Origin of the sequence: Stenotrophomonas sp. CASM114 (assembly GCF_049384325.1) — a bacterium.
In the GTDB taxonomy this organism is placed as follows: Bacteria; Pseudomonadota; Gammaproteobacteria; order Xanthomonadales; family Xanthomonadaceae; genus Stenotrophomonas; species Stenotrophomonas muris.
In genome coordinates this window covers 55,868-102,362 of sequence record NZ_JBMRGJ010000014.1, presented here as the reverse complement: position 1 = coordinate 102,362, position 46,495 = coordinate 55,868, and the positions used below count along the sequence as shown (strand labels likewise).

The following is a 46,495-nucleotide window of genomic DNA, read 5'->3' as shown; positions in this document are numbered from 1 at the left end:
GGGGCTGGCGGCACGCCGTAACGTGTCCGATGGGGGTGGGTGGGCGGTGCAGGGGCGTTGGCGCCATGTATGGCGCCATCGAGCTTACAGGGACGTACTTGCAGCGTCCCCTGCACGGCCCACCCGCCCCGCCCCGCCCATGAACCGCTCTACACGACCCGCCACGAGGGGCTCAGCCGTTGGCCGAATCCAGTAAAATCGCCGGCATGAACGCCCCCACCTTCCCGTACGACACCGCGCGCCTGAGCGAACTGGCCCAGCTGCTGATCGACAACGTCCGCGAACTGGCGCACGCCGGCTGGACCCCGGCCACCAGCAGCAATTTCTCCCACCGCCTGGATGACCGCCACGCCGCGATCACCGTGTCCGGCAAGGACAAGGGCCGGCTGATCGAGGACGACATCATGGTGGTGGACTTCGACGGCCTGGCCGTCGGTCGCCCGCTGCGCCCGTCCGCCGAGACCCTGCTGCACACCCAGCTGTACCGCCGCTTCCCGGAAATCGGCTGTGTGCTGCATACGCATTCGCCGGTGCAGACCATCGCTTCGCGCCTGTACGCGCCGCAGGGCCATATCCGCCTGGAAGGCTACGAGCTGCTGAAGGCCTTCGCCGGCAACAGCACCCATGAAATGGCCATCGACGTGCCGGTGTTCGCCAACACCCAGGACATGAACGTGCTCTCGGCGCAGGTCGACGACCTGCTCGACCGGCAGAACCTGTGGGGTTACCTGATCGACGGCCACGGCCTGTATGCCTGGGGCCGTGACATGGCCGAGGCGCGCCGGCACCTGGAAGCCTTCGAATTCCTGTTCCACTGCGAGCTCGAGCTGCGCAAGCTGCGCGGCTGAGCCCGCGCGCAGGTGCAGATGCCGATCCGGAATCTGCGCCTCGCCCCCACCCTGCTACCCTGTCTTCCCCCCGAGACGTTCAAGCTGCCGCCATGAGCCGACTGCGCATCTACGACGACACCCGCCCCGAATCGCCGCTGCTGGACACCCAGGACGGCGCGGTCATCGCTGCCGAGCTGCAGAAGATCGGCGTCACCTTCGAGCGCTGGCAGGCCACCGCGCCAGTCGCGCCGGGCGCCAGCCAGGAGGAAGTGTTCGCCGCCTACCGTGCGGACATCGACCGCCTGGTCGCCGAGCGCGGCTTCAAGAGCGTGGACGTGGCCTCGATCGCCCCGGACAACCCGAACCGCGCCGAGCTGCGCAAGAAGTTCCTCGACGAGCACTTCCACAAGGAAGACGAGGTGCGCTTCTTCGTCGCAGGCTCGGGCCTGTTCACCCTGCACGTGGGTGACAAGGTCTATGAGATCGAGTGCGTGAAGGACGACCTGATCGCCGTGCCCGATGGCACCACCCACTGGTTCGACATGGGCGATGAACCGAGCTTCGTGGCGATCCGCTTCTTCACCGAGCCGGACGGCTGGGTGGGTCATTTCACCGGCACCGACATCGCGCAGAAGTTCCCCCGTTACGTACCTACCCAGGCGTCCTGATCCATGCAGCCCCGCGTCATCCTGACCGACATCGAAGGCACCACCAGCAGCATCTCGTTCGTCAAGAACGTGCTGTTCCCCTATGCCCGCAAGGCCTTGCCCGCGTTCGTCGCCGAACATGGCCAGCAGCCGGAGGTCCGCCGCTGGCTGGACGCGGTGGCTACCGAGATCGGCGGCGCCTGCCAGGACAGCCTGGTGGCCGAGACGCTGCAGGGCTGGATTGACCAGGACCGCAAGCACACCGCACTGAAGGCGCTGCAGGGGCTGATCTGGGATGAGGGCTACCGTCGCGGCGACTACACCGCGCACTTCTACCCGGAAGTGGCACCGGTGCTGAAGGGCTGGCATGCCTCCGGCCTGCCGCTGTACGTGTACTCCTCCGGCTCGGTGCCGGCACAGAAGCTGTTCTTCGGCTTCAGCGATGCCGGTGACCTCAGCCCGCTGGTGTCGGGCTGGTTCGATACCGAGATGGGTGGCAAGCGTGAGGCCGACAGCTACCGCCGCATCGTGCAGGCCATCGGCGTGCCGGCCGGCGAGATCCTGTTCCTGTCCGATGTGGTCGAAGAACTGGATGCTGCCCGCGAAGCCGGCCTGCAGACCCGGCTGATCGACCGCCTGGATGACTACCCGATGCCGCGTACCGGCCAGGCCGCCAACGGCCACGAGCGGGTCGAGAATTTCCAGCAGATCCAGCTGTAAGCAAAATGGTAGAGGCCAACCTTGGTTGGCAAGCTCCTGGTGTGCCAACCAAGGTTGGCACCTACCAAAGCGGGATATCCCTCAACGCTCGTTGAGTGTCTTCACCTTCAGCGCCTCGCGCAGGGTAACCAGATCCACCGGGCCGCGCACCGCGATATCGCGGGTTTCGCCCGGCAGCAGATCCAGCAGGTTGTCTTCGACCTGCACGTCCAGCGCACCGAAATCGATCCACGTCGCGCGCACGTAAGCCGCGCTTTCCAGCCGCAGTCGATAGTGGTCGCCTTCGATGGACAACGTGGCCTTGAGCTTCTGCCGCGGCAACACCTGGTCCTTGGCTTCGACGAATCCGACCACCTGCCGCGCGCTCACCGCCCCGTTCTGCAGCAGCTCGAACACGGCCACCGTGCGCTTCGGGTCGGCACCGGACAACAATTCGGCATCGCGGAAATCACCGATCGAGGTCACACCCGACGCCGCCAGCGTCACCGCATCCTCGCGACGGCGCAGCACCTTCCCTTCCACGTCCATCACCCGCAGCCGCCAACGTGCATCCAGCGCCGCACCGTCATTGATCAGGCGCACCCGCGTGCTGCCCTCATCGCGCAGCGCGGCTACCGTGACCGGCGCGAAGAAACGCCGCGCGGCGAAGTGCAGCGCCTTCCAGCGGCCGAAATAATCCACGCTGGACCACGAGGCGCCCGGCCAGACATCGTTGAGCTGCCAGTACAGCGAACCCATCGTGTATGGCCGGGAGGCGCGATGATGCAGCGCCGCCAGTGCGATGCCATCGGCCTGCATGACCTGGCTGAGGTAGACGAAGTCCTCGAAGTCCTTCGGCGTGCCGTAACCCAGTTCGATGTAGTGCAGCAGGCGGCTGTTGCCCTCGCCGGCCATGAATTTCTGGTGCGCGCGGATCACCGGGCTGTCGATGCGCTGTTCGGCGCGGGTGGCGATCTGGTCCACCGTCGCCACCGACGGCCACGCCTGCAGCCCGTACTCGGACATGAAGCGCGGCGTCTCACGCAGGTAGGCCTGCACCGGCAGCGCCGGATTGCCCCAGACCTGCCAGTAGTGCTTGTCGCCGCGGGTGGAATCGTTGGCCTTCTCGTCCAGATCGTTGCTGGGCGAACTGGACCAGTACGGTACGCCCAGTCCTTCCTCGCCCACTACCTGGCGCAGGTCGTTGCCGAACAGGTCGACATAGCCCTGCCAGACCTTCACCGCAAATGCCGGGTCGGCCGCCTTCAGGTCGCGGCCGTGACCCCAGTCCTTCCAGGCGGTTTCTTCCTCGTTGTTGCCACACCACAGCACGATGCTGGGGTGATGGCGCAGCCGACGCACGTTGTCGCGCGCCTCGGCCACCACGCTGGCACGGAAGGCCGGATCGTAGCCCGGCTGCATGCCGCCGCCGAACATGAAGTCCTGCCAGACCAGCAGGCCCAGTTCGTCGGCGATGTCGAAGAACGCGTCGTCCTCGTAGTAGCCACCGCCCCAGTTGCGCAGCATGTTCATGTTGGCGTCGCGCGCGGCGGTCAGCACCTGGCGCAGACGTGCTGCGTCGACGCGTGCGGGGAAGGCATCGAACGGAATAACGTTGGCGCCCTTGGCGAAGATCGGCACGCCATTGATGACGAAGGCGAAGCCCTGCCCGCCCTTGCCGTCCTCTTCGCGGCGCAGTTCGACCGTGCGCAGGCCGATGCGCTGCTCGCGCACCAGCGTTGCGTCGGCACCGCCATCCAGGCGCGCCTGCACGGTATAGCGATCCTGCGCACCATGGCCGACCGGCCACCACCGCTTCGGTTCCGCCAGTTCAATCGGTAGTTCAACACTGTTCTGCCCGGGCTTCAGCAGTACGGTGCGCTGCTGCTGGGCCACGCTGCGACCCTGCGGATCGCGGACTTCCACATTGACGACCGCAGAACCGGTGGCGCTGCCCTGCTCCACCTGCAGCAGCACCGCCAGCTTCGCCTGCTCCGCGCTCAATGCATCGGTGCGCACGGCAAGACTGGTCAGGCGGTGCGTATCCCAGGCCTGCAGGTCGACCCCGCGCCAGACCCCGGCGGTGACATAACGCGGGCCCCAGTCCCAGCCGAAGTGGTAGGCCGGCTTGCGCGCGAAGTTGCCGACCATCGCGTCCTTCGGCTCGTCCCCATAGGGCGAAGGATAGTTGCCAGCGATCTTGTGTGGCATTGCCTCCACGCCCGGCAACAGGGTGCGGATTGGCGAACGGAACACGATCTGCAGTTCATTGCCCCTGGCGCGCAGGTGCCCTTCCACGCGCGCGCGCCAGGTCCGGTGCGCGTTGTCCGCGCGCAGCAGCGGCTTGCCGTTGAGGCTGACTTCGGCATAAGTGTCCAGCCCGTCGAAGCGCAGTTCGGCATTGGGCTTGGCCAGCATCGCCGCGTCCACGTCGAAGCGCGCGCGGTACTCCCAGGCCGCCAGGCCGATCCATTGCAGCTCCGCTTCGGGCGCACCCACGTACGGGTCGCGGATCAGCGCATGCGCCAGCAGGTCGGTGTGCACGCTGCCCGGCACCGTCGCCGCACGCCATTGCTGCAGGCCTGGATGAGCTGCGCCCTGCGCGTCGCCGGGCAGCATGCGGAACTCCCACTGTGCCTGCAGCGGCGCTGCAGTTGCCGGGAAGGCCGACGTTGCGACCAGCAGCAGGAGCAGACGGACAACGAGGGAAAGACGATGCACGCGGAGCTCCTGTTCTTCCGCCGGGCGTGGCCCGGCGCTACTGATTCCGATTCATCATGCGTATGGCGACACGCGCCTCAACGCACCACGTTCAACACTTCGTAGCACGCGCCCATGGTGTGGTAATCCACCTTGCCGGCCGGGCTCTTCTCGTCGCTGTACTTGCGGTTGTCGGCATCGAGGATGCGGAACCAGGCGCCGTACTGGTGATCGACGAAGTGTTCCCACGAATACGCCCAGATGCGCTCGTACCACTGCCAGTAGCGGTCATCACCGGTGCGCTTGGCCATCAGCGCGGCAGTAGCCAGCGTTTCGGCCTGCACCCAGAAGTACTTGTCGTCGTCGCAGACGAAGCTGTCGCCGCCAATCGGCGCGCCATCCATGCCCGGCTGCCGGCGCGATTCCGGTGCGAAGCCGTAGTACAGGCCGCCTCGCGCTTCGTCCCAGCTGCGCGCCACGGCCACGTCGAACAGGTGCTGCGCGGTCGGCACCAGCCAGTCGGCCTGCACGTGGCGATCGAGGATCAGCAGCAGCTTGGCCCACTCGGTCTGGTGCCCCGGTTGGAAGCCCCACGGGCGGAACAAGTGCTTGGGGTCGTCCAGGTTGTAGTCCCAGTCGATCTCCCAGTTCTCATCGTAGTGCTCCCAGACCAGCCCGCCGGCCTTGGCCGCCTGGCGGCGGGTCATGTTGTCGGCCAGCTGCAGCGCGCGCTCCACATAGCGCTGCTCGCCACTGGCCTCGAACGCGGCCAGCATCGCCTCGCACATGTGCATGTTGGCGTTCTGTCCACGGTAGCCGGTGAAGTTCCACTGGCCGTCCGCTTCATCCTTGTAGAGCCCGTGCTGCGGTTCCCAGAAGCGCGCTTCCAGCAGCTGCCAGGTCTCGTCCATCCACGCGCGCGCCTGTTCGATGCCTGCCTTCAGCGCACAGCTGTAGGCCAGCAGCACGAAGGCTACGCCGTAGCAGTGGTTCATGTCGTCCTCGACCTTGCCATCACGCAGGGTCCAGGCATAGCCGCCGGTGGCCGGGTTGCGGTGCACCTCGCGCAGGTAGCGCACGCCGTGCTCGACCGCGTCGCGGTACTCGGCATTGCCGAACTCGCGGTAGGCCATCGCGTAGTTGAAGACGAAACGGGTGCTGCTCACCAGGTGGCGATGGCTGGCATCGTAGATGCTGCCGTCATCACGGAAGTAGTGGAAAAAGCCACCATTGGGATCGATGCAGCGCGGGTGGTAGAACGCCATGGTGTCGGCGATGTGCGCGCGCAGGAACGCGGGCGAACGGAAATCGGGCGAGGTGCTCATGCGGTAATGTCCTGTGCCTGCAGCAGCTGCTGCACTTCATCGAGCGAGGGCATCGCGGCGAACGCGCCCTTGCGGGTAACAGCCAGCGCGCCGACCGCAGCGCCGAAGCGCAGCGTGGCGGTGATCGCCTCGGGGTCCTGGCAGAAGGCGGTAAAACCGGCACCGGCCCCGCCGCGCTCCAGCAGGCCGACCAGCACGCCACCGACGAAGGCATCACCGGCCGCCGTGGTGTCGACCGTGGCCACGCGGAAGCTGGTGACGGTGCCGTGGTTGTCGCGGGTGTACCAGTGCAGCGTGGCTGCACCATCGGTGACGATCACCCAGCGCGCCCGCGCGGCCAGCAGGCGCCGCAGCACCGCCGCCTCGCCATCGGCGCCCAGCGGCGCGGCCAGGTAGTCCAGCTCCTCGCGCGACAGCTTGACCAGGTCGGCGCGTTCCAGCGCCTGCCACAGGCGCGGCGCCGGGTCCTCGTTCGCCGGCCACAGGGCAGGACGCAGGTTGAGGTCCAGACTGACCACCGCACCAGCAGCGCGGGCACGGTCCATGCCGGCAAAGGTCGCCTCGGCGATGGCCGGCTCGGTCAGGCTGTTGGAACAGACGTGGAAGCATTGCGCGCTGTCGAGGCACGCCGCCTGGAAGTCGCTGTCACGGAACAGCAGGTCAGCCGCCGGCGGGCGGTAGAAACTGAAGCTGCGCTCGCCATTGGCATCCAGGGCCACGAAGGCCAGTGCAGTCTTGGCCGCGTCGGTACGCACGATGTAGTCGGTACCCACGCCATGCTCGACCAGGCTGTCGGCCAGGAAGTCACCGAACATGTCGCGGCCGAGCATGCCGACGAACTGGGTCTTCGCACCCAGCCGCGCAGCCGCCACCGCGACGTTGGCCGGCGCCCCACCGGCGTACTGCAGGAACGCACGCGGGGTATCGGCCGAGGCCGGCGGCTGTGCTAGTAGATCGATCAAAATTTCGCCGAAGCAAACGATGGCACCCATTCCGGACTCAGCCTCCCTGCGTTGCGGAGGCCGGCGTACGCGCGCCGACCAGTCCGTAGAAAATGATGTAGCCGTAGCACAGCAGCGGCAGGATGAAGCTGGCCTGCACACCGATGTGGTCGGCCAGCACGCCCTGCAGGTACGGCACCACGGCACCGCCGACGATGGCCATGATCAGCAGGCTGGACCCCTTGTTGGTCAGCGGGCCGAGGCGCTCGATGCTCAGCGCGAAGATGGTCGGGAACATGATCGAGTTGAACAGGCCGATGGCCACCACCGAGTACAGCGCGACGTTGCCGGAGCTCAGCATGGTGGTGACCAGCAGCGCCACGTTGACCAGCGCGAAGATCGCCAGCAGACGGCTGGGCGAGAAGCGCGCCAGCAGCGCCGAACCGGCGAAGCGGCCGATCATCGCCATCGTCCAGTAGGCCGACACGTAATGCGTGGCCTGCTGCTCGCTGAAGCCACCGATGTTCGGCATCGACAGGTAGTTGACCAGGAAGCTGCCAATCGACACTTCGGCGCCGACGTAGAAGAAGATGCCCAGCACGCCCAGCAGCAGGTGGCGCTTGCGCAGCGCATCCAGGTAGCTGTGGTGGTGGCCCTGGTCGGCCTGCTCGGTGGCGTCGCTCAGCGCCGGCAGGCGGAACAGGAATACGAACAGCGCCAGCAGCACCAACGCCACCGCCAGGCCCACGTACGGACCCTGCACAGCCTGCGCCTCGGCGGCACGGTAGGCCAGCTGCTCGGCGGCCGGCAGCGCCGCGATGTCGTCAGCGCTCTTGACCGTGTTGGACAGGATCAGCATGCCGCCGAAGATCGGGGCGATGGCCGTGCCCAGCGAGTTCAGCGCCTGCGCCAGGGTCAGGCGGCTGGAGCTGGTCTGCTCCGGGCCCAGCAGCGCGACATAGGGGTTGGCGGCCACCTGCAGCACGGTAATGCCGGTGGCCAGCACGAACAGTGCGCCGAGGAAGGCGCCATAGACGCGCAGTTCGGCCGCCGGCCAGAAGCCCAGCGCGCCGATGCCGGCGATCACCAGGCCGGCGACGATGCCCTTCTTGTAGCCCAGCGCCGCCACCAACCGCCCCGCCGGCAGCGACATCAGGAAATAGGTGCCGAAGAAGGTGAACTGCACCAGCATCGCCTTGGCGTAGTTCAGTTCGAACACCGCCTTCAGGTGCGGGATCAGGATGTCATTGAGGCAGGTCAGGAAGCCCCACATGAAGAAGATCGTGGTGACGACAGCCAACGCCTTGCCGTTGGTGACGGCGGGTGCGTTGCCCGAGGAACCCGATGGACGGGGCGTTGCGGAGATCGGCATGCGGTACGCGCCTCGATGCGCGGAAGGTCGTTGTTGCGTGGAAGGGGTGTATGAAAGGAATCAGTTCGGTCGCGCAGCACTGCTTTCGCGGATGCGCAGCTGCACCGGCGCGACCGTGCGCCGTGGCGGCGCATCCGGTTCGTCCAGCCGTTGCAGCAGCAGCGCGGCCGCTTGCCGGCCACGCTCGCGCGGGTCGGCAGTGAGCGTGGTCAACGGTGGCACCGCCACCGCAGCCTCGGAAATGTCGTCGAAACCAGTAACGGCAAAGTCGCCACCGGGACGGATGCCACGCGAGTTCAAGCCCAGCATCAGGCCCAGCGCGACGGTGTCGTTGTAGCAGACCGCCGCACTCGGACGATGGCCATCGGCAAACAGTTCATCGGTGCGCGCTGCTGCTTCCAGGCGGTTCGGCGCCGACTCGATCATCCAACCCGGCGGCAGCGACAGCCCGGCCTCGGCCAGCGCCTGCTGGAAACCGGCGCGGCGCTGGTGGCAGGAACTGGAAGCGGCGTGGCCGCCGAAGAAGGCGATCTGGCGATGGCCGCGCTCGATCAGGTGGCGCGTGGCCAGATAGGCGCCGTGCTGGTTGTCCAGGGTCAGGAAGTCCCAGTCAGCCCCGGCCAGTTCACGGTTGAACAGCAGCACGTTGGCATTGGCGCCCAGCGCCTGCCGCAACTGCGCGGTGTCGCTGCCCTCGGCCGGCGACAGGATCAGGCCGGCCGGGGTGTGCTCCATCAGCGTGGACAGCACGGCCTGCTGGCGCTCCGGCGATTCCCCGGTGCTGCCCAGCAACGTCACGTAACCGCGCCCGCCCAGTGCCTCGTCCACGCCGGACGCGAATTCGGCGAAGAACGGGTTGGACAGGTCGTTGATCACCAGCGCGATGCTCGACGAGGTGCGCCGGCGCAGGTTGGCCGCCGCGCGGTTGTAGACATAGCGCTGGCGGCGCAGCTCGGCCTCGACCTTGGCGCGGGTATCGACATTGACCAGCGGGCTGCCGCGCAGCACCAGCGACACGGTTGCCCGTGACACGCCGATCGCACGCGCGATGTCGGTCACCGTCACCGCCTTGCCGGCGCGCTTGCTGGGACTGCTGCCGTTGTCGTTCATCGTCTTCCCGGACTCCGCTGGAGGCTCAAGCCTAATGGATCAGGGCCGTGTCGTGCCGTGCCGTTCGCTGGGTCACCGCGAACGGCACAGTCCGGCTCAGCGCAGCTGGCTGCCCGGTGCCGCGCACCAGGATACCGGCAGGTCCTTCACCGCCGTGCCCCAGCCCTGCTCCGGCACCTTCGCATCCAGCGCAAAGCGCACGCGCGGGCCCTGCTGCAGGCGGTTCCAGTCCAGCCACACCGGTGCATGCGCCTGGCCATCGACCTGCACGCCCTGCACATACTGCAGGCGGCGGCCATCGGCGCCCGGCGCGTCGATGCGCAGGGTGCGGCCATTGCCCATGTCCACTTCCACCTTGCTGAAGCGCGGGGTGTGCAGCAGGAACTGGCCGCTGCCCGGCACCGCCGGGTACACGCCGATGGCACTGAACAGGTACCAGGCCGACATCGTGCCGAGGTCATCGTTGCCGGTCACACCGTTGGGGGCATTGGTGAACAGCTGCTGCGCCGCACGCACCACGGCCGCGGTCTTCCACGGCTGGCCGATCAGCGTGTACAGCCACGGCGAGTGCAGGTCCGGCTCGTTGTTCGGGTTGTAGCGGAACTGGTTGTAGTAGCTGTACGGCCCGACCACCCACGCCTTGCGGGCGGCATTGAGCGGATCGGCCTGCAGCGCGTCCATCGCGAAGAACGCATCGAGGCGGCGGCCCGCCTGCTCGCGGCCGTCCATCGCTTCGACCAGGCCCGGCACGTCCTGCTGCGCCAGCCACTGGTACTGCCACGCCGTGCCCTCGTGGAAACCGTGGTGCGAACGCGGGCTGTAATGGCCGTCGGACGGGGTGTACCACTGGCCGTCCTCGGTACGCGGGCGCGGGAACCCGGTGAAGCCGGTCTCGGCGTCGCGCACCTGCGGGTCCCACACCTTGCGCCAGTTGCGGCCGCGCTCGCGCAGCGTCGCCGCATCCTGGGCATGGCCCAGGCCGTCGGCCATCTGCGAGAGCGCGCAGTCGGCCAGCGCGTACTCCAGCGTGGCCGAACCACCGTGGTGCGGATCGACGTCCATGCCCTTGGACGGGAATGCACGGTCATAGGCCACGTAGCCCTTGTCCAGGTAAGTCGGGTTGCCGGAGCGGCCGGCCATGCGCGAGTTCAGCGGCGGCGTGCCGAAGGCATTGCGGCGCAGCGCATCCCACGCCTGCGATTCACGGCCCTTGAGTGCACCGAAGCGCCACAGGTCGACCATGAACGGGGTGACCGGATCGCCGGTCATGATGTTGGTTTCGAAGTTGGCATAGCCCCAGCGCGGCAGCCAACCGCCCTGCTCATCGATCGCCAGCAGGGTACGGCCGATGTCACGCGCCACGTCCGGGCGGGTAAGTGCCAGCCACTGGTTCTGCGCGCGGTAGGTATCCCACAGCGAGAAGTACTCGTAATAGGTCCAGCCATCGGCACGGTGGATGCCATCGTCATAGCCGCGGTAGCGGCCATCGGCATCGTTGCCGGTCATCGGCTGCAGCAGCGCGTGGTAGACCGCGCTGTAGAACACGGTGCGGTCATCGGCGGTGCCGCCCTGCACGCGTACACGGCCCAGCTGCTCACGCCAGTCCTGCTGCGACAGCGCGCGCATGCGGTCGAAACCGAGCAGCGACCCACCCTGCATGCCCTCGGCACGCAGGTTGGTGCGCGCGCCTTCGGCATCCACGTGCGAGATCGCGCTGACCGCCGTCACCGACTGGCCCTTGGCCAGGTCGAAGCTGAGCCAGGCACCGTTCGGCTTCTGTTCGCCTTCCATGCTGTGGCGCGCGCCCGGCAGGCCGCCGCCCTCACCCCAGGTGCCATGCGCCTTGAACGGACGGTCGAACTCGATGCGGAACCAAGTGGTGTACTGATGGCCGCCGCAGAAACTCTTGGTGACCAGCTTGCCCTCGACCACGCGGTCGCCGACCACATCGACCACGCTGCCGATCACCGAATGGCGCTCGTTGGCCTGGCCGACATTGACCAGCACGTGGCCATCGCCACTGCGCTGGCTGAAGGTGTAGCGCTCGGCCGCGGCACGGGTACGCGCGGTCGCCTCGGCATCGATGCCGCCGTAGCTGGTCAGCCGCACCTTGTAGTAGCCGGCCTGGCCGACCTCGCCATCGTGGGTGTAGGACGCGGCGTAGGCCTTGTGGTCGAACTGCTTGGCGTTGCCGGTATCGAAATCGCCGCCCGGACCGATCGAGCCCGTCACCGGCAGCACCGATACCTGGCCGCCCTGCTCCCAGCAGCCGGCACCGGAGATGAAGGAGTGGCCGAAGCCACGGATCTTCTCGTCGTCATAGCGCCAACCCGAATAGTGGCTGCCGATCGGGCTGACCTGGATCAGGCCGAACGGTGCCGACGCACCCGGGAACGTGTTGCCGTCGTCCTTGCTGCCGATGAAGGTATTGACCTCCCGCTCCAGCGCTGCCGGTGCGGCCTGCAGCAGCATCGGCACCGCCGACAGCGCGATCAGGCAGGCCAGGCGCACCAGCGGGCGCGAGGATGATGGGACGGCGGGAGCGGACGGCACTGGACGCATGTCGGGTTCCTGTAGTCGATGACGCAGAGACAGACGGCCCGGGCCTTCCGGCACCGTTCCGCTGAGCTCTGCCTGGACCGGCAGAAGGCTCCCCCTGGAATGACGCCCGGCCCACGTGACCGTGGATTTAGATCGATTCAAGTAGAGCATGCAGGTTCAGCCGAATGCATTCTGCGGCGCAGCCCTGCCGCCCCCCCTCCCTGCGCACGAAAACGATTTCACTGATTTCAGCAAACCGTCATCCCTACGCCACGCCAGTACCATATTGCGGAGCAGCATGCGCCCAAGGGCGACCCATGCTAAAAATCGCCCGCCCATCGCTTAGATCGATCCAAGACGACGCTGCGATGGCCGGGAGTTGGGGGAGCAGCAACAGGACGTACACCAGGCCACGCGTGCGGTGCTACTGCCACTGCATGGCGACAGCGACAAATTCACTTCAAATTAGATCGATTCAAGTTGTCCGTGCCACGTCACCGGATCAATCCAGGAGAGAGGGAGAGATGGGAATGAAGCATTCAACACGTACGCACGGCCAGGACGCATTGTCGCTGGCCATCGCGCTGGCCCTGGCTGCCGCCGTCATTCCGGCAGGCGCCGCCGCGCAGCAGGCCACGTCCACCGGCTCGCAGGACGCCACGACTCTGGACAGCGTCCAGGTCACCGGCTACCGCTACGCCATCGAAAAGAGCCTTGAGCAGAAGCGCGACGCCAACGCCGTTGTCGAAGTGATCACCGCCGAGGACGTTGGCAAGTTCCCCGACAAGAACGTGGCCGACGCACTGCAGCGCGTGCCCGGCGTGGTCATCACCCGCAGCGGTGGTGAAGGCAAGAGTGTCAGCGTGCGCGGCCTTGCGCCGGACCTGACGCTGACCCAGTTGAATGGCAACTACGTGGCCACGTCGGAAACCAACGACGAAGCCACCCGTTCGTTCAACTACACCCTGCTGCCGTCGAACATGCTGTCCAGCGCCGAGCTGTTCAAGTCGCCGGAAGCCCGCATCGACGAAGGCGGCATCGGCGGCACGGTCATCCTGCACACGCGCCGTCCGCTGGACATGGAGTCCAACTCGGGCTTCGTCACGCTCGAGGGCACCTCCTCCGATACCCACCACGATATCGACCCGCAGGCCTCGGCCCTGTATTCGTGGCACAGCAAGGATGAGCGCTTCGGCGTGCTGGTCGGCGTGACCCAGCAGAAGCGCACCACCCGCACCATGGAGGCCAGCACCGAGGACTACCAGTGGTACGGCGCCGGCAAGGCACGCGACGCCTATGGCAACGTGCAGCAGCAGGATGGCATCCACTACTGGTGGGGCAAGTCCGGTTTCAACAACCAGACCGGCGGCAACTACAGCGACTTCTTCATGCCGACCTCGGTCAACTTCGCGGTGAAGGAAGAAAAGCGCGAGCGCAAGGGCGGCCAGCTGACCTTCCAGTTCAAGCCGGTCGACAACGTCACGATGACCGCCAACTACTTCCGCTTCGAGCTGCAGGGTGACTACACCCAGAACATGCTGAAGATTCCGGAATGGAGCATGGCGCGCTACAACCAGGACGGCAACTGGGCCGGAGGCCGCCTTCTCAATGGCCTGGACTTCGATGCCAGCGGCAACACCGTCACGGGTGCCCAATTCGAAAAGCTGGCTGGAAAGACCTACTACTGCAGCGAAGACCAGGCCAAGGCCGCCGGCCTCAAGCCCGGCGGCTGGGGCCCGGACGACTGCACGATTCCGACACCGCAGCTGACCGGTGGCTACAGCAAGGAAAAGGCGCTGTCGCAGACCGCCGACCTGACCATCGACTGGGACATCAGCCCGCTGTGGAAGGCCTCGTTCACCGGTGGCCGCACCTGGTCCGAAGGTGGTCCGTCGATGAACTTCCGCATGTCGGCCAAGCCGCGCCGCAAGGTCGGCAACGACTACCTGTCCGGTAACCAGTACAGCGCATGGGACCTGACCGGCACGCCGTCTGCCACCTTCTCGCCCGACCTGCAGCAGCAATTGATGAACGGCATCGCCGAAGTCGACACCGGCTCGACCGATTCGTCGTGGAAGCGCACCGAGGTCAAGCAGAACTACTTCCAGGCCGACGTGAGCAAGCTGTTCGAGTCCGGTTGGCTGGATTCGATCCAGTTCGGTGCCAAATACCGTGATGGCAAGGTCCACCGCAACACCGGCAACACCTACTGGGTATGCCCGGGCCGTGACCCGGCCGACTATGACAACAGCCGCTACCAGAGTGGCTGCGATCCGACTGCCGGCGATGCGCAGCCCGGCTTCTTCCTGTCGAACCCGATCAGCAACATTGCCGGTGGCTTCAATGCCAACGTGTTCCCGGGCATCAACTACCCGGCGTACATCGACTATCTGAACAAGACCTACGGTGGTTCGCACAACCGTACCGAGGAAGACTTCGTCTACAACGTCAACGAGAAGATCTACTCCGGCTACTTCCAGGCCAACTTCCGCACCGAGCGCCTGCGCGGCAATGTCGGCGTGCGTGTGGTGCGCACCAAGCAGTTCGCGCAGTCTTCCGACTCGATCGAGAAGTTCAACGACTACTTCCTGGACAACGCGTCCGGCGCGCCGATGGCGTGCACCGACCCCGCCGCTGCGGCCTACCCGACCTACAGCTGCGAGAGCGGCTTCGTGCGCCTGCCGCATGACCTGGCGCAGAGCAAGACCTACAGCCTGATCGGCGTGGACCGCACCTACACCGACGTGCTGCCGAGTTTCAACATTGCATGGGACATCACCGACACGCTGGTGCTGCGTGGTGCCGCATCGAAGGTGATCGCCCGCCCTGGCTACACCGACATCGCAGCACCGGGCGCACTGAGCTACTACAGCGAGGAGTACGTCAATGATCGCCGCGTTGCCGGTGGCGCATCGACCGCAGGCTGGGTCGGCCAGGGCAGCAACAAGCAGCTGGAGCCGTTCAAGGCCACCCAGTTCGATCTGGGCCTGGAGTGGTACTTCCAGCCGGGCGCGGTCGCCGGCGTCAGCCTGTTCCGCAAGAACGTGGACAACTTCACCCTGCCGGTGGTGCGCGACACGCCCATGGTCATCAACGGTGAAGCGGTGAACGTGCAGCGCTACGAGACCCAGGCCAATGGCCGCGATGGTGTGTCGCAGGGCGTCGAGCTGTATGGCCAGTACACCTTCGATTTCGGCTTCGGCGTGCAGGCCAACTACACCTACAACGACACCAACCTGGCTTCCATTGTTCTGGACGGGCAGGAAATCGGCTCCTCGCCGCTGGTCGGCAGCGCCAAGAACCAAGCCAACGTGACGGTCTTCTACGAGAACGAGAAGTTCCTCGCGCGCGCCTCGTTCAACCGTCGCGGCCAGGTGGTCGGTGGGCTCAACAATGGCCTCACCGTCTACACCGAGCCGTATGACCAGCTGGACCTGAACGTGGCCTACAACCTGACCCCGGACTGGACCCTGACCGCCTCGGTGATCAATGCCACCAAGTCGGAGCAGCGCGTGCACCTGGGAAGCGACACCAAGGCACGCCTGATCTCCAATACCTATGCAGGCCGCCAGCTGTACTTCGGCGCTACCTGGAAGTTCTAAGGCAACACCGGGTTGCCCGGGCGCGCCCCGGTGCACCCCACGCCCCGCCCTGGCGGGGACGTTCCTCCACGGCAGCCGCGCTGGTACAGGTGGCTGCCGTTTTTTGTCGGCGCCTTGCCTGTCGTTCAGCCCGGCGCTTGACCCTGCCATCGTTGGAAGGTGCACACTGGTCGCATCCCAAGAGCAGCGAAGGAGCTACAGATGGAATTCCATGTCGACGGCATGACCTGCGGCGGCTGTGCGCGCAGCGTGACCCGTGCGATCCAGCAGATCGATCCGAACGCCAGCGTGGTGGCCGATCCGCCGACCGGGCTGGTCAAGGTGCAGACCACCGCGTCGCAGGAACAGGTGTTCGCCGCGGTGAACGATGCCGGCTTCCCGCCTCGCACTGCCTGATTCCCTGCCCCCGTCTCACACAGAAAAGCCCGCCCGGTGCTGCTGCACCCGGCGGGCTTTTTCATGCATGCGATATCGAGTCAATGCTTGTGCGTACGCCGCCGCACCGCACCGGTCTTCGCGGTATCGACCGGCACCGGCGTCTGATCATCCTCACCCAGCCGCTGCAGGATCGGGCACTCCGGTCGCTCGTCGCCCGCGCAGCAGCTGATCAGCGATTTCAGCGTGTCGGCCATCTGCCGCATGTGCTCGATGCGTTGCTCCAGGTCGGCAATGTGCTGTTCGGCCAGGTGCTTGACGTCGGCGCTGTGCCGCGAGGTGTCGTTCCACAGGCCCAGCAGATCGGTGATCTCGGCAACCTGGAAGCCGAGATCGCGCGCGCGGCGGATGAAGCGCAGGCGGTGGATGTCCGCCTGCGAGTACGCCCGGTAGCCCGACTCGGTGCGATCAGCCGCAGGAATCAGGCCGATCTGTTCGTAGTAGCGGATCATTTTCGCCGACACGCTGGAGGCCTTGGCGGCTTCACCGATATTCATGCGGTTCTCCCTCAATGGATCGCGGCGGGGGCGTCCGCCATCGGCGGCTGGAAGCGGCGCAGGCGCAGCGCGTTGCCCAGCACGAACACGCTGGACAGTGCCATCGCACCGGCCGCGAACACCGGCGACAGCAGCACGCCCCAGACCGGATACAGCACGCCGGCCGCCACCGGAATCAATGCGGTGTTGTAAGCGAAGGCCCAGAACAGGTTCTGGCGGATGTTGCCCAGCGTTGCCTTCGATAGTGCAATGGCATTCGGCACGCCCTGCAGGTTGCCCGACATCAGCACCACATCGGCCGACTCGACCGCGATATCGGTGCCGGTGCCGATGGCCAGGCCGACATCGGCCTCGGCCAGCGCCGGCGCATCGTTGATGCCGTCGCCGACGAAGGCGACATGGCCATGTGTGGCCTTCAAGCGGCGCACCGCCTCGACCTTGCCTTCCGGCAGCACCTCGGCCACCACTTCGTCGATGCCGAGCTGGCGCGCGATCGCCTGCGCGGTACCAGCATTGTCACCGGTGATCATCGCCACCTTAAGGCCAAGCTGATGCAGTGCCGCGATTGCGGCCGGCGTGCTCGGCTTGATCGGATCGGATACCGCGATGATTGCGGCCAGGCGGCCGTCGATGGCGGCATACAGCGGCGACTTGCCCTGGGTGCCCAGTTCTGCCGCCAGCGTCGCAAACAAAGTGATGTCCACGCCCAGGTCGCGCATGAAGCGATCGGCACCGACCTCCACCCGCGCACCATCAACGTTGGCACGCACGCCCATGCCGGTGACCGATTCGAAATCGACCATCGACGGCAGCGCGATGCCCTGCTCGGTGGCTGCATCGACGATGGCGCGGGCAATCGGATGCTCCGAGCGCGACTCCACCGCCGCCACCGCCGCCAGCACCGTGCCGTGATCAAAACCGCTGGCGATCTCCAGATCGGTCAAGCGCGGGCGGCCCTCGGTCAGCGTACCGGTCTTGTCCACCGCCACCACCTGCGCGTCCTTCAGCAGCTGCAGCGCCTCGCCCTTGCGGAACAGCACGCCCATTTCAGCGCCACGGCCGGTCCCGACCATGATCGAGGTCGGCGTCGCCAACCCCATCGCGCACGGGCAGGCAATGATCAGCACCGCCACCGCATTGACCAGCGCGAAGCTCAGCGCTGGCGAGGGCCCGAAGATCAGCCAGACTGCGAAGGTCGCCAGCGCGGCCAGCATCACCGCCGGCACGAACCACAGGGTGACCTTGTCGACCACCGCCTGGATCGGCAGCTTCGAGCCCTGCGCCTGTTCGACCATGCGGATGATCTGCGCCAGCATGGTCTGCGCGCCCACCGCCGTGGCACGTACCGTCAGTGCGCCCTTCTGGTTGACCGTACCGCCCACCACGCTGCTGCCCGGCTGCTTCTCGACCGGGATCGGCTCGCCGCTGATCATTGACTCGTCGATGTAGCTGCGGCCCTCGACCACCTCGCCGTCGACCGGCACGCGCTCGCCCGGGCGCACTTCCACCACGTCGCCGCTCAGCACTTCATTGACCGGGACATCCACCGTCCGGCCGTCACGGACCACGTGGGCAACCTTCGCCTGCAGATTGACCAGTCGCTTGATCGCCTCGGAGGTGCGGCCCTTGGCCCGGGCCTCAAGGAAGCGGCCGAGCAGGATCAGCGCGACGATCACCGCCGCTGCTTCGTAGTAGACGTTCACCGTGCCCGCCGGCAACAGCGTCGGCAGGAACGTCGCCACCACCGAGTAGCCAAACGCTGCAGCAGTGCCCACCGCCACCAGCGAATTCATGTCCGGCGCCAGCCGCAGCAGCGCGGGGATGCCCTTCTGGTAGAAGCGGCGGCCCGGGATGGCGAGCACCAGCGCGGTCAGCACGAACTGCAGGTACCAGCTGGCCTGCATGCCGATGGTGGACATCACCCATTCGTGTATGCCGGGGATCAGGTGCGACCCCATCTCCAGCACGAACACCGGCAGCGCCAGCGCGGAGGCCACGATCAGGTCGCGCTTCAGTTCGGCGCGCTCGGCATCCTTCTTTTCCGCGGCCTCGCCATCGGACTGCACGCCGGCTTCAATCACGCGTGCGTCATAGCCGGCCTTGTCGATCGCGGCGACCAGCGCTGCAACTTCCGCCACGCCACGCACGGTGGCGCGTTCCGTGGCCAGGTTCACGCTGGCCTGGCTGACGCCGGGCACGGCCAACAGCGCACGTTCGACTCGGCCCACGCAGGACGCACAGGTCATGCCCTCGACCGACAGCTCGGTGGTGGCAGCGGGCACGTCGTAGCCCACCCGCTCCACCGCCTGGATCAACGCGGCCCGATCGACCGGACCGGACGGGCGGATATCCGCGCGCTCGGTGGCCAGATTGACCGAAACACTGCCCACACCTTCGACCCTGGACAGCGCCGCCTCGACCCGGCCGACACAGCTGGCACAGGTCATGCCCTCGATGGGCAGGCTGATGGTGGCAGGGCTTGCGGGGGCTGCAGTGGCGCGGGGCGTGCTCATGATCCGATTCCCGGGGTTCCTTCTGGATGCGGACAGGCTAAACCTTGCCATCGTGGGAAGGTCAAATCCAGCCTGTCCGCAGTTCCTGAATGGGCGCCCGGGCGTCCATATCCACGCATGACGTGGACCTACCGGCGGAGGCAGGTCACCTCAGAAGGTGAACACATACTCCAACGCGAACTCGCGGCCGACCGCGCCAAGCAGGCGGGTCGGAGCGAAGTCGTAATCCAGCTTGTACGGGTCCTTGTGGTTCCAGCTGGCGGCGTTGAAGGCGTTGTTGACGTACACGTTTACCTTCGCGTGTTCGGTCACCTGGTAGCCCACGTTGAAGTTCCAGGTGATGAACGGCCCCACTCGACCGTAGTAGCGCGCCGTCTGCTGCCCGGCGTTGGGGTTCGGGTTCACCGAACCATCCGGCAGCCGTGCCGGCTCCAGGCAGTTCAGCGACGGGCTGTCACTGGGCACGTAGCCATCGGCGAACGGCAGGCAGCCACCGGGGTTGTCCAGGCGGTCGGTACCCCAGTGGTAGCGCACGCCCGGCACCGAACCGATGCGGTCGGCATAGACGTTGGCGTTCCAGTTGCCGCGCTGCCAGGCCAGGCTCGCGCGCAGCTTGCTGCGCAGGTCGCGATCGCGGCGTTCCGGATTCGGGTCGGCGGCGTAGCGTTGCTCCTTGGTCGAGATCTGGTTGGTGTAGTTCACGCCCAGCTGGAAGCTGCCCCACTGTGTGGTTTCCAGGCGATAGCGCGCGGTCAGGTCGATGCCGCGCACCTCGCGGCTGGCCAGGTTGAACGGGCCGCGCTCGATCGATACCAGGCGACCGTTGCTGTCACGGTTCACGCGGGCCAGGATGCCGGCGCAGTACTCGCCACCGGCCGGGTTGGCCCATGGCGTACCGTCCATGTTCTTGCCGGTCAGGCAGCCGGCCTCGCTGGCCAGCACCTCATCGGCGCCGACGTCGACGATCATGTCTTCCAGCTTGATCGCCCAGTAGTCGGCACTGACCGACAGGTTCGGCAGCACGTCCCAGACGAAGCCGACCGTCCACGAATCACCGGTCTCCGAGCGCAGCAGCGGCGTCCCACGCCGGTTCACGTCGAACGTGTACCAGACGTCGGTGTTGCCCACGCCACAGTTGTTGACCAGGTACGCGCCGCTCTGGATGCAGCGCAGGCGGTCATAGGTCTGCACTTCCGAACTGCTCGGCTGGCCCAGCAGGTAATGCATGTCCGGCGCATGGAAGCTGGTGGCGTATGAGCCACGCACCAGCAGCGATTCGACCGGGCGCCATTCCAGGCCGACGTTCCAGGTGGTTTCCTTCTGGCTGCCGATGTCCAGCGCTTCGCTGCTGTCATCGGCCTTGTAGTTGCCATAGCGGTCGTAGCGCGCGGCCGCAGTGGCGGTCACGCTGTCCAACAGCGGGATCTTGAACTCGACGCCGGCCGAGTAGCGGGTACGCTCACCGCCGCCGCGATCGACATTCTGCAGGTCGAAGTCGATGCCAGCGCGCGGGTCCGGACTGAGGTGATAGCCCTGCTGCGCGACTTCAGCCACCGCCGCAAACGAAATCGGGCCGGCCCAGCCCTGGAACAGCTCGCCGGTGATATCCGCCGACGCCTGGTTGACCCATGACGCCGCGCGGTTCTTCGCCACGGTCCCCATCTGCCAGTACTGGTCCGGCGTCAGCGGGTTCCACCAGCGCGATTCGTTCAACGCATAGATCGCCTCGCCATCGGCGGTGGTGCCCAGGCGCGGGCCAAGGAAGTAGTCATACGACTTCTGCTTGTCGACCACGTTCTGCCGTTCTTCCACGCGGTAATAGGAACGCCCCACCGTGGCACTCCAGTCAAAACGGTCGGCCAGGCGCCCGCGCAGGCCCGCGCTCCAGTCCCAGGACAGTTCGCGGTTGGTGTTGCGCAGCGTATCCAGGCCCCCGACTTCGTTCGGGGTGAACTGGCGCACGCCCAGGATCGGCCGGTTGCGGTTGGCATCCCAGTAATAGCCGTTGTCATCGTCGATCAGCGACACGCCGGGCGGATTGGTGCCCCAGATCGCTTCGGAGCGATACACCGCCAGGTTGGTCCAGGCCTGCAGGTCATTGCTGAAATCGAAGGTGGCGTACAGGTTTCCGGACACGTTCTCGGCGCCGCCGGTAAGCAGCCAGTTGGCGTAGTCGGCGCTCATGCCGCACAGGCGGCCGGTGTTGGTGATGCGGTTGGCGGCGTAGTTGTAGACCAATCGATCGGCGGTGTAATACTCGCCGTCGAATTTTTCGCAGGTGCCGGTGGGCGGCGCCAGGCGCTGGCCCGTGGTCGGATCGATCAGCGCCAGACCGGCGGTGGGACGGAAGCCGACCTTGCGTTGTTCCATGTTCCAGGACGGGTACGGCGCATCGTCGGCATCGTCCATCTGCGGGCGATCACGCCCGAACAGCGGGTCGCGCTTGGTGTACTGCAGCGCGTAGGTCACGCTCCAGTTGTCGCCGGTCTTGCCACCGGCCCAGGACAGATCCCAGGTATCACGTCCGCCTTCGCTGGAAGTGCCGCCGCGCACGCGCACTTCGTCGCCGTCGTAGTTGGTCTTGAGGATGACGTTGACCACGCCGGCGATCGCATCCGAACCGTAGATGGCCGAGGCGCCACCGGTCAGCACTTCAATGCGCTCCACCGCCGCGGCCGGAATGTTGCCGTAGTTGGAGAAGTTGGTTTCGCCACCGTAGGGCAGCGGGTAATCCGCTACACGACGGCCATTGACCAGCAGCAGCGAGCGGTTCGGGCCCATCCCGCGCAGGTTCAGGCCGCTGGCATTGGGCGTATGCGAGCCCCATTGCGATGCGGCTTCAACGGTGCCTGTGGCCTCGGTGAGGGTCTTCAGCGCGTCGTACACGCTGACAAAGCCTTCCTTCTGGATCTGCGCGGCGGTGATCACGTTGACCGGCGCCGGGCCCTCGACGCTGGCGCGCTTGATGCGCGATCCGGTGACGGTGACCGCGTCCAGATCCTTGGTGGACGAACTGGCAGCTTCCTGCGCGCTGGCTGCCAGCGGCAACAGGGCCAGGATCAGGGCCTGGGACAGCAGGTGGCGACGCTTGTGGACGATCTGAGCCATGGGTGGTTGCTCTTCGAAGATGTGGACGCACGGGCGGACGGTGGCGCGGCACTACGACGGATCCAGGCGCTTGGATCGGTTCACGACCGATATGGCACCTCCCCTGTGGATCGATCCAAACTAAAGCACAGCTGAACCACGCCCGGCATGCGGCAACGCAGCAACAGCCGGCGGATTGCCGCTATCGGCTGCCGGTGTCCAGAACAATCAAAGAGTTGCGAAACATCGCTGAGAGAACGGCGCACGAAGTAGTGACACGATCACGACAACCGCGCGCGGAACGGTTTTGTCCGTCGCGTGCCTGCGGCCGGGGTTGCGACAGGGGTCAGATCCCTTCGCAGAAGGGATCTGACCCCGGGCCATGACCCCGGGCCATGCCCGACGGATTCGATCAGCCGTCCAGCGCCTGCCGCAGCGCGGCCACGGTAGCGGTGGCGGTCTGGCTCCAGTCCGGGTCCAGACCGCGCAGCGCCGGGTTCTGGAACTGCATCGCCGAGCGGCGCAGGCCTTTTGCGGAGGCGTGCAGTTCGGTACAGCCGGTCTGCCGCGCGACGGTTGCGATGTTGCCCGGGGCCAATCCGGCGCCAGCCATCACCGTGATGCGCCCCGCCGCCTGGGTGACCAGGCCCGCCAGCACATCGGCACCGGCCTCGGCGCTGGCCTGCCCGCCCGAGGTCAGCACGCGCTGGCAGCCCAGCCCGATCACCTGCTCCAGCGCCGCCGGCAGATCGCGGGCGGCGTCGAAGGCGCGATGGAAGGTCACCTGCAACGGCCCGGCGGCCTGCACCAGTTCCCGGCACAGCGCCAGGTCGATGCCGCCCTGCACGTCCAGCGCGCCGATCACCACGCCATCGCAACCCAGCGCGCGGCACTGCGCGATGTCACGCAGCATCAGTTCGGTTTCCAGCGCGTCGTAGTGGAAGTCGCCCGGGCGTGGCCGCACCAGCACGAACAGCGGAATCGACAGGCGCTCGCGGGCCATCGCGATGCTGGCGAACGACGGCGTGGTGCCGCCCTCGGCCAGGTTGTCGAACAGTTCGATGCGGTCGGCGCCGCCAGCCTGCGCAGCCAGCGCCGAGGCCAGCGAGTTGCTGGCGATCTCCAGGGTCAGCCGCGTACTCACGCCTGGGTGCTCGTGTAGATCGACGGCGAGTCACGCAGGTCATCCTGGCGCTGCGCATCGCACACCGCATAGACGAAGCCACGATGCAGCGCATAGGCGCCGACCTCGCCCTGCTTGTTCATGGCCAGGAAGCACACCTGCAACGTTCTGCTCGCTTCCGGGCGCTTGCGCACCACGCGGTCGATGGCTTCACGGCAGGCCTGCGCCGGTGAACGCCCCTGGCGCATCAGCTCGACCACCAGGAACGAAGCCGCGTTGCGGATCATCTCTTCACCCACCCCCGAAGCAGTTGCCGCGCCGACGTCGTTGTCGACGTACAGGCCGGCGCCGATGATCGGACTGTCGCCAACGCGACCGTGCAGTTTCCACGCCATGCCGCTGGTGGTGCAGGCACCGGCCAGCTGGCCCTTGGCATCCAGTGCCAGCATGCCGATGGTGTCGTGGTTGTCGCTGTTGCCGGGAATGCCACGGCGCTCGGCATTGATCTGCGGCTGGTACTTCTCGGTCTTCAGCCACTCGCGCCAGGCCGCTTCGGCCTGCGGCGTCAGCAGATGCTTGCGCTCGAACCCCTGCTGCACCGCGAACTGCTGCGCGCCCTCGCCGACCAGCAGCACATGCGGGCTGTTCTCCATCACTTTGCGGGCCACCGACACCGGATGCAGGATGTCCACCAGCGCGGCCACTGCACCACAACGGCCATCGCCGTCCATGATGCTCGCATCCAGGCTCAGCACGCCGTCGCGATCCGGATTGCCGCAATGGCCAACGGTAGGGTTGCACAGCTCGCTCTCGGCCCAGCGTGCGCCCGCCTCCACCGCATCCAGCGCGCTGCCACCCTGCGCCAGCACCTTCCACGCGGCCTGGTTGGCCGGTACGCCGAAGTCCCAGGTGGAGACCACCCGGGCCCCACCCTGCGTGCGCGCCTGCACGCCCGGCAATGCCGCCATGCCTGCGGCCAGTGCACCGGCCTGCAGGAACTGCCTGCGATCCACCATTTTCCCCTCCCAGTCTGCAATGCACGGCCGGCCCGATGCCAACCCTGCCGATCAGTCGTGCGTGGGCTGCCGTGCGGCGTGCCAGACCGCTGCGCCGAGCACGCCCAGCTGGCCATGCTCCACGCGCCACACCGGCACCTGGCGCAGCACCTCGGTCAGCACGCCCTTGTTGAGGAAGCGCTCACGGAAGCGGCCATCGGCCAGGAAATCCTGCACATGCGCGGAAATGCCACCGGCCAGGTACACCGAGCGCGCGCCGACGGCGATCGCCGCGTCGCCGGCCAGGCTGCCCAGCCACGCACAGAAGACCTGCAACGTTTCCACCGCCAGTGCATCCTCACCGCCACGCGCGGCGCCGATCAGCGCCTCCGTACTGTTCCACACCGGGGTGACGCCGCGCAGTTCGCACAGGCACGGATACAGGTTCATCAGGCCGCTGCCGGACAGCACGCGCTCGTTGTCCACGTGCGGCCAACGCTGAAGCAGACGGCCCAGCACCTGCAGTTCCAGCGCGTTGCCGGCGCCCAGCGCGGCATGACCGATCTCGCTGGCCAGCACCGGACGCTCGCCATCAGCGAAACGCAGCGCGGCGCCCAGCCCGGTACCCGCGCCCAGTACCAGCGCCGGGAAGGCCTGCGCCGGATCGGCGTCGCCGTTCAGTGGCACCAGGGTTTCCGGCTGCAGGTAGGGGATGGCCAGCGCCACCGCTTCGAAATCATTGATCAGCTGCAGTTCGTGTAGCCCGGACTGCGCGCGGGTGGCCGACAGCGAGACCGTCCACGGCAGGTTCGAGTTGATCAGCACATCGCCATCCAGCAGGCCAGCGATGGCGACCACCGCGGTCTGCACCGGTTGGCCGAGGCCGGCGGTGAAATCGGCCAGGATCGCGGCCAGGCTGGAATGCTCGGCACAGGCATAGGTACGGTGGCTGCCCAGCAGCGGCGTCTGGCCGGGTCGGGTTTCTGCCAGCGCGAGCCGGGCAAAGGTGCCGCCGACATCGGCGACGACCAGACGGCGCGGAAGACCGCCGCGGGCGGAGTCGGAGGAAACCGTTGACGCTGCTGCGATGGTCACGCTGGCCTGCTTGGATCGATTGAATCGCCCCGATTCTCAGGCATCGGGACGGCTTTGCCTAGCGCGCCGGTGGTTCAGGTGAACCTACATGCCTTCCTGTTCGGCCACCTGCACCCCATCCACCAGCACGCGCAGGCGCTGTGGGCGGAAGCCGGCGAACAACAGCGGCCGGGTGCGCTCGACCAGCACTTCGTGGCCGGCGATGTGGCGCAGCCACGACTGTACCAGCGAGAACGAGAAGTGGGTGCCCGGATGCAGCGGGTGCTGCACCCAGACCTTCTCGGTGGCGCTCTGCAGCAGCATCGCGCCGGTGAACCAGTGGCGGCTGAGGGTCACCGGCGTGGTGCCGGCCATGAAGCGGATATCCATGCGGGGTCCTTTCGCTGGAGCGCTGGTGCGCGGGGGTCAGGGCTGGGCAGTCTGCAGGCTGTAGCTGGTGGTGGCGGTGAACACTGCGCCATCAGGCTGGGTGGAGCGTACCTCGACCTTATGGCTGCCCACTGCAAGATCGGTCGGCAGCGCGCCACGCCACAGGTGCGGCGACGCAGTGGCCTCCGGCGAACGGTCGTAGCCGCGCAGGCTGCTGGCCAGATCATCGGCCACGTTCTCCACCATCAGGCGCGGGTCGGGCTGGCTGACCTGCTTCATCGGCTGCCAGGCGCCGCCATCGACACGGTACTCGACCACGCTCCGATCCTCGCCCATGTAGACGTTGGCGTAGACACCCCACGCCGGGTAGGCCCCCTGGCGCAGCACCTTCGGCGCGTGCAGGCCGATCTGCTCGCTGGCCGGCCTGCCGGCCACGCGGTACTGCAGGCGATAGCTGCCGTTGCCGGCCACGTCGAGCAATGCATAGCCCTTCGGCGTGCCGTCGCTCATGGTGCTGTCCGGCACGCCAGCGGCATTCTTCACGCCCGACCAGAACGCACCGCAGTTGGCACCGACGTTGTATTCGTGCAGTGGCTTGTCGCCGTTCCAGCCCTCGGCCTTGCCGTGGTAGACGTGCTGCTGGGTGTGGCTGTGGCCGCTGAGCACCAGTACGTTGCGGAAGTCCTTCAGCAGGTCGAACAGGCGCTGGCGGTCAGCATGGCGGAAGGTCTCGCGCCCCGGCGCCGCGTCGAACAGCGGGATGTGCATGCCCAGCACCAGCAGGCGGTCCTTGTGCAGGCCCTTCAGGTAGCTGGCGAGGAAGGCGAACTGGTCTTCGCGCAGGCCGCCGATGTACTTCGGCCTGGCCTTGGGGTCGTACACCACGTCGTCCAGGAACACGAAACTGGCGCCGCCCTCTTCCACCGCGTAGGTGTCCGGGCCGTAGATGTTGCGCCAGCTGTCCAGCGAGTGTTCGTCGCTGGCCGCATCGAAGTCGAGGTCATGGTTGCCCGGCACGTGGAACCACGGCACGCCGAGTTCGGTGGTGACCTTGTTGATCGCCGGGTACAGGGTCAGGTCGTCGTTGACGATGTCGCCCAGGGTGGTGCCCATGCGTGCCCTGGTCTGGCCGACCAGTGGCGCCACGATCGACTGCTGGTAGTAGCCGATGTCCTTCAGGCTGGCGGTCTGCGAATCGGTGAATACCAGCATCTGGAAACCACGACGGCTGTCATGCCGATCCGACTGCAGGGCGAAGTCCCAGTTGCGGGTGACGTCGCTGGTCGCGGCGATGCCGCCGTACTTCAGCGCCGGCGAGCCGTTCGGGCGGTAGTGGCGCCAGAACGAAGGCAGGCCGTCCGCCGCCTTCGGGAAGGCGTAGGCATCGGGCTTGATCACGAATACGGTCTGGCCGTCGCGCACCGGCAGGCTGTAGCTGCCGTCAGCGGCAGTCTTGACGATGGTCTCGCCGTTGGAAACCTGCACCCCGGCCAGGCCCGGATCGGTCGCACCGCGGCCGGGCTTGCCGTCACGCTCCAGATAGACCTTGCCGCTGACCACGGTGTCCGCGGCCCAGGCCGGCGAGGTCAGCAACAGGCAGCACAGCCAGGCGGCAGGCAGTTTCATGGGCGGTCCGGGAAAGAAGAAGACCACCTATTGTAGAGCCGAGCCATGCTCGGCTGCATTGCAGAGGTGGGTGCGGACCGTTGGTCCGTACGCCTTCCTCAACGATGGCGTTTTTCCAGCACCGCGCGCGCATCATCCAGCGACAGCCCGCGCGCGCGCAGCAGCACCAGCAGGTGGTACAGCAGGTCCGACGCCTCGCCCAGCAATGCCTCATCATCCTGCGCCACGGCGGCCAATGCGGTCTCCACGCCCTCCTCACCCACCTTCTGCGCGATGCGGCGGATGCCGCCTTCAAACAGGCTGGTGGTGTAGCTGCCGGGAGGGCGCTGCGCGTCACGCATGGCCACCAGCTGGCCCAGCCCACCCAGGAAATCCTTCGGCGCCTGGTCGAAACAGCTCTCGGCACCGGTGTGGCAGGTCGGCCCGGCCGGGCGCGCCATCACCAGCAGCGTATCGGCGTCGCAGTCGACACGGATCGACTGCACCACCAGCACGTTGCCGGACTGCTCGCCCTTGGTCCACAACCGCTGCTTGCTGCGACTGAAAAAGGTCATGTGGCCGATGGCCAGCGTAGCCGCCAGCGATTCGGCGCTGACATAGCCCAGCATCAGCACCTGCAGGGTATCGGCATCCTGCACCACGGCCGGCAGCAGGCCGTCGCCCTTGCCCCAGTCCAGCGCCTGCAGCGCATCCAGCGATGGCCTCACTTCAATAGACATCCCGCACCTCGATCTGCTGTCCGCGCAGGTAGCGCTTCAATTCTGGAATGGCGATGGCGCCGCTGTGGAACACACTGGCCGCCAACGCACCGTCGACGTCGGCCTGGTCGAAGGCGTCGGCGAAGTGCTCCATCGCTCCGGCACCACCGGAGGCAATCAGCGGCACCTGGCACAGCGCCCGCGCCTGCTGCAGCTGCACGACATCGTAGCCACGGCGCACACCGTCGCTGTCCATGCAGTTCAGCACGATCTCACCGGCTCCACGCCGTTGCGCTTCGACGATCCAGTCGAGCGTGCGCAGCGGCACCGCCTGGGTCTTGTCCGGATCGCCGCTGAAACGACGCACCCGCCATTGCCCGTCGGCCTCGCGCACCGAATCGACCCCCACCACAACGCACTGCACGCCGAACTCGTCCGCCAGCTCGGTGATCAGCTCCGGCCGGCCCAGCGCCGGCGAATTGATCGACACCTTGTCGGCACCGGCGAACAGCACGCGGCGCGCGGTTTCCACGCTGTCGATGCCACCGGCCACACAGAACGGAATGTCGATCAGGCGCGCGATGCGCTCGATCCAGGCGACGTCAACCGACCGTGCCTCGGGACTGGCGCCGATGTCATAGAACACCAGCTCGTCCGCGCCCTGGTCGCGATAGCGCTGTGCCAACTCGGCGATGTCGCCCATGTCGACGTGATCGCGGAAGCGCACGCCCTTGACCACGCGGCCATCGCGCACGTCCAGGCACGGAATGATGCGGCGGCTCAACATGCCAACGCCTCGCTCAGGTCCATGCGCTGCTCCAGCAGTGCCTTGCCGAGGATGGCACCGCCGCAGCCGGCGGCACGCGCCTCGGCCACATCGGCCACGTCACGGATGCCACCGGACGCCTGCACCGCCACACCCGGCAACAGCGCCGACAGGTGCTGGTAGAGGCTGATGTTGGGCCCGGCCAGCATGCCGTCGCGGGCGATGTCGGTGCACAGCAGATGGCGCATGCCGGCGCGCGCGTAGCGCCGGGCCAGGTCATCCAGGGTCACCCCGGCGTTCTCGGTCCATCCGTGCACCGGCAGCTGCCATTGCCCCTGGGCGTCTTGTCGCGCGTCCAGCGCAATCGTGATGCGATCGGCGCCGAATTCCTCCAGCCAGCCGACCACTTCATCGGGACGACGCACCGCCAGCGAACCCACCACCACGCGGCCGGCGCCAGCGTCGAGGATGCGCGCCACATCGTCGCGGCCGCGCACGCCACCGCCGGTCTGCACCTGCAGCGGGGTCTGCGCACGAATGGATGCCAACAGCGGCGCCAGCGTGTAGCCACCGGCCCGTGCGGCATCCAGGTCTACCAGATGCATCCACTGCGCGCCCTGCGCGGCGAAGGCCTGCGCGCGCGGCAGAGGGTCATCCCCATAGGAGGTTTCCTGCGCGTAGTCGCCCTGGCGCAGCCGCACCACGCGGCCGTCGCGGATATCCAGCGCGGGGTAGACGATGAAACTCATGCAGCAGTGCCCTCGAGGAAGTTGCGCAGCATCAGCGAGCCGGTCTCGCCGGAGCGCTCGGGATGGAACTGTGCGCCGTAGTAGCGCCCCTGCTCCACCACGGCGGTGAACAGGCCACCGTGGTCGCAGGCAGCGACGGTGTGGGTATTGAGCGGCGCCGCATAGCTGTGCACGAAGTAGGCGCTGGCGCGTTCCGGCACGCCCTGCAGCAACAGCGATTCGCGCAGCGGCAGCAGGCGGTTCCAGCCCATGTGCGGCACGCGGATGCCACAGGCCGGCACCAGCTTGCGTACCACGCCCGGAATCAGCCCCAGTGTCTCTATGCCCGCTTCCTCGGAGCGTTCGAACAGCAGTTGCATGCCAAGGCAGATGCCCATCAACGGCACCTCCAGTCGCTGCAGCGGTTCCACCAGGCCCTGAGCGTGCAGGCGCTGCATGCCGGGACCGGCGGCGCCGACGCCGGGCAGGATCACCCGCCGCGCACCAACCAGGCCGTCCGCATCGCGCACCAGCCGCACCGTCGCGCCCAGGCGCTCCAGTGCGTAGCGCACCGAGCCCAGGTTGGCGCCACCGGCATCGATCAGCGCAACATCGCTCACAACGCCCCCTTGGTACTCGGCAGTGCCGTGCCCTGCCGGGCCAGCGCCGGACGCAGCGCGCGCGCCAGCGCCTTGAAGCAGGCCTCCACCTTGTGGTGATCATTGTCGCCGCGCACCTGCAGGTTGAGGTTCAAACCGCTGGCATCGCACAGCGAACGGAAGAAGTGCGGCACCAGCTCGGTCGGCATATCGCCCACGCGCTCGCGCTTGAACTCGCCCTCGAACACGAAATAGGGACGGCCGCTGAAGTCCAGCGCAGCGCTGGCCAGGGTCTCGTCCATGGGCAGGGTGAAGCCGTAACGGCCAATGCCGCGCTTGTCGCCCAACGCCTCGCGCAGGGCCTGGCCCAGGGCCAGCCCGGTGTCCTCGATGGTGTGGTGCTCGTCGATGTGCAGGTCACCCTCGGCCTGGATGTCCAGCGCGAAGCCGCCGTGCTTGCCGATCTGCTCCAGCATGTGGTCGAAGAACGGCAGGCCGGTGGCAATGCGTGCATCGCCCGCGCGGTCCAGGTCCAGCTCAACGCGGATCTTCGTTTCTTTGGTGCTGCGCTGGACAACGGCGGTGCGCGGCGCGTCGGCCAGCGCATGGGCGATTCCCGGCCAGTCCCACTGCCCACCAAACTGCGCGGTGCGCAGCTGGAAACCACGGATGTTGAGGTTGGCGGCAAACTGCAGGTCGGTGATCCGGTCACCGACCATGCCCGAGCGTGCCCAGTCGATGCTGCGGTCCTGCAGGTAGGCGGTCATCAGGCCGATGCCCGGCTTGCGGGTCGGCGCATTGTCCTGCGGCCAGCTGGAATCGATCAGCACGTCACGGAAGGTGATGCCCTGGCTCTCGAAGATCTGCAGCATCAGGTCGTTGGGGCCATCGAAGCTGGCGCGCGGGTAGCTGTCGCTGCCGAGGCCGTCCTGGTTGGTGACGATCACGAACTGGTAGCCGGCATCACGCAGCTTCAGCAGCGCCGGGATCACCTGCGGCACGAAGCGCAGCTTTTCGTAGGCGTCGATCTGGAAGTCGGACGGCTCCTCGATGAGAGTGCCGTCGCGGTCAATGAACAGGATCGGGGTCATGCTGCGGCCCTCCGCGCCGACAGGGCCGCAAGCACGCGGTCATTCTCTTCGGGGCTGCCGATGCTGATGCGCAGCGCATCACCCAGCTGCGGCGCAGCGCGCTGGTCGCGCACCACCACGCCCGCAGCCAGCAGCGTATCGAACGCGGACTGGGGATCGGCGAAGCGGACCAGCAGGTAGTTGCCGGCCGAGGCATACACCCGGCACACGCCGGGCAGGCCGACCAGGGCTGCACGCAGGCGCTCGCGCTCGGCGATCACCGTGGTCACGCGCTCGGCGGTGCGCGCCAGCGCGGCCGGCTGCAGTGCCTGCACGGCCAGTTCCGCGCACGGCGTCGGCACCGGGTACGGCGCCTGGCAGCGACGCAGCAGGGCAATCAGCTCCGGGGCAGCGATCAGCGTGCCAACGCGGGCGGCCGCGAGCGCGTGCGCCTTCGACAGCGTGCGCAGCACCGCCAGATTGGCGTGCGCGGCCAGCAACGTGGTCGCCGACGGCCGTTGTGCATACTCGACATAGGCCTCGTCCACCACGACCAGCGCCTGCCCGCGCAGCGCAACCGCCACGCGCTCGACCTCATCCAGGGCGATGTCACTGCCGGCCGGGTTCGACGGCGCACACAGGAACACCAGCTTGGCACCCTGCGCCTTGGCCGCGTCGATCACCGCATCCAGATCGGTGCGCAGTCCATCCTCGCTGTCCACCAGCGGCACTTCAATCAAGGCGGCACCCTGCAGGCGTGCGCAGACGGCGTACATGCCAAACACCGGCGGCGTGACCAGCACGCCATCGCGACCCGGCACGCACAGCGCGCGCACCAGCAGATCAATGGCTTCGTCGCTGCCGCGACCGATCAGCAGCTGCTGTGGCGTCACGCCGTACAGCGCCGCCAGTCCCTCGCGCAGCGCGAGCGGCTGCGGCTCCGGATAGCGCCGGCTGCTGCCTGCGGGATCGGCCGCATTGGCCCAGGCCGACTCATTGGCATTCAACCAGACCTCGCCCTGCACCGCCGCGCTGCGTGCCGAGCTGTAGCCGGCGAAGGCCTGCAGGTCCGGGCGCACCAGTGCCAGCACCTCATCGATCGCCGCGCTCATGCCGCCACCTCCATGCGCAACGCAACGGCACGCTCGTGCGCATCCAGGCCTTCGGCACGGGCGATGATGCGCGCGCAGCCGCCGATCGCGGCCAGGCCGGCGGCGCTGGCGCTCTGCACGCTGATCAGGTTCTGGAAGCTGGCAACGCTCACGCCGCTGTAGGCACGCGCGGCACCGGCGGTGGGCAATACGTGGTTGGTGCCGCTGCAGTAGTCACCCAGTGCTTCGGGGGTGTAATCGCCCAGGAACACCGAGCCGGCCGCCTGCACCTTGTCCAGCCATGCGCGCGGATCACGCAGGGCCAGGATCAGGTGCTCTGGTGCATAGCGGTTGCTGATCGCGAACGCCTCGTCCAACGCATCGACCTGCACCAGCCGCGATGCCGACAGTGCCTGGCGCGCGATCTGCTGGCGCGGCAGCAGGGCCACCTGGCGCTCAACCTCGGCTTCGACCGCCGCCAGCATCACGGCGTCGTCGGTCAGCAGCAGCACCTGCGAATCCGGACCGTGCTCGGCCTGCGACAGCAGGTCGGCGGCGACGAACGCCGGATTGGCGCCAGCATCGGCAATCACCAGCACCTCCGAAGGACCGGCAGGCATGTCGATGGCGGCGGCGCCGTCCTGTGCGACCTGCTGCTTGGCTTCGGTAACGAAGCTGTTGCCCGGCCCGAACAGCTTGTCGCAGGCCGGAATGCTGGCCGTGCCATAGGCCATCGCCGCGATCGCCTGCGCGCCGCCCAGCTTGAACACGCGCTGCACGCCGGTCAGGCGGGCGGCTACCAGCACTGCCGGATCGGCACTGCCGTCGGCGCGCGGCGGGGTGCACAGCACCACCTGCGGGCAACCGGCCAGCTGCGCCGGAACGCCCAGCATCAACGCGGTGGACGGCAACGGCGCGCTGCCAGCCGGTACGTACAGGCCCACCCGGCCGATCGGGCGCAGCATGCGTTCGCAGACCACGCCCGGCGCGGTTTCAACTGCATAGCCTTTGCCCATGCCAGCGGCGTGGAAGCGCGCAATGCGTTCGGCGGCGTCCACCATCGCCTGTCGCAGTTCGGCGGGCACGGCGGCTTCGGCAGCGGCGAATTCGGCTTCGGAAACTTCAAACGAGGCCAGCTCGACGCCATCGAAACGCGCCGTAATCGCACGCAGCGCATCGTCGCCCTGTGCACGCACCTGCGCGATCAGGGCCGCTACGGCATCGCGGGTCTGCTGCGCCACGGCCTGCACCGGGCGGGTCAATGCCGCGCTGCGCGCGGCCTCATCAAGCCGGGACCAGATCAGACGGTTCATGCCAGCGATCGCTCCACGCTCAGTACCATCAGGCCCTGCGCGCCCGCGCGCTCGAGTTCTTCCATGCGCTGCCAGCTCAGCGGGCCGGGGCACATGGTCTGCAGGCGCAGCGCGCCACCATCGGCCGGCAGCCGCACCAGCGGCTCGGCATCGGCCAGCAGCTGCGCCAGCGCGTCGACGCGATCTTCGCTGGCACGGAACATCAGCAGCTTGCGGTCCTGGCGCTGCACCACGCCGTCGAGGCGGCGCAGCAGCATCGCGCGCAGCGATGCACGTGCGTCATCCGGCACGCGCATCGCACCAGCCAGCACCGCCTCGCTGTCGAGCAGGTTGTGTACCGGGGTCAACTGGTTGGCACGCAGCGTGGCGCCGCTGGAGACCAGATCGCAGATCAGGTCGGCGGTACCCAGGCGCGGGGCGATTTCCACCGACCCGGACAGCTCGACCACCTGCGCGTCCACGCCCTGCTCCGCCAGCCACTGCTTGAGGATGGCCGGGTAGCTGGTGGCGATGCGGGTGCCGGCCAGCTGCGCCGGACCCTGCCACTGCCATTCCTCGGGCACCGCCAGCATCAGCCGGCACTGGCCGAAGCCCAGCCCGCGCAGCGCCTGGTAGGCGTCCGGCAGGCCGATCTGGCGACGCGCTGCGGCCTGCTCGTCCAGTTCATTGCGACCGACGATGCCGAGGTCGCAGACGCCATCGGCGATCAGGCCGGGGATGTCGTCGTCGCGCACCAACAGCAGGTCCACCGGCAGCGATTCGCCGTAGCAGAACAGCTTGTCGCGGCTTTCGCGCCAGCTCAGACCACAGGCGCTGAGCAGGTTGCGGGCGGGCTCGGCCAGCCGGCCACTCTTCTGGATGGCGATACGCAGCCGGTCTCGTGCCGGCGCTGCCTGGGTTGCACTCATGGGGGAGGTCTCGAAGTTCGGAACGGGGCGCGGATCAGCGCGAAGCAAGGCGGTCGATGGCGGCGGCATAGCCTCGATGGCCATGCTCGAGCGTGCGTGCCACCCGTCCGGTGGTGGTCACGCTGACGCCGGTGCGCTCGTGGATCTCGCGGTACGGCACGCCCTGCTGCAGCAGCGGCACCACCTTCCAGCGGTCGGCCATGGCCTCCAGCTCGGCCGGGGTGCACAGGTCGCGCAGGAAGGCCTCGACCTGCTCCGGCTCGCGCAGCGCGGCAAAGGCCCGGGCCAGGGCTTCCAGGTCGGCCTTCGGGTCTTTGGCGGCAATCTCGAGGCGGGCTTTCACGGGGTCGGGTCCATGCATCAATGTAATAGCGCGTTAGTACATTAGCGCATTCTTGCGCAGTGCGTCAAATCGGAGCCTCCAGGGGTCAGATCCGTTTTCCAAAGGAAAACGGATCTGACCCCTGGACCGGATGCCGGAAATGCAGAACGCCCACCAAAGGGCGGGCGTTCTGCTTTCAAATCAACAACCTGGCTCGACTCAGGGCAGGCAACGCACCTCCGCCTGCAGCGTCCCGCGCCGCGGGCACTCCCCGAACAGGCTGCCCTGCCGGCTCGGCAGGGACTGGATGTTCTGCAACGCCCCTGCACCCGCCGGGCACGTCCGCGAGGCCAGGGCCCGCAGGTCGCCCTCAAGCTGCGCGCGGTCGATCACGTGACAGCGATCAACCTGCAGCCGGTACTGCGCCGGGCCCAGCCGATCACTGCGCAGCACCGGGTCACTCTGGCAGCCCGCCAACAGGAGCACGGTGAGTACCCCTGCGACGGCCGGCTTCACACCATCGCCCTGGACTGCTCCAGCTCCACCAGCAGGGTGCTGGCCAGCTCGTCGCGCGACACTTCGAACTGCTGTTCACGCAGCAGGTCCTTCACCGCCACCACGCCGCGCGCGAGCTCGTCTTCACCGGCCAGCACCACGAAGCGGATGCCGGCCTTGGCCGCGTACTGGAACTGCTTGCCGATCTTCTTCGGCTCCATCTGCACTTCGGTATTGATGCCACCGGCGCGCAGGCGGCGCGCGATGTCCAGCGACTGCGGCATGCCCTGCTCGTCCATCAGCGCCACCAGCGCCTGCACGCTGCTGGCTTCGATGCCGTCGATCAGGCCCGCCTCGCGCAGCTGCCAGAACAGGCGCGACAGGCCGATGGAGATACCCACGCCCGGCAGCTTCGACTTGCTGTAGTGGCTGGCCAGGTCTTCGTAACGGCCGCCCGAACAGATCGAGCCGATCTGCGGGTGGTCGGTCAGCGTGGTCTCGTAGACGGTGCCGGTGTAATAGTCCAGGCCGCGCGCAATGGAGAAGTTCAGGCAGTATGCGGTTTCCGGCACGCCCAGCGCCTGCACCAGCTGCAGCACTTCGCGCAGTTCGGCGACGCCGGTACGCAGGATCTCCGAAGAACCGGCGCCGGCTTCCAGCGTGGCCAGCTGCGCCAGCGCATCGGCATGGCCCTGCGAACGCACAGCGACGAAGGCCAGGATCTTCTCGACCTGTTCTGCCGGGATGTTGAAGCCCTCGCCCACCAGCGTCTCGCGAACGTAATCGGCGCCACGCTTGTCCAGCTTGTCCACTTCGCGCAGCACCGCCAGCTGGCGCTCGCCTTCCGCCACGCCCAGGCTCTCGAAGAAGCCGCGCATCAGCTTGCGGTTGTTCAGCTGGATGCTGAAGTCACCGATGCGCAGTTCCGAGAACACCGCATGGATGACCGCCAGCACTTCAGCGTCGTACCGCACGCTCAGGCTGTCCTTGCCGATCACGTCGATGTCGCACTGGTAGAACTCGCGGAAACGACCGCGCTGGGCACGCTCGCCGCGGTACACGCGCTGCATCTGGTAACGGCGGAACGGGAAGGTCAGTTCGTGTTCGTGCTCGGCCACGTAGCGTGCCAGCGGCACGGTCAGGTCGAAGCGCAGCGCCATTTCCGGCAGCGAACGGTCGCCCGACTCGGCCGCGTTGGCCAGCGCGCCGGTGGACTGCACGAAATACACCTGGCGCTCGGTCTCACCACCGGACTTGGTCAGCAGCACGTCGGACAGCTCGAACACCGGCGTCTCCACCGGCAGGAACCCGAAGCGCTCGTAGTTGCGGCGGATGACGTCCAGCATGCGCTGGAACGCAATCTGCTCGCGCGGCAGCAGCTCAAGGGTGCCGGGCGGGGTACGGGGCTTGATCACGGGCGGAACTCCTGCTGGAACGGGACGTGGGAGGGGGCAACATTCTAGCGCCCCCGCCTCCGGCAGGGTCGAACGGCCGCTTGAAGTATCATAAGGCCCTCCCCGCCCGCGATACGCCCCCCGCAACATGTCACGGCCTTCCGGCGCTCCGCCCGCCACCAACGATCCCGCCTCGCCGTCCTGCACCACGCTGGACTGCCTGCACTGCTCGGTTCGGCACCTTGCGGTGTGCTCGGCGCTGTCGCCAGACGAAGTGCAGGCGCTGGAACAGGTCACCGTCTCGCAGCAGGTCAGCATGGGCAGCACGCTGGCCCGCACCGGCGAAGAGCGCGACCATGTCTATACATTGACCGCCGGCGCACTGCGCCTGGTGCGCACCCTGGCCGACGGCCGGCGCCAGATCAACGGTTTCGTGCTGCCCGGCGACTACCTGGGCCTGAGCGGCAGCGACCACCATCGCTACGACATCGAGGCCATCGCCGACAGCCGCGTGTGCCGTGTCGCGCTGCCACAGATGAAGGCCCTGCGCAGCCGCTTCCCGCACCTGGAGCGCAAGCTGCTGCAGCGCGCCTGCCAGGAACTGGATGCCGCACAGGATGCTGCGCTGGCGCTGGCACGCCTGCAGCCGGCCGAGAAGCTGGCCGATTTCCTGCTGCGCCTGGCCGCGCGCGAGGCCAAGCTGGGGGGCGACGGCCTGCGCGTGTCGCTGCCGATGGGCCGCGGCGATATCGCCGACCATCTGGGCCTGACCATGGAAACGGTCAGCCGCACCTTCACCAAGCTGCGCCAGCAGGGGCTGATCGCCCTGCCCCACCTGAACGTGGTGGAGATCCTCGACGAGGATGGTCTGCGCACGCTGGCCGGTGAAGGGTTGATCTGACCGCATCGCGGTTGGTTGGGTTGCCGGCCAGCGGCCGGCACTACCGGACGGATGCAACACGGGTAGTGCCGGCCGCTGGCCGGCAACCGCCTCCATCTGCGATCAACGCAGCAACACCTCGCGCAAGGCCGCGTAATCTGCCGCCAATGGTTCGGCGTGCGCTGGTCGCTGCAGCAAGGCATCCAGCGCAGGTGGCACCGCCACCGTTTCGCCGATCAGCGGCTCGACCACAGCCTCGAACTTGGCTGGATGCGCCGTAGCCACCACCGCCCAGTCGCCCTTGGCACCGCGCGCGCGCAGATCCTGCAGCACCTTCACCGCCGTCGCCGTGTGCGGGCAGAACAGCTCGCCGCGGCTGGCATGCGCTGCGGCAATCGTCGCGCGGATGGTCACGTCATCCACCGCGAACGCGCGGAAAGCTGCACGCAGCTCCGCGTCGTCGCCGTGGTAGAGCCAGCGCAGTCGCTCGAAGTTGCTCGGCGCACCCACGTCCATTGCATTGGCCACCGTCGCCACACTGGCCTGCGGCTGGTAGTCGCCACCATTGAAGTACGCCGGCAGCACGGCATTGGCATTGGTGGCCAGCACGATCTGGCCGATCGGCACGCCCAGCGCGCGCGCCAGCACGGCCGCCATCGCGTTGCCCAGATTGCCGGTCGGCACCACCAGGTTGAGCCGGCGACGATGCGCGGCGTAGTGGGTCAACGCTGCATGCGCGTAGTAGCTCATCTGCGGCAGCAGTCGGCCCAGGCTGATGCTGTTGGCCGAGCTCACCGGCACCTGCGCCTGCAGTTCGCGGTCGGCCAGCGCCTGCTTGACCATCGCCTGGCAATCGTCGAATGCGCCCGTCACGCGCAGGGTCTGGATGTTGTCGCCGAAACAACCGAGCTGATGCGCCTGGCGCGGAGACACGCGACCCTCCGGATACAGCACCACCACGCGCACGCCCGGCTGGCGATGGAAGGCCGCCGCAACGGCGGCACCCGTATCGCCGGACGTGGCGACGACGATCGTCAGATCGCGATCCTTGCCGCCCTGCAGCCGCGACAGCGTACCGGCCAGGAAGCGCGCGCCGATATCCTTGAATGCCGCCGTCGGCCCATGGAACAGCTCCAGCACATGGTCACTCTCGCCGAGCGCACGCAGCGGCACCGGGAAGTCGAACGCTTCGCGGCAGATCCCCGGAAGCGCAGTCTCAAGTGCATCGCCCGCAAAGAACGGTGCCAGCAGATCGGCGGCGGTATCGGCCAGGGTCGCCCCGGCCTGCAGCTCGCGCGCGGCCGGCAGACGCGCGGGAACATACAGCCCGCCATCGGGCGCCAATCCGGCGGCGATCGCGGCGCTGAGGCCAACGGCGGGAGACTGGCCGCGGGTCGAAACAAATTGCATGGGATCGTTATCCAGAGAAGGGGAAGGATTCAGCACAGCCGGGCTCCCGGCGCATCCAGCGGCGATACCCAGGCGTCACTGTCGAAGCCGGCCGCAGCGAACGCTGCCTGCACCGGCGCCACGGCGGCACGGGCCTGGTCGGCATCCTCGAACCAGGCGAACACACTGGGTCCGGCACCGGAGATGCCCGCGCCCATTGCATGGGCCGACAGCGCTGCATCACGGGCGGCCTCGAAGCCGGCAATCAATCCGGCCCGTCGCGGTTCGACCAGCACGTCGCGCAGTCCCGCGCGTACCAGCGTCGCATCACTGCGATGGCAACCACTGAGCACCAGCGCGAGGTTCGCGCTCTGGGCCACGAACTCGCCCAGCGCATAGCTGCCCTGCAGGGCCTGGCGGGCACGGCGCGTTTCCAGCACCGCGTGCGGATGCACCAGCAGGCTGTGCCAGCTGGCAGGCACCGGGACCGGCAACAGGCGATCGGCCGTACACAGCGCCAGGCCACCCAGCAGCAGCGGGCCGACGTTGTCACCGTGACGGCCACCACTGGCCACCGCCTCACCATCCAGCGCGTAGGGGTACAGCGCCTCGCGCGGCAACGGGGCCTGCAGCAGCGCATTGGCGGCGACCAGCGCCGCGACACTCGACGCTGCCGAACCGCCCATGCCGGAACCGAACGGAATGCCCTTGTCGATCTCCACCGCGAATCCGAAATCCAGGCCCAGCCCTTCGCGCAGCGACATCAGCGCAGCCCCGGCGGTGTTGCCGGCGGCGTCCAGTGGCAGCGCGACAGCACTGCCACGGATCGCATCGATCCGCACCGCCGGCTCGTCGATGCGGCGCACGCTCACGGTATCGCCGATACCGGCAATGGCATGGCCGAGAATGTCGAAGCCCACTGCCACGTTGGCCACCGAGGCAGGCGCGAACGCACGTGCGATCACAGCCGCGCTCCTTCACCGGCGGCGACCCGCAGCAGGTCCGCGAACACACCCGCTGCCGTCACCTCCGGACCCGCACCCGGCCCCTGCACCACCAACGGGTTGTCGCAGTAGCGACGGGTGCGGAACTGCACCACGTTGTCGGTCAGCCGCAGGTTGGCGAAGGCATGATCGGCCGGCAGTTCCTGCAGCCCCACCGAGGCGCCGTCGGCACCCAGCCGTGCCACATAGCGCAGCACCGCACCACGCGCCCGCGCATCCTGCAGGCGTTGCAGCAGGATGGCGTCGGACTCGCCCAGCCGCGCCATGAAGTCATCCACGCTGCCCTCGCGCAGCAGCGCCGGCACCAGGCTTTCCACTTCCACCTGCTCAAGACTGAGCGGGTGGCCGGCTTCGCGGGCCAGGATCACCAGCTTGCGCGCCACGTCCACGCCCGAAAGATCGTCACGCGGGTCCGGCTCGGTGTAGCCCATCGACCGCGCCTGCGCGACCAGCTGCGAGAACGGCTGGCTGCCATCGAAGCGGTTGAACAGCCAGGCCAGCGTGCCGGAGAAGATGCCTTCGATGGCCAGCACCTCGTCACCGGTATCGACCAGGTCACGCAGCGTGGTGATCACCGGCAGGCCCGCGCCCACCGTGGCCTCGTAGCGGAAACGCGCACCACTGGCCGCCGCCGCGGCGCGGATGCGCTGGTAGCGCGGCAGCGGCCCGGCGCCGGCCTGTTTGTTCGGGGTGACCACGTGGATGCCGGCTGCCAGCCAGCCCTCATAGCGCTCGGCCACCTCGGCACTGCCACTGCAGTCGATCACCACCGCATGCGGCAGGTGCGCGGCCAGCAGGTGTTCGGTGAAGCGATCCAGATCGCTGGGCTCACCCGCCTGCTGAAGGGCTTCGCGCCAGTCGGCATGCAGCCCATCCGCATCCAGCCGCATGCGCGAACGCGAGGCCAGTGCGCGCAGGCGCAGGTCGACATTGGCCTTGGCCAGCAACTGCGGGCGCGCGGCCAGCAGCTGGTCCAGCAGCGCGGCACCGACGTTGCCAGGCCCGATCACACCCACCGCGAAGGTCTGCGGCGACAGCCAGAAGCCAGCATGCGCGGCGCGCAGGGCGCGGGTGGCATCAGCACTGTCCACCGCCACCGAAATGTTGCGCTCGGACGAGCCCTGCGCGATTGCCAGGATGTTCACCTGTGCGCGGCCCAGCGCCTCGAACAGGCGTGCCGCCACGCCGGGTTGACCGGCCATGCCGTCGCCCACCGCCGCCAGAACGCTGACGCCCTCGCTGACCTGCACGCGCTGCACCTGGCCCACCGACAGCTCATGCGCAAACGCATGCATCAGCGCCTCGCGGCCACGTGCAGCTTCGGCGGCGCGCACCACGCAGCAGATCGAATGTTCCGACGAACCCTGCGAGATCATCACCACCGACACCTGCGCCTGGCGCAGGGCAGCGAATACGCGCTCTGCAGTGCCTGGCACGCCGATCAGGCCGGTGCCTTCCAGGTTCAACAGGGCCAGGCCCGGGCTCAGGGTCAGGCCCTTTACCGGCCCACGCGGCGAGCGCTCGGCACTGATGCGCGTACCCGGATGCGCCGGTTGGAACGTATTGCGGATGAAGATCGGCAGGCCCAGGCGGATCGCCGGCGACATCGTCTGCGGGTGCACCACTTTGGCGCCGAAGTAGGCCAGTTCGCAGGCCTCGTCGTAGCTGAGCGATTCGAGCTGCACGGCTTCGGGTACCAGCCGCGGGTCGGCTGACAGCACGCCGTCGACGTCGGTCCAGATGTGCAGTTCATCGGCATTGAACAGCGCGGCGAAGATCGCGCCGGAGTAGTCACTGCCGTTGCGGCCCAGGGTGGTGATGCGGTCATCACGGTCACGCGCGACGAAACCGGTGGCGACCAGGCGCGGCTGCGGATGCTGCAGGCGCCATTGCGCGAGGCGGTCGGCGCTGGCTTCCCAGTCGACATCGACGCCCAGCTCGCCATGCCCGACCACCAGCACGTCGCGCGCATCGAGCACCGCACAGTCTTCGCCCAAGGCACGCAGGTGGGTGCCAAGCAGCTGCGCGGAGAACACTTCGCCCAGGCCCTGCACGCGGTCCAGCACCTCGCGCGGCAGCTCGCCGATCACCGCCAGCGCCGCCAGCACTTCGGCCAGCTGATCGAAGCGGGCGTCGATCCATTCGACCGTCTCGCCGACCTGCTCGCCCAGCAGCGCCACGGCGGCGCCACGGTGGCGCGCGCGCAGGGCATGCCAGGCCTCGCGCCAACCCTGGTCACCCTTTGCCGCCAGCTGCGCCAGATCGATCAGCGCGTCGGTGACCCCCTTCATCGCCGAGACGACAGTGACCTGCAGCGACTCAGGACGGGCCAGCAGCAGGCCGGCAACATGGCGATAGCGTTCGGCATCGGCCACCGAGGTGCCGCCGAACTTGTGCACGACAGTGGACGGTGCAGCCAGATCGGCCGGGGCAACGGGATGGGCGGGGGCGTGGGAAGACATGCAGACCTCGTTAGGAGGCCCCGTCGCATGCAGGTGTCGAGTTTCCCCGCCACCTGGATGGTGCGGGGCCGTGGTTTTCGGGAGTTACACGAAGACGACGGGCCGCACCAGGGCAGTGGTGACGGTGGTGGTGGTGGTAATGGTGGTGGTGGCGACCGGCGCAGTCGGACGGCCCGCAATGGCGGGGGCGATCAGGCTGGCGTGGGCGGCATCAAGGACCATGACGCACAGAAAACACTGTGCGCCGGTCCGCTGTCAAGTGCTGCGATGCAAAAAATCATTGCGGCGATCATCGGCCAACGTGCCGGCATTTGGTTGCATCTGAGACCAAGCCGGTATCAGCACGCTTGACGCCCACATTCAGCCTGCATGTTCGGCGATCGCCCGTGGCGAGCGATGGGCATGCGCGCACAGCATCACGCCGGCCACCAGGAACACGATCGCCAGCGCCTCCAGCAGCGAGGGCCAGCGCTGCTGCCAGGCGAAGGCATACGCCAGCGCGAACAGCGTCTCGAACACGATCATCTGCCCGGTCAGGGTCAATGGCAGCAGGCGGCTGGCACGGTTCCAGAACGCGTTGCCGAGGATCGAGGCCACCACTGCCACGCCGGCGCTGATCGCCCAGAAGCCACTCCACTGCGCCGCGGTGTGGGTACCGCTGTGGCCGATGAAGGCCATCGGCACCAGCAGCAGGGCCAGGCCGCCAGTGGTGACGCCGGTCAGCAACGACCAGTCGTGGCTGGACAGGTCCGGCCGGCGTGCCAGCCAACGACTGTTGCCGATCGAGTACAGCGCCCACGAGAACAGCGCGCCGAACGCACAGAGCAGGCCGATCAGGCGCTGCCGCCACGGTGTTGCGAGGTGTTCGGACATCAATGCTTCCCAGCCCACCAGCGCCACGCCGAGCACGCACAGGCCCAGCGCCGGCAGCAGCTGCTTCAACGGCACCGCGCCCTGCTCGCGCACGCCAACCACAGTGACCACCACCGGAATCAGGCCGACAATCAATGACGCCGCCGCGCCACCGGCCCACTGCACCGCCGTGGCCAGCAGCAGGAAGTACACCAGGTTGCCGGCCAGGCTCAGCCACAGCAGCCCGAACCATTCGGCGCGGCCCAGCCGCGGTGCCAGCCGCTTCCAGCGCGGCAGCAGCAGAGCGATGGCAATCAGGCCATAGACCAGGTAGCGACCGGCGGACAGTTGCAGGGCATTGAACGACTGCAGCACGGCGGGCGCGAGAAAGACCACGCCCCACAGCGCGCCAGCGGCAACGCCATTGGCGATGCCCAGGGCCATCGGGTTGTTGCGCATTCGGGTTCTTCGGGGGAAGAGAACGGGCCGCGCAGTGTAAGCGCTGGCCAGCGGGCGCTCTTGACCGAGGCTATTGCCTTGTCATCTCTGTAGAGCCGAGCCAATGCTCGGCTGCGATTGGCCGCTGTGCAGATAAGGGCAGCCGAGCGTGGGCTCGGCTCTACAGGTCAGATGGCGCCCCTGCGCCAGGCGGCCGGCGTCTGCCCGCACTCACGACGCAGCGCACGGGTCAGTGCACTCTGCTCGGAATAGCCTGCCGCCAGCGCGATATCGCTGATCGGCGCCGCACTGGTACGCAGCTGGTGCTTGGCCCAACGCAACCGGCTTGCACTGAGCCAGGCCTGCGGGCTCAGCCCGAACTCCCGCTGGAACAGCGCATGCAACCGGCTTTCGCTGACACCGACGAAGGCGGCCATGCGTGCTACCGGCCACGCCTGGCCCGGATCAACCTGCACCGCCGCGCACAGGCCCTGCAGGCGCGCACCACTGCCCGCCGGTGCGAACACCTGGAGCAGCTGCGGCAACAGGGCCGGCAGTGCCTGGCCCTCACACACCTGCGCCAGGCGCTGTCGCAGCGCCAGTGGCAGATGCAGCCAGCGCTGGCGGCACAGGTGTTCCTGGGTACCGTCATCGAGCACACCCCGGGGGCAGTCGACGATCACGAAAGCATTCGGGCCATCGGCCATCTGGTCGTGTGCTTCGCCAGCCGCGACGAAGGCCCCCTGCAGCAGGTCCAGGCGACCACCGCGGCCTTGCATCTCGAACTGCAGTTCGCCCTGCAGCGGCAGCACCCACTGCGCGTAGTCATGACGGTCCAGGCCGGTGGCCTGGCCGTAGTGCCGCAGGTGGAAGATCGCGCCCATATGACGAGTGTGCGCGTGCTGGCATTTCCCTGCAACGCGGCCCCGGCACCGGCCATGCTATGTTCCAGCCAGTTACAGACGCAGGGATGGCAGGATGAACAGCATGATCCGATTGCTTCCACTGGCACTGGCCAGCGCCTTACCCCTGGCCGCCCTGGCCCAGGCGCCATCCGCACCATCGGCCGCCGAGCGCATCGCACCTGCACCGCACTGCCTGGACGCACGTGACGTACGCCAGGTCGAGCAGGAGACACCGACCGCCATCGCGGTCCGTGATGGCAGGGGCCAGGCCTTCCGCATCGACTTCAGCGCAGCCTGCCCGGGTGTCAACGAAGCCAGCGCACTGCGGCTGGAGGCGCCTTCGGGCTGGGCCTGCGGCCGCCCCAGTGAACAGGTGATGGTGGATGGCCGCCGCTGCGGCGTCGGCAGTGTCACCCCCATCGACAACCGGCAGTTCGCCAGCACCGCTCGCCAGAGCAGCCGCCTGTACGCGGCCACCCTGCCGCCGGTGAACGTGACCGCCACAGGCAAGCCCAGCCGTGGCGGCAACAGCCCGCGCCATACCTTCCAGGCCTCGCCAGCGTTCTGCTTCGCCACCCGCCATGTGCGCAGCTGGAACGAGGATCCGCAAGGCGTAGTGGTGGAGACCAATCCGCGCCGCAATGGCGGCAATCGCTATTACCGCGTCGAACTGGCCGGCAGCTGCTCGATCCTGGCCGGGGCGACCTCGGTGGAATTCCAGTCCGGTTTCCAGAACGGCCTGATCTGTGGCAATCCGGGAGATCGCATCGTGGAGACGCCGTCCGGAATCCCCGGCGACATGCGCGCCAGCACGCCGCGCTTCGCCCGCCCGGGCTGCAGCGTGCTGGCGGTCTATCCGAAGGACGCGCCGGACCAGGCCTCGCGCTAGCCGTCCACGCCAAGGAAGGCGAACGGTGCACTGGGTACGAAGTGACCCAATGCATCGCCGGCGAACGTGTTGCGCTGGTCCTTGCCAAGGTCGAGCTTGAGCACCTGGCCGCCGAAATCGACCTTGTTCAGATCGATCCAGAAGGTGTTGGGGGTCAGCGCCGATTCGAAGAAGTACAACCGCCGCTTGTGGTCGGCCACCGTGCGCCAGCGCGTCGATGAGATGTTCGGCTCGCCCGGCGTGGTGATGCCGTACGGCACCGACGCATTGCGGATCACGCTGAACACGCTGGCCAGCGCTTCCACCGGGTCCTCGGCCTTGGGAATGGCGTTGATGTAGAACGACGCACGCGCGAAGCGGTCGGACGAGCGGTTGGTACCCGGCAGCATCACCGTGCCACCGATCTGCTGCCAGTAGCTGTTGAGTGCCAGCTGCTGCTCGAAGATCGGCGAGTTGGTCATCACCTGGTAGCGCCGGTCATGGTGGATCACCTGGCGCCCCCCGATGTACTCGACGATGGCACTGTCGCCGCTCGCGTCGGACAGCGACAGATGCAGCGTCGCCTGGCGGTCCTCGCCCGGCACCTTGTCGGTGACGATCGAGTACGGCTCACGCTTCAGCGCCGCCACCGCCTCGTCCACGGTCGCGAAATTGTCCAGCACATACTGCGCCCACAGCGAAATCGCCAGTCCCGGCTTGTTGCCGCGCTGCTGCGGATACTCCGATTCGACCAGCCACAGCAGGTTGGCCACCAGGCCCTTCTCGTTCATGCCATCGGTGGTCGA

Annotated in this window: 39 protein-coding genes (1 of these 39 only partly in view); 8 read left to right on the top strand and 31 right to left on the bottom strand. The window is 67.5% G+C overall.

Going from position 1 to position 46,495, the window contains the following annotated elements; all coding sequences use genetic code 11:
• The first annotated feature begins 206 nt into the window (after positions 1–206).
• The 3 genes from VG566_RS14255 to mtnC all read left to right on the top strand — a co-directional run bounded on the left by VG566_RS14255 (position 207) and on the right by mtnC (position 2,197).
• Complete coding sequence (locus VG566_RS14255; RefSeq protein WP_041863375.1) at positions 207–848, top strand: methylthioribulose 1-phosphate dehydratase; 642 nt, start codon at positions 207–209, stop codon at positions 846–848.
• A gap of 92 nt (positions 849–940) precedes the next feature.
• Positions 941–1,498: a 1,2-dihydroxy-3-keto-5-methylthiopentene dioxygenase gene (locus VG566_RS14250; protein WP_005409451.1), complete on the top strand. Its 558-nt coding sequence runs from the start codon at positions 941–943 to the stop codon at positions 1,496–1,498.
• Between the two features lie 3 nt (positions 1,499–1,501).
• Positions 1,502–2,197 (top strand): acireductone synthase, encoded by a 696-nt coding sequence (gene mtnC, locus VG566_RS14245; RefSeq protein ID WP_049408764.1) that lies wholly within the window; start codon positions 1,502–1,504, stop codon positions 2,195–2,197.
• Between the two features lie 81 nt (positions 2,198–2,278).
• On the opposite strand, the gene VG566_RS14240 is transcribed toward mtnC, so the two are convergent.
• The 6 genes from VG566_RS14240 to VG566_RS14215 form a co-directional block, all read right to left on the bottom strand.
• Complete coding sequence (locus tag VG566_RS14240; RefSeq protein ID WP_241883823.1) at positions 2,279–4,897, bottom strand: glycosyl hydrolase 2 galactose-binding domain-containing protein; 2,619 nt, start codon at positions 4,895–4,897, stop codon at positions 2,279–2,281.
• Between the two features lie 77 nt (positions 4,898–4,974).
• Positions 4,975–6,201: an AGE family epimerase/isomerase gene (locus tag VG566_RS14235; protein ID WP_241883822.1), complete on the bottom strand. Its 1,227-nt coding sequence runs from the start codon at positions 6,199–6,201 to the stop codon at positions 4,975–4,977.
• Entirely contained in the window at positions 6,198–7,193 is a 996-nt protein-coding gene (locus tag VG566_RS14230) for a carbohydrate kinase family protein (protein WP_046430385.1), read from the bottom strand. The genes VG566_RS14235 and VG566_RS14230 overlap by 4 nt, the downstream gene beginning before the upstream one ends.
• Before the next feature lie 7 nt (positions 7,194–7,200).
• A complete protein-coding gene (fucP, locus tag VG566_RS14225; RefSeq protein WP_032957977.1) occupies positions 7,201–8,514 on the bottom strand; it encodes an L-fucose:H+ symporter permease in 1,314 nt (437 codons plus the stop codon).
• 60 nt (positions 8,515–8,574) lie between these two features.
• The gene (locus VG566_RS14220; protein WP_014646964.1) at positions 8,575–9,624 is read right to left on the bottom strand and encodes a LacI family DNA-binding transcriptional regulator; all 1,050 of its coding nucleotides are present in this window, start codon (positions 9,622–9,624) and stop codon (positions 8,575–8,577) included.
• Positions 9,625–9,720: 96 nt separating this feature from the next.
• Positions 9,721–12,186, bottom strand: coding sequence for a GH92 family glycosyl hydrolase (locus tag VG566_RS14215; protein ID WP_241883821.1), 2,466 nt, complete (start codon positions 12,184–12,186; stop codon positions 9,721–9,723).
• A 503-nt stretch (positions 12,187–12,689) separates the two neighbouring features.
• On the opposite strand from VG566_RS14215, the gene VG566_RS14210 reads away from it, so the two are divergent.
• The gene (locus tag VG566_RS14210; RefSeq protein ID WP_164167540.1) at positions 12,690–15,767 is read left to right on the top strand and encodes a TonB-dependent receptor; all 3,078 of its coding nucleotides are present in this window, start codon (positions 12,690–12,692) and stop codon (positions 15,765–15,767) included.
• Between the two features lie 201 nt (positions 15,768–15,968).
• Positions 15,969–16,163, top strand: a complete 195-nt coding sequence (locus tag VG566_RS14205) for a heavy-metal-associated domain-containing protein (protein WP_008267227.1) — start codon at positions 15,969–15,971, stop codon at positions 16,161–16,163.
• 80 nt (positions 16,164–16,243) lie between these two features.
• Here the strand turns inward: VG566_RS14205 and cueR are convergent, their stop codons facing one another.
• From cueR to hisS, 19 genes are all read right to left on the bottom strand, one after another.
• Positions 16,244–16,699, bottom strand: a complete 456-nt coding sequence (cueR, locus tag VG566_RS14200; RefSeq protein WP_005409440.1) for a Cu(I)-responsive transcriptional regulator — start codon at positions 16,697–16,699, stop codon at positions 16,244–16,246.
• Positions 16,700–16,710: 11 nt separating this feature from the next.
• Positions 16,711–19,212, bottom strand: coding sequence for a heavy metal translocating P-type ATPase (locus VG566_RS14195; RefSeq protein WP_241883820.1), 2,502 nt, complete (start codon positions 19,210–19,212; stop codon positions 16,711–16,713).
• A 150-nt stretch (positions 19,213–19,362) separates the two neighbouring features.
• Positions 19,363–22,320 (bottom strand): TonB-dependent receptor domain-containing protein, encoded by a 2,958-nt coding sequence (locus VG566_RS14190; protein ID WP_241883819.1) that lies wholly within the window; start codon positions 22,318–22,320, stop codon positions 19,363–19,365.
• 391 nt (positions 22,321–22,711) lie between these two features.
• Positions 22,712–23,443, bottom strand: a complete 732-nt coding sequence (locus VG566_RS14185) for a copper homeostasis protein CutC (RefSeq protein ID WP_164167546.1) — start codon at positions 23,441–23,443, stop codon at positions 22,712–22,714.
• Positions 23,440–24,438, bottom strand: coding sequence for a N(4)-(beta-N-acetylglucosaminyl)-L-asparaginase (locus tag VG566_RS14180; RefSeq protein WP_041863371.1), 999 nt, complete (start codon positions 24,436–24,438; stop codon positions 23,440–23,442). The genes VG566_RS14185 and VG566_RS14180 overlap by 4 nt, the downstream gene beginning before the upstream one ends.
• A gap of 51 nt (positions 24,439–24,489) precedes the next feature.
• On the bottom strand, positions 24,490–25,512 hold the full coding sequence (locus VG566_RS14175) for a glucokinase (protein WP_032957988.1): 1,023 nt from the start codon (positions 25,510–25,512) through the stop codon (positions 24,490–24,492).
• Between the two features lie 84 nt (positions 25,513–25,596).
• The gene (locus VG566_RS14170; protein WP_005409434.1) at positions 25,597–25,881 is read right to left on the bottom strand and encodes a hypothetical protein; all 285 of its coding nucleotides are present in this window, start codon (positions 25,879–25,881) and stop codon (positions 25,597–25,599) included.
• A 36-nt stretch (positions 25,882–25,917) separates the two neighbouring features.
• On the bottom strand, positions 25,918–27,507 hold the full coding sequence (locus VG566_RS14165; protein WP_032957989.1) for a calcineurin-like phosphoesterase C-terminal domain-containing protein: 1,590 nt from the start codon (positions 27,505–27,507) through the stop codon (positions 25,918–25,920).
• Positions 27,508–27,605: 98 nt separating this feature from the next.
• Positions 27,606–28,226 carry a bifunctional phosphoribosyl-AMP cyclohydrolase/phosphoribosyl-ATP diphosphatase HisIE gene (hisIE, locus tag VG566_RS14160; protein WP_014646954.1) on the bottom strand — a complete coding sequence of 207 codons (621 nt, stop codon included), beginning with the start codon at positions 28,224–28,226 and terminating at the stop codon, positions 27,606–27,608.
• The gene (gene hisF / locus VG566_RS14155) at positions 28,216–28,992 is read right to left on the bottom strand and encodes an imidazole glycerol phosphate synthase subunit HisF (protein WP_014646953.1); all 777 of its coding nucleotides are present in this window, start codon (positions 28,990–28,992) and stop codon (positions 28,216–28,218) included. The genes hisIE and hisF overlap by 11 nt, the downstream gene beginning before the upstream one ends.
• A complete protein-coding gene (gene hisA, locus VG566_RS14150) occupies positions 28,986–29,720 on the bottom strand; it encodes a 1-(5-phosphoribosyl)-5-[(5-phosphoribosylamino)methylideneamino]imidazole-4-carboxamide isomerase (RefSeq protein ID WP_014646952.1) in 735 nt (244 codons plus the stop codon). The genes hisF and hisA overlap by 7 nt, the downstream gene beginning before the upstream one ends.
• Positions 29,717–30,319: an imidazole glycerol phosphate synthase subunit HisH gene (hisH, locus tag VG566_RS14145; RefSeq protein WP_241883818.1), complete on the bottom strand. Its 603-nt coding sequence runs from the start codon at positions 30,317–30,319 to the stop codon at positions 29,717–29,719. The genes hisA and hisH overlap by 4 nt, the downstream gene beginning before the upstream one ends.
• The gene (gene hisB, locus VG566_RS14140) at positions 30,316–31,389 is read right to left on the bottom strand and encodes a bifunctional histidinol-phosphatase/imidazoleglycerol-phosphate dehydratase HisB (protein WP_197561170.1); all 1,074 of its coding nucleotides are present in this window, start codon (positions 31,387–31,389) and stop codon (positions 30,316–30,318) included. The genes hisH and hisB overlap by 4 nt, the downstream gene beginning before the upstream one ends.
• Positions 31,386–32,480 carry a histidinol-phosphate transaminase gene (gene hisC / locus VG566_RS14135; RefSeq protein ID WP_049440829.1) on the bottom strand — a complete coding sequence of 365 codons (1,095 nt, stop codon included), beginning with the start codon at positions 32,478–32,480 and terminating at the stop codon, positions 31,386–31,388. Before hisC ends, hisB begins: the two co-directional genes overlap by 4 nt.
• Positions 32,477–33,772 carry a histidinol dehydrogenase gene (gene hisD / locus VG566_RS14130; protein ID WP_032957995.1) on the bottom strand — a complete coding sequence of 432 codons (1,296 nt, stop codon included), beginning with the start codon at positions 33,770–33,772 and terminating at the stop codon, positions 32,477–32,479. The genes hisC and hisD overlap by 4 nt, the downstream gene beginning before the upstream one ends.
• Positions 33,769–34,680, bottom strand: a complete 912-nt coding sequence (hisG, locus tag VG566_RS14125; protein ID WP_032957997.1) for an ATP phosphoribosyltransferase — start codon at positions 34,678–34,680, stop codon at positions 33,769–33,771. The genes hisD and hisG overlap by 4 nt, the downstream gene beginning before the upstream one ends.
• Before the next feature lie 34 nt (positions 34,681–34,714).
• Entirely contained in the window at positions 34,715–35,041 is a 327-nt protein-coding gene (locus tag VG566_RS14120; RefSeq protein WP_241883817.1) for a YerC/YecD family TrpR-related protein, read from the bottom strand.
• A 180-nt stretch (positions 35,042–35,221) separates the two neighbouring features.
• Complete coding sequence (locus tag VG566_RS14115; RefSeq protein WP_229767322.1) at positions 35,222–35,488, bottom strand: hypothetical protein; 267 nt, start codon at positions 35,486–35,488, stop codon at positions 35,222–35,224.
• Positions 35,489–35,514: 26 nt separating this feature from the next.
• Entirely contained in the window at positions 35,515–36,912 is a 1,398-nt protein-coding gene (hisS, locus tag VG566_RS14110) for a histidine--tRNA ligase (RefSeq protein ID WP_100449943.1), read from the bottom strand.
• 127 nt (positions 36,913–37,039) lie between these two features.
• Between hisS and VG566_RS14105 the strand changes: the two genes are divergently transcribed.
• Positions 37,040–37,792, top strand: a complete 753-nt coding sequence (locus VG566_RS14105) for a Crp/Fnr family transcriptional regulator (protein WP_010482595.1) — start codon at positions 37,040–37,042, stop codon at positions 37,790–37,792.
• 102 nt (positions 37,793–37,894) lie between these two features.
• Here the strand turns inward: VG566_RS14105 and thrC are convergent, their stop codons facing one another.
• Genes thrC through thrA form a run of 3 tightly spaced genes read right to left on the bottom strand, consistent with a single transcriptional unit; the run spans position 37,895 to position 42,626 of the window.
• Positions 37,895–39,181: a threonine synthase gene (gene thrC / locus VG566_RS14100; RefSeq protein ID WP_241883816.1), complete on the bottom strand. Its 1,287-nt coding sequence runs from the start codon at positions 39,179–39,181 to the stop codon at positions 37,895–37,897.
• A 29-nt stretch (positions 39,182–39,210) separates the two neighbouring features.
• The gene (locus VG566_RS14095; protein ID WP_049406512.1) at positions 39,211–40,125 is read right to left on the bottom strand and encodes a homoserine kinase; all 915 of its coding nucleotides are present in this window, start codon (positions 40,123–40,125) and stop codon (positions 39,211–39,213) included.
• A complete protein-coding gene (gene thrA / locus VG566_RS14090) occupies positions 40,122–42,626 on the bottom strand; it encodes a bifunctional aspartate kinase/homoserine dehydrogenase I (RefSeq protein WP_241883815.1) in 2,505 nt (834 codons plus the stop codon). The genes VG566_RS14095 and thrA overlap by 4 nt, the downstream gene beginning before the upstream one ends.
• A gap of 27 nt (positions 42,627–42,653) precedes the next feature.
• Here thrA and VG566_RS14085 point away from each other — a divergent pair, with 27 nt between their 5' ends.
• Positions 42,654–42,977: a hypothetical protein gene (locus VG566_RS14085; protein WP_241883814.1), complete on the top strand. Its 324-nt coding sequence runs from the start codon at positions 42,654–42,656 to the stop codon at positions 42,975–42,977.
• A 9-nt stretch (positions 42,978–42,986) separates the two neighbouring features.
• Here VG566_RS14085 and VG566_RS14080 read toward each other — a convergent pair whose 3' ends face one another.
• Together VG566_RS14080 and VG566_RS14075 are read right to left on the bottom strand one after the other, a co-directional pair.
• Positions 42,987–43,937, bottom strand: coding sequence for a DMT family transporter (locus tag VG566_RS14080; protein WP_032957678.1), 951 nt, complete (start codon positions 43,935–43,937; stop codon positions 42,987–42,989).
• A 167-nt stretch (positions 43,938–44,104) separates the two neighbouring features.
• Complete coding sequence (locus VG566_RS14075; protein WP_241883813.1) at positions 44,105–44,800, bottom strand: AraC family transcriptional regulator; 696 nt, start codon at positions 44,798–44,800, stop codon at positions 44,105–44,107.
• Between the two features lie 103 nt (positions 44,801–44,903).
• Here VG566_RS14075 and VG566_RS14070 point away from each other — a divergent pair, with 103 nt between their 5' ends.
• Positions 44,904–45,710: a DUF6491 family protein gene (locus tag VG566_RS14070; protein WP_241883812.1), complete on the top strand. Its 807-nt coding sequence runs from the start codon at positions 44,904–44,906 to the stop codon at positions 45,708–45,710.
• On the opposite strand, the gene VG566_RS14065 is transcribed toward VG566_RS14070, so the two are convergent.
• Positions 45,707–46,495, bottom strand: the 3' portion of a protein-coding gene (locus VG566_RS14065; protein WP_014646937.1) for a linear amide C-N hydrolase. It continues 264 nt past the right edge of the window; the window shows 789 of its 1,053 coding nt (coding positions 265–1,053); its start codon lies beyond the right edge, outside the window; it ends in the stop codon at positions 45,707–45,709. The two genes, VG566_RS14070 and VG566_RS14065, sit on opposite strands and share 4 nt — an antisense overlap.

What these genes read in the sequence shown, in the direction of transcription:
- VG566_RS14255 (WP_041863375.1), top strand. Translation starts at nt 207, where the DNA reads ATGAACGCCCCCACCTTCCCGTACGACACCGCGCGCCTGAGCGAACTG.
- VG566_RS14250 (WP_005409451.1), top strand. Translation starts at nt 941, where the DNA reads ATGAGCCGACTGCGCATCTACGACGACACCCGCCCCGAATCGCCGCTG.
- mtnC (WP_049408764.1), top strand. Translation starts at nt 1,502, where the DNA reads ATGCAGCCCCGCGTCATCCTGACCGACATCGAAGGCACCACCAGCAGC.
- VG566_RS14235 (WP_241883822.1), bottom strand. Translation starts at nt 6,201, where the DNA reads ATGAGCACCTCGCCCGATTTCCGTTCGCCCGCGTTCCTGCGCGCGCAC.
- VG566_RS14230 (WP_046430385.1), bottom strand. Translation starts at nt 7,193, where the DNA reads ATGGGTGCCATCGTTTGCTTCGGCGAAATTTTGATCGATCTACTAGCA.
- fucP (WP_032957977.1), bottom strand. Translation starts at nt 8,514, where the DNA reads ATGCCGATCTCCGCAACGCCCCGTCCATCGGGTTCCTCGGGCAACGCA.
- VG566_RS14220 (WP_014646964.1), bottom strand. Translation starts at nt 9,624, where the DNA reads ATGAACGACAACGGCAGCAGTCCCAGCAAGCGCGCCGGCAAGGCGGTG.
- VG566_RS14215 (WP_241883821.1), bottom strand. Translation starts at nt 12,186, where the DNA reads ATGCGTCCAGTGCCGTCCGCTCCCGCCGTCCCATCATCCTCGCGCCCG.
- VG566_RS14210 (WP_164167540.1), top strand. Translation starts at nt 12,690, where the DNA reads ATGGGAATGAAGCATTCAACACGTACGCACGGCCAGGACGCATTGTCG.
- VG566_RS14205 (WP_008267227.1), top strand. Translation starts at nt 15,969, where the DNA reads ATGGAATTCCATGTCGACGGCATGACCTGCGGCGGCTGTGCGCGCAGC.
- cueR (WP_005409440.1), bottom strand. Translation starts at nt 16,699, where the DNA reads ATGAATATCGGTGAAGCCGCCAAGGCCTCCAGCGTGTCGGCGAAAATG.
- VG566_RS14195 (WP_241883820.1), bottom strand. Translation starts at nt 19,212, where the DNA reads ATGAGCACGCCCCGCGCCACTGCAGCCCCCGCAAGCCCTGCCACCATC.
- VG566_RS14190 (WP_241883819.1), bottom strand. Translation starts at nt 22,320, where the DNA reads ATGGCTCAGATCGTCCACAAGCGTCGCCACCTGCTGTCCCAGGCCCTG.
- VG566_RS14180 (WP_041863371.1), bottom strand. Translation starts at nt 24,438, where the DNA reads ATGGTGGATCGCAGGCAGTTCCTGCAGGCCGGTGCACTGGCCGCAGGC.
- VG566_RS14170 (WP_005409434.1), bottom strand. Translation starts at nt 25,881, where the DNA reads ATGGATATCCGCTTCATGGCCGGCACCACGCCGGTGACCCTCAGCCGC.
- VG566_RS14165 (WP_032957989.1), bottom strand. Translation starts at nt 27,507, where the DNA reads ATGAAACTGCCTGCCGCCTGGCTGTGCTGCCTGTTGCTGACCTCGCCG.
- hisIE (WP_014646954.1), bottom strand. Translation starts at nt 28,226, where the DNA reads ATGTCTATTGAAGTGAGGCCATCGCTGGATGCGCTGCAGGCGCTGGAC.
- hisF (WP_014646953.1), bottom strand. Translation starts at nt 28,992, where the DNA reads ATGTTGAGCCGCCGCATCATTCCGTGCCTGGACGTGCGCGATGGCCGC.
- hisA (WP_014646952.1), bottom strand. Translation starts at nt 29,720, where the DNA reads ATGAGTTTCATCGTCTACCCCGCGCTGGATATCCGCGACGGCCGCGTG.
- hisB (WP_197561170.1), bottom strand. Translation starts at nt 31,389, where the DNA reads ATGACCCCGATCCTGTTCATTGACCGCGACGGCACTCTCATCGAGGAG.
- hisC (WP_049440829.1), bottom strand. Translation starts at nt 32,480, where the DNA reads ATGAGCGCGGCGATCGATGAGGTGCTGGCACTGGTGCGCCCGGACCTG.
- hisD (WP_032957995.1), bottom strand. Translation starts at nt 33,772, where the DNA reads ATGAACCGTCTGATCTGGTCCCGGCTTGATGAGGCCGCGCGCAGCGCG.
- hisG (WP_032957997.1), bottom strand. Translation starts at nt 34,680, where the DNA reads ATGAGTGCAACCCAGGCAGCGCCGGCACGAGACCGGCTGCGTATCGCC.
- VG566_RS14120 (WP_241883817.1), bottom strand. Translation starts at nt 35,041, where the DNA reads ATGCATGGACCCGACCCCGTGAAAGCCCGCCTCGAGATTGCCGCCAAA.
- VG566_RS14105 (WP_010482595.1), top strand. Translation starts at nt 37,040, where the DNA reads ATGTCACGGCCTTCCGGCGCTCCGCCCGCCACCAACGATCCCGCCTCG.
- thrC (WP_241883816.1), bottom strand. Translation starts at nt 39,181, where the DNA reads ATGCAATTTGTTTCGACCCGCGGCCAGTCTCCCGCCGTTGGCCTCAGC.
- thrA (WP_241883815.1), bottom strand. Translation starts at nt 42,626, where the DNA reads ATGTCTTCCCACGCCCCCGCCCATCCCGTTGCCCCGGCCGATCTGGCT.
- VG566_RS14085 (WP_241883814.1), top strand. Translation starts at nt 42,654, where the DNA reads ATGCAGGTGTCGAGTTTCCCCGCCACCTGGATGGTGCGGGGCCGTGGT.
- VG566_RS14080 (WP_032957678.1), bottom strand. Translation starts at nt 43,937, where the DNA reads ATGCGCAACAACCCGATGGCCCTGGGCATCGCCAATGGCGTTGCCGCT.
- VG566_RS14075 (WP_241883813.1), bottom strand. Translation starts at nt 44,800, where the DNA reads ATGGGCGCGATCTTCCACCTGCGGCACTACGGCCAGGCCACCGGCCTG.
- VG566_RS14070 (WP_241883812.1), top strand. Translation starts at nt 44,904, where the DNA reads ATGATCCGATTGCTTCCACTGGCACTGGCCAGCGCCTTACCCCTGGCC.